The sequence below is a fragment of the Microlunatus sp. M237 genome, assembly GCF_056896895.1.
Genome location: NZ_JBXHBL010000005.1, coordinates 173015 through 226227, shown reverse-complemented (window position 1 = coordinate 226227; position 53213 = coordinate 173015). Strand labels below are relative to the sequence as shown.

The window sequence follows — 53213 nt, the reverse complement described above, 5'->3', positions numbered from 1 at the left end:
TGTACTCGGCCAAGAGGTTGGTGACACTTCGGTCGGGTGGTTGACGTAGCGAGGACCTCCGGGTGCGGTGGAGATGTCGAAGTCTTCTACCGTCCGGAGGTCCTCATGTCCCACCGTAATGCCCGTCTGACTGTTCACGGCCGGCTGTTGTTGGTGCAGCGGGTCTGTCACCAGCAGTGGCCGGTCGCCCATGCCGCGAAGGCGATGGGCATCTCTCGTCAGTGCGCGCACCGCTGGGTAGCGCGCTACCGCTCCTTCGGTGAGGCTGGTTTGGCTGACCGGTCGTCGCGGCCGCTTCACAGCCCGACCCGGACTCCGGCTGTGGTGGAGAAGCGGGTGCTGCAGCTGCGTCACGACGAACGCCGGGGGCAGGACTGGCTGGGGCCCGAGACCGGGGTGCCAGCGCGGACGGTGGCGCGGATCCTGCGCCGCCACCAGGTGCCGCGGCTGGTCGAGTGCGACCCGCTCACCGGTCAGGTGATCCGTACCTCCAAGGCGACCGCAGTCCGCTACGAACGCGACCGGCCCGGGGAGCTGGTCCACATGGACGTCAAGAAGATCGGCAAGATCCCCCACGGTGGCGGCTGGAAAGCCCACGGCCGCCAGCACGGCCAGACCTCAGCGCAGAAGCGGGCGCGGATCGGCTACGACTACGTCCACTCCCTGATCGACGACCACTCCCGGCTCGCCTACTCCGAGATCCTGACCGACGAGAAAGGCCCCACCTGCGCCGCGTTCCTGCTCCGCGCCGCCGCCTACTTCGCCGACCACGGCATCCCCACCATTGAACGGCTGATGACCGACAACGCGTGGGCCTACCGCTGGTCACTTCGAGAAGTCGTCGCCCAGCTCGGCGCCCGCCACCTGTTCATCAAACCCCACTGCCCGTGGCAGAACGGCAAGGCGGAACGGTTCAACCGCACCCTGCAGGTCGAATGGGCCTACCGGCAGGTGTTCCTCACCAACACCGACCGCACCACAGCCCTTGCACCCTGGCTCGAGTTCTACAACACTCAACGCCGACACACCGCACTCGACGGCCTGCCGCCGACCAGCCGACTGTCACCAACGTCATGACCGAGTACATCTAGTCGGCAGCAGCGCGGACCGGATCAGGCCGACGCGCCGGTGTAGCGACGCAGGGCCACGAACCAGAACAACCGCGAACCGACGACGAACATCGCGGCCACCGAGACCGACAGCAGCACGCCCTGCAGCGACAGCTGTCCGGTCAGGGCTTGGGCCGGCACGGTGACCGCGAAGGCGATCGGGACCACGAAGGTGAGCACCGGTCGCATCCAGCCCGGGAAGATCGGCACCGGCCACCGGCCGGCGCTGCCGAACAGGGCCTGGAAGATCACCAAGATGTTGTCGAGCTTGACGAACCAGAACGCCATCGTGGAGAGCAGCAGCAAGAAGCTGTAGACGGTCGCCAACCCGGCCACCAGGGTGATCACGAAGAGCAGGACGGCGAGCGGATCCAGGCCGACGCCGATCCGGGTGAGGGCATAGCTCACCACCCCGATCCCGACGACCACGTCGGTCAGCGACTGCGGCGCCATCACCTGCGAGCTGGCGAGCAGCTGGGAATCCGCCGGCTTGGTCAGCAAGAAGTCGAACGTACCCAGCCGAATGCCTTCCATCATGGCCTCGAACGACGGTCTGATCACCAGTCCCAGCACGCCGCTGATGAAGAAGTGGATGCCCACCAGCACCAGCAGGTCGTCAACGGTCCAGCCCCGGAGATCGACGGTGTTGCTGAAGATGACGGACAGCCCGAGGATCTGGGTGAGCAGGTTGATCACGGCGTTGAGCACGGCGATCACGAAGTCGGAGCGGTACTGCACGATGTTGAGCAGCCCGACGGTGAGGAAAGCGCGCAGGACCCGCAACGAGTGCATCTCAGGCTCCCACGGCGGTGTAGCGGGCGCTGGCGCGTGACCACATCAGGCGCAGCACCATCAGGGCGACGGCGATCCAGATCAGCTGGGCGGCATAGCCGGTGATCAGATCGAGGCCGCTACGCCGCCCGAGCAGGACCTCGACCGGATAGGCCAGCGCCCACGGGAACGGTGTCCATGCCGCCAGGGTCTGCATCCAGCCGGGTAGCACCGACAGCGGTGAGAACTGGCCGCCGAGGAAGGTGAACAACGAGAAGAACACCGTGTTCATGGCCGACACCTTGGTCAGCCAGAACGCCGACAGCGCCACGCACCACTCGACCACGAAGCGCAGCACCATGGCCAACACCACGGCGGGCAGGAACGCCAGCACCGAGCTGACCGAGAGGCCCGACAGGTCGGCATGGAAGATCACCGCCAGCGCGACCGCCGCCGGGACGATCCCGACCAGTCCGACGAGCTTGTAGCTGAGGTTCTCGCAGACGTCGTTGTGGATGGGGTGGACCGGGCGCAGCAGCAGCGGTGAGAACGCACCGGTACGGACCCGGTATTCGAACTCCCACATGTGCCAGATGAACGTGAGGTGGTCCACCACCATCATGATCAAGAAGTACGCCACGAACTGGTCCGCGGTGTAGCCACCGGTGCTGCCGTCGCCGGCCACCGTGCGCCAGACGACGATGAACACCAGCGGCTGGATGATGCTGGTCAGCACCCAGATCATCACCGCCCCGCGATAGGCAAGATTGGCAGCGAGCGCGGAGGCGAACTGGCGCCGGTAGTACCTGGCCATCGCGGCGGCGGAGAACCGGGCGAACGAGGGCCGAACCCAGTCGTCCAGCGCCGCGTCGGCGTGGGACGCCCCGGGCGCCGGTGTGTTGCTCGGGGAGTCGTTGCTGCGCCGGTCGGCATCACGCATGCTGGTGTCCCTCGGCCTCGTCGACGGCCGGCTGGTCGAAGACGTCCTCGATCACCCGCTCGATCGGCGGGTCGGCGATGGTCAGGTCGATCACCGGCAGAGCGGCCAGCAGCCGGGCCGCTGCCGCCGGAGTCTCGCTCTTGGCGACCCGCAGGGTCGCCCCGAGCGCCGTCCGCTCGACCACCTCGCCCTGCACCAGCGCGGCCAGCTCGCCGTCGGTCACCGTCGTGGCCTCGTCGATCTGGACGGTGATCATCTTGTGGGCGGCGAACTGGCTGACCAGCGCCGACAGCTCGCCGTCGAAGAGCAGGCTGCCGCGGTGGATGACAATCACCCGGCGGCAGAGTGCCTCGACGTCGGCCATGTAGTGGCTGGTCAGCATCACGCAGGCTCCGGTGCGCTGGTTGTATTCCGCGACGAACGCGCGGATCCGCCGCTGCATCGCCACGTCCAGCCCGATGGTCGGCTCATCCAGGAACAGCACGGCCGGGTAGTGCAGCAGCGAGCCGGCGATCTCGCACTTCATCCGCTCCCCCAGGCTGAGGTTGCGGACCGGCTTGCGCAGCAGGTCACCGAGCTCGAGCAGCTCGGTCAGCTCGGCCAACCTCCGGGTGAAGTCGGCCGGAGCGATCCTGAAGATGGCCTGGTAGAGCCGGTAGGAGTCCATCACGGGGATGTCCCATTGCAGCTGGTTGCGGTTGCCCATCACCAGCGCCATCCGCCCCAGATAGTCGCGGTCACGCTTCCACGGGGTGAATCCGAGCACGTCCGCGGTGCCCGCAGTCGGATGCAGCAGACCGGACAGCATCTTCAGCGTGGTGGTCTTGCCGGCGCCGTTGGGTCCCAGGAAGCCGACGACCTCGCCGTGGTCGATCCGAAAGCTGACCCCCGCCACTGCCCGCACGCTTCGGGTGCGCCGGTGGGCCAACGAGGTGATCGCAGCCTTGATCCCGCCCTCCCGCTCGGGGACGACGTAGGTCTTGCCGAGCTCCTCGACGATGATGTCCGCCACGCACCAGTCCTTCCTGCTCGCCGTACGCCCCGTTGCGCCACCCGGCTCGGTCTGATCCTGCCGGATCGGCGACCGGGATGGACCGGGTGCGCGGACAACTCTGCAACCTCACGCGCACTGGAGGTCAAGTGGTTATCGGCGCGGGCTCAGATCGGCTGAGCAGCTGCATGGTCGCCGCGGCGCAGTGGCGAGCGTGGGTCGTGCACCCGGCAGCTCACGTGGTAGACGCTGAGCACCACGTTGAGGACGACCACGGTTCCCAGATAGAGCAGCAGGCCGAGGGCCGGCACCAGGTCGGGTCGGACGGTGTACGCGAGCACGATGCGCAGCCCCGCGTCAGCCAGCAGGCCCACGCCCCAGAACACACTCGACACCCGCCACATCCGGCGAAACCGCGACGACACCTCCCAGAGCGCGTCCCAGCGGTCCGGCCACCGGAGCCGGCCCTCCAGCAGCGGCCGGGAGAAGGAGTACGCCAACGGACGAGCCGTCCGAGCGCTGAGCAGGAACCAGCATCCGGTCACCCCGGTCATCACCGCCTCGCGGGCGAGGAGGAAGCGGGTGCTGCCGGGGACCAACGTCACGAGGAGCGCACCGAGGGTCATGGCCGTGAAATAGGTGGCCAGACCGTCGACTTTGCGATGCCGCGCCAGAGCGTACAGCCCGGGAAGAGCCGAGACGAGAGTGGACAGCAGCAGCGCCAGATAGACGCTCGTGCCCATCGAGCGCAGCAGATAGAACAGCGCGGTGGGAAGGGCAAGGCCGACCACCGCCCGCACCGTCGTGGCGCCGACGCGGCGCCGCAGGCCGGCTGGATCGCTGTCGGTCATGCCACCTCCCGCCGGGTTCCCAGCTCGAAGAGGGTGACGAGCTCGCGACCGAACGCCGCGCAGTCCAGGTCCGGCTCAGCCTCGAGCGCAAAGGGAAGGGCCTCGACCGCCCGCTGCACGGCCAGCGCCATGACGGACGGGTCGAAGTCTCGGAATTCACCCTCGGCCTGGCCGCGGCGCAGAATCTGCTCCACATGGCTGGGAACGGGCACGTCCGCGCCGGTGCCGCTCGGCAGCGCCCCCGCGAGCACCAGCTGCAGCACGGCGCGCATCGCGGCCCGGTTGGCAGCGGTGAAAGCCACCACACCCTCGATATAGCTGCGTAGCTGACCGGCCGCCGTGGGAGCCGCCGCCACCGCGCGCCCGACCTCGTCCCCGATCGCCGACAGCACGTGCTCGACGACGGCCCGGATGAGCTCGTCCTTGCCTGCGAAGTGGTACGAGATCAACCGGGTGCTGGACAGCTGCGCACGCCGGGCGATCCGGGCGAATGACGCCTGCGCGTACCCGTCCTCCGCGATGACCGCGATGGTGGCGTCGATGATCTGCGACCGTCGCGCCTGTGCCGTCACCGACCGCTGTGTTACTCGCATGAGTAAATGCTACGTCGATTGAGTAATCCCTGTCGATAGGACATGCTCTCAGCCATGAGTTCGCGAGGCGGCTACCCGATGGCCATGGCGTGGACCGGTGTCGTCGCCGTCGCCGTCGCCGCGTTTCTGCCCTGGAGCGACAACCGCCTCTTGGGTCCGGAGTCGGCGGTGTCCATCCTGGTCAGCAGCACCCCCGAGGTCTCGCTGCTGCTGGCGGTCGGTGAAGCGCTGCTCCTGGTGGCCGCCGTCACGCTCCCGCGGCAGGGGAGAGTCGCCGCCCTGACCGCCGGCCTCGGCCTGGTGGCAGTCGTGGTCAGCGCGGTCACCTTCCCCAGGCATCCCGTGCTCTGGGACGGAGCGGACGAACACGGCCGCCCCACCGGCGGCATGGTGTCGACGTCGGTCGAGGTGGGAGCTGTGGTGGCGGTGCTCGGCGGCGTCCTCGTGCTGGCGGCGGTGCTGATCCGGCGGCGAGGAGGATCCCGATAGGTCGGCTCGATGTGACCTACCGGGAGACCTGACGTCGTGTGTCGAAAGAACGAGCACACCCTCAATCGCATCGTATGTAGTTGAAGCGACAAACGTCAATGCTCCCGTCGACCGGCGGCCGGCGGCGTGTCGAGCACTCGTCAGCGAGCTGACCTTCCGGGTCAGGCGGTCAGAGGTCCGGGATCCGACAACGCCGCGCCCCAACCACCGGGATCGTCCCCGTCGGGCACTGCCTGGATGCCTCGCCACAGAACCACCGCCGCCAGCCACCCCTCCTCGACCTGGGTGAGGGGGCGCACCGTGCGATAGCCGGCCAGGAACGCCGCCCGGACTCCCGCGCTGGTCGGCTGCCAGTCGCGGAAGTGGGTGGCCAGCAGAACGACCGCCTGAGCCAGGTCCACGACGCAGTGGTCAAGACCCGCGTCGTCGAAGTCGAGCACAGCCGTCACCTGGGAATCGGCGGTGAGCACGTTGGCGCCGCGGAAGTCGCGGTGGATCAGTTGCACCGGCGCGTCGATCGGCGGCAGGTCGGCCACGAGCTCACGCAACCGGGCCGACGCCTCCGGCACCCGACCGGGATCGGTGCTGAGCCAGCCTCGGACCCGGGCACCCAGGTCAGCCATCGGGGTCTGACCATCCTGGCCCGCGAGGTCGAACGGGGCGGTGGCGAGGGCGGCGAACTGGCCGGGGTCGAGGGCGGCGAGGGCGTCATGCAGTCGCGCTAGACACGAACCAGCGGCGGCGACGGCGGCGGTGTCGGTGACGTCGAGCAGCTCGCCGGCCATGATCGGCTGGAGGGTCACCGACAACGACCGCGTACCCGGCTCGACCACCAGGCGGCAGGAGCCGTCGAGCGACGGGATCGGCTTGGCCACCGGCAGTCCGTGATCCGCGAGCGTGGCGACCAGACGGGTCGACGCCGCCAGGCGCTCGAAGAGGAGGACCGCCGAGGACCATTTCGCCACCAGTGGACCCGCATCGGTCTGCAACCAGGCGATGGCACTGTGGTCGCTGATCAGGACCCGCTCGCAGGCATCCAGCTGGATGCCCCACCGCGCGGCCAGCAGGTCACTCAGCCACCGGGTCACGTCCGCGAGGTCAGCGAAGCCGAACCGGTCGCGCATGGCCACCACCGCGTCGGCGGATTCCCACAGCATCGACAACCCGGACGGAAACAGGGCGCTCGCGGTCGTGGGAGTCACGGACGAGCCTGCCGGTCGGTCACGTGCCGCCGCTCGCGACCATGCGATTTCGCTCATCCTGCCGCGCAGTCGCAGCGACGAAAGCCCGCCAGCACCCGGTCCACCAGAGGTTCGATCTCGGCGGCGGTGATTGGCTCGTTCCGCCACAGCAGACGGTAGTAGAAGGCGCCGTCGATGAGATCCAGTACGTCATCGAGGCTGGTGTCGGGGGCGATCTCGCCGGCGGCCACGGCTCGGTCCAGATAGGGCCGGCTCTGCTCGCGAACATCCCTGAGCGACCCGAGGAACGCGTCGCTGATCAGATCGTCGCCACTGGCTGCGGCGACGATCTCGGCGGCCGAGCGGCGGATCCGGCGGGTCCGCAGCGTCTCCACCGACCGGGTGAGCCGGTGCACGAGGTGGGTCCGGAAGTCGACGTCGGCCACCTCCTCCGTCGGCGGGTGGATCGGCGTACCCGCGATGGCCAGCAGGATCTCGTCCACGCTTGCGTACCGGCGGTTGACCGCCGGCAGGCTCACCCCAGCGCGACGGGCGATCTGCTCCCGGCTCAACCGGCTCCGACCGGCCTCGTCCAGCAGGGCGACGCAGGCGTCGAGGATGGCCTGATCGATCGAGCCGCTCCGCGGTCTGGCCATGGCGCCCCCTCTGTTGACCCCGGGTCCCGTTACGTTAGTCTGCCTAACGTAACTCACCTACTCCAGGAGTGAACCATGAGTATCCGACATTTCGGCGCCCCACTGGCCGGCCACGACATCGACCTCGAGTTCGACACCGGACTGGTGGTCCTCAACCGGGTCACCCTCCGGGTGGATGGCGCTGTGGTGGACAAAGGGTCCATCGTCTACGGCGACGACACCCTGCGGACCACCTTGGATGACGGTGCGGAGGTCGAGGTGATCGTGCATTCCGGCATGGTGGGCGAACTCAGCCGGGCGCAGCTGAAGTCACCGGACGGCTCCTGGGTGGACCTGGCTGAGCGCTGAGCCCCGACTTTGGGCGCTCAACGCCCCGCGGACGCCCCACAGGCAACACCAGCCCCTGCTCGCTGATCGTGACCGGCTGGGATGTTCCGTGCGACCGCATCCGCCAAGGCAGCGCCACTGATGTCCAGCGGCAGGCGGAAGTCGTTCAGAGCAAGGCCTTTCGTCGATCGACAGCATCTACAGTGTCGGCTGTGGACATCGAGCAGCGGAACAACGTCGTCGTGGTCACCGGGGCCGCCGTCGGGATCGGCGGGGCGATCGCCCGACTCCTGGTCGAGCGCGGCAGCACCGTGGTTGGTCTGGATCGCGACCAGGCGGCTCTGGCGGAGCTCGGCGCCGAGCTCGGCACCACGTTCGTGTCCGTCGTCGGCGACGTGAGCCGGCGCGCTGATCATGAGCGGGCGCGCACTGCCGCACACCAGCGCGGACGGCTGACGGGATGGGTGAACAACGCGGGCATCGAGCGCCCCACCACGGCGCGAGCGCTCGACGAGGCGGACCTGCAGGCCATCGTCGGGGTCAACCTGATCGGCACCATGCTCGGCTGTGCGGTGGCCACCGAGACGATGCGCGACGTGGGCGGCGTGATCGTCAACATGTCGAGCATCCACGCGCTGGCCGGCTTCCCCGAGTCATTCGTCTACGCCGCAACCAAGGGCGGCATCGACGCGCTGACGCGCCAGCTGGCAGTCGAGGAGGGGCCACACGGGATCCGGTGCAACGCGGTCCGGCCAGGAGCGGTGCGGACCCCGCTGACCCAGTCGTTCCTGGACGCCGCCGATGATCCGGCCGCGCTGCTCGAAGAGTACGCGGACCTGCACCCGATCCGCCGGTTGATCGAGCCGGTCGAGATCGCCCGGGTGGTGGCGTTCTTGCTTTCCGAGGAGGCCGGCTTCGTCAACGGCGAGTCGATCACTGTCGACGGTGGCGCCACCGCACGCTGCTATCCCTATCCGACCTGAGCCCGGCCTCATCAGACCCGGCTGAGCAGCCACAGCACTGACGTCTCTGCCTCGTCGGTAGCCACCAGCCCACTGGACGACAGGTCCGCACCCCGCCGGATCGACGTCGACCCATCGGCATCGAGGACCCGCACCACGTAGTCGGCGTCCGGGTCCAGGCCCACCGGCCGCGCCGCCTGCCAGCCGCCGGTCGGGGCCAGCCGGAACGCCGCCACCAGATGCTGATCGCCGGACCTGAGCTGAAACGCGGGTTGTCGCCAGCCCTTCTCCTCGCGCAGCGGTTGCGCGGTCAGCGGCACCAGCACACCGGACTCCACCAGCGGGGCGACGTGGTCTCGATAGTCGACGAGGTGGGACCTCAGCCGTTCCACCAGATCGGGGCGCATCTGCGTCAGGCGTACCGACAGGCCGAACCTGTGCAGCATCGCCGCCCGGATCTTGGTGTCGAACTGGGCCACGGTGATCAACGTGCCCGAGTAGTCGACGTGCTGGAACCGGTGCTCGCCGCGCCACTCGCTCTGCGGCCAGTGCAGCAGCTGGCGCGGCGGCAGCAGCTGGGCTGCACCCCACAGGCAGGTGAGGTGGTGCTCGGTCCAGTCCGGATCGGACAAGAAGAACGCGTCGACGTGTGCCGCCAACCCGGCGTCGATCCGCAGTCCTCCCGACGAGCAGGCCTCGAGCACCGTGTCCGGATGATCGCGCCGGAGCTCATCCAGCACCGCATAGAGGCCCAGGTAGTGCCGCAGCAGGCCGTCGTCGGCACGGTGGCCGTGATCATCGCGGCGGCAACCGGTGCCGGGGTCGAGGTTGAAGTCCCACTTGATCCAGCGCGCGCCGGTGGAGGCGATCAGGTTCGCGACGGTGTCGTAGACGTGCTCGCGGCCGGCGGGAGACCCGAGGCAGACATAGCCGAGGTCGCCACCCTCGGCCCCCCGAGCCAGCAGCTCGGCTCGCTCGTCGCGGATCGACGCCCGGCCGCCGACCGCCTCCGCCTCGATCCAGATGCCGAACGCGATGCCGAGGGCGCGGGTCTGGTCGGCCAGCCAGGACAGACCGTGCGGGAAGCGGGCCGTGTTCACCCGGTGCCAGTCCCCCCGCTCCGCCACCCAGTCGCTGTTCGCCTCGGCGCGCCCGAACCAGCCGGCGTCCAGGACAGCCACGTCGAGCCCGAGGTCGGCCGCGATCGCGGCGTTGGCCAGGAACACGTCCTCGTTGATCTCGGCGTCCTCGTACGGCCACCAGTGGTTCCACTCCGTCAGCAACGGCGGCCCGGCGGGCACCTGACCGGCCAGCTGGCGCGCCAGGGCCGCGGCCGCCACACGTCGGCTCGGACCCCAGCCCACGCTGATCCGCGGCAGCGCGAACCTCTCCTGGGCACCCAGCACCAGGCGCTGACCCTCCGGGTGCAGTGCCACCTCGATCCGGGTGCCGTCCGGTCCGGGGGTGCAGGTGAGACGCCAGTTGCCACTCCAGTGCAGAGTGATCACATACGCCCCGGAGCCGGTCTCGATCGCCAGCCACGGCACTGCGCCCTGGGTTGACCGGCCGGTGGTGACCTCGAGCGCGGACTGCTGGTCGACGGCGAGCGCCACCGGCTCAAACTCCAGCCCCCAGCTGCTGGTGAAGCCTGTGATCGTCCGCACCTCAGGCAGCAGCAACCAGCCGATCTGCGGATCCCAGCCGTGCTCCGGGGAGGGCCCGGCCACCGTCACCTCGACGGTGGCCGAGCCTCCCGCCGGGGTCGTCGACTGGGCGCCCACCGTCTGGACGGTGGCGCCCGGAAGGGCGGCGTGCAGCTCGGGTACGGCCGTGGCGGTCAGAGCTCTGTCCCCTTCTGGTGTCGGTGCGGCGAACATCCGGCTCAGGTGAGCAGCTTGGTGGCGGCGTCCTGCATCTTCTGTCAGCGACCGGCCGGGCCACGACACGCACTTGTGTCATCTGACCGTTGTTCCATTTATCGGAACTGCGTTCCCCAGAGTGGGAATGCATCGGTATCGTACGACACATCCCGGCGCGATCAACCGGTTCCGCATCAACATCGTTTAACTCGGTACGAAAGAGCAGGTGCCATCCAGATGTCGAGGGGCCGACCCAAAGACGCCGTCGACAGCGAGCAGGTCGACGACCGCCGGTCCCTGACAGGCTCGGCCCGGGTGCTCGCCGTGCTGGGACACCTCGCCGAGCATCCCGCAGGTTCGCGGCTGGGGGAGGTGGCGACCGCCCTGGACGCGCCCAAGTCCAGCGCCCACCGCGCGCTGGCGGCCTTGATGCAGGCAGGCTTCGCCCGCCAGAGCAGCGATGGCGCGTATCACCTCGGTTTCGACCTGCTGCGTCTGGTGTTCAGCTATCAGGAGAGCCACGCGCCCAGCGTGACGGTGACCCCGGTGCTGCAACGGCTCGCCGAGGAGACCGGGGAGACGACCCACTACGGGGTTCTCGACGGTGGCAACATCGTCTATCAGGCCAAGGTCTCGCCGTCGCCGCAGACCTTCCAGATGAGTTCGGTCATCGGTGGCTCCAACCCGGCCTATCGGACCGGCATCGGCAAGGCGCTGCTGATGCACGAGCTGCTCGACCGGTCAGCGGTCGACCGATACATCCAGCAGTACGGGCCGCTGGAGCCACGGACCCCGCACACCATCCGCACGGCCGAGGCGCTGCAGGACGTGCTCGCCCAGGGCCGCCGCAATGGCTACACCGTCGACCTGGAGGAGAACGACCTCGGCGTCGGCTGTCTCGCCCTGCCACTGTTCTTGGACTCCCCCCGTCGACCCACGGGCGCCATCAGCATCAGTGCCGTGGTGAGTCGGACGACACCGCAGGACCTCGTGGCCCGACTCCCCCGGATCCGCCAGATCATCGCCGAGGAGCTGGGCGGCGACACCCTCCGGTTCCCCGCGCACCAGCTGAGCACCTGACTGCCACTTCACGCGACCACCCGAGTTGGAGAGTGACCTCACCCATGACTGCACCTGAGCGGCCCGACCACGCCGGCCTCACCATCACCGAGGTGGAGGCCGTTCATCTGCGGCTCTCCGAGGTCGACGCGTCCCGCTGCGACGGCACCCAGGACACGTTGTTGATCTTCGTCACCGCCAGCGACGGGACGGTCGGAGTCGGCGAAGTCGACTCCGCACCCCTGGTCGCCAAGGCCGTCGTGGAGGCACCGCCGTCGCACCTGATCGCCCGAGGTCTGCGCTCGATCCTGCTCGGGCGCCATCCGCTGGATATCGACGCGGCCTGGCACGCGATGGTGGAGGGCAGCCGCTATTTCTCCGGCGGCGCGACCATGCACGCCATCAGCGGGGTCGACATCGCGCTGTGGGACCTGGCGGGCAAGCTCCTCGGGCTGCCGGTGGCCCGGCTGCTGGGTGGTCCACGGTCGGACCGGCTCAAGGCGTACGCCAGCCTGGTGATGCCGGACACCCCGGCCGAGGCAGCCGCGGCCGCCGCGGCACACGCGGAGCAGGGCTATCGGGCGATGAAGTTCGGCTGGGGCCCGATCGGTGCCGACCGGGCCTTCAACGAGGAGCTGATCAAGCAGATCCGCGGCGCCGCCGGCGACGACATCGAGGTGATGATCGATGCGGGCCAGGTCTGGGACACCAAGACCGCACTGCGGATGGCCGCCATGTATGAGGACTACGGCATCGCCTGGCTGGAGGAGCCGGTCGCCCCGGACAACATCACCGGCTATCGCGAGCTGTCCCGGCGGACGTCGTTGACCATCGCCGGCGGCGAGCAGGAGAGCAGCTATGCGGCCTTCGAGGCGTTGATCGACGACGGCGAGCTCGACCTCATCCAGCCGGACCTGGCTCGCTGCGGCGGGCTCACCGCCGGGAAGCGGCTGGCCTGGCTGGCCCACACCCGGCACCGGCGGGTGGTGCCGCACGCGTTCAAGAGCGGGGTGCTGGTCGCCGCCTCGACCCATTTCGCCGCGGCCATCCCGAACGGCGGGCTGATCGAGCACACCGTCTCCACCTCCCCGATCGCCCGCGACCTCGTGCACCGGGAGATCGCCTTCAGCGACGGCTACGTGAAGGTGCCGCTCGACCAGCCAGGACTGGGGGTCGAGGTCGATACCGCCGTGATGGAGCTGCTCCGTGTCGACTAGTCCCCCGGCCCGGATCTCGACCGAGTGGTCGATCGCCGGGCAGCAGGCGGTCGTGCTGGAGAACCGGGCGCTGCGGGCGGTGGTGCTGCCCGGGCTGGGCGGCAAGATGAATCAGCCTGGTCGACAAGAGCGCTGATCACGAGCTGCTCTGGCGTAACGACCGCATCCCGCCCGGTCCACCCTGTCGCGTTCGGGTCCAACTAACGGCGGCGGGTGGCGGGACTCGACGTGCTGGTGTTGGAACCGTGCACCGGTCAGCCGCTGTCGGTCGCCGACGGGGTGCGGGCCGGCACCCACCAGGTGCTGCCTGCGGGCTCGACCAAGTCGTGGCAGTTGAGCGCTCAGATCGGGCCCTGACGCGAACACCGGTCGGTGCCCGGTCAGCGCCCGGCGGGCCACTCACCAGTCGTGGACGGTGCCGTCAGCCAGCCGGTTGAACGGCAGATACGCCGTCTCGTACGGATAGCGACCCGCCTCGTCGACGTCCAGCTCGACGCCCAGCCCTGGCTTGTCGCCGGGGTGCAGATAGCCATCGGTGAAGGTGAACGACTGCTCGAAGACCGCGTTGGTCTTGGCGCCGTGCGGCATGTATTCCTGGATGCCGAAGTTGTGGATGGCCAGGTCCAAGTGCAGGGCGGCCGCCATCCCCACCGGCGAGATGTCGGTGGGCCCGTGGATGCCCGACTTGATCTGGTACTGGGCGGCGTAGTCCAAGATCTTCTTCAGGTGGGTGATGCCACCGGTGTGGGTGACGGCACTGCGGACATAGTCGATCAGCTGCTCGCGGATGATCTGCTGGTAGTCCCAGATGGTGTTGAAGACCTCACCGATGGCCAGCGGGGTGGTGGTGTGCTGGCGGACCAGCCGCAGCGCCTCCGGGTTCTCGGCCGGGGTGCAGTCCTCCAGCCAGAACAGGTCGTACGGCTCCAGCGCCTTGCCCAGCTTGGCGGCCTGCAGCGGCGTCATCCGATGGTGGCCGTCGTGCAGCAATGGCAGCTCAGCACCGAACTCGTTGCGGACGGCCTCGAAGACGCCGGGGAGGTGCCGCAGATAGGCCCGGGTGTCCCAGTCCTCCTCGGCCGGCCGGGCCGCCCGCTGCGCCGGCTCATAGTTGGTGGCCACGCCCGGCTCGGTCACCTTCGCGGAGACGCCGTAGATGGCGCGCAGGCCGGGCACCCCGGTCTGCACCCGGATGGCCCGAAAGCCCTGCTCCTGGTGTTCACGGATGCTGTCGAACAGCGCCTCGGTGGTTGCGCCGCTGGCGTGACCGTAGGCCAGGATGCCGCTCCGGCTGGCGCCGCCGAGCAGCTGGTACAGCGGCAGGTTCGCGGCCTTGGCCTTGAGATCCCACAGCGCGACGTCGACCGCGGCGATGGCCGCCATGGTGACCGGGCCACGCCGCCAGTAGGCGCTGCGATAGAGGAACTGCCAGGTGTCCTCGATCCGGTGCGCGTCGCGGTCGAGCAGCAACGGGACGACGTGGTCCTGCAGGTAGGACACCACCGCCAGCTCGCGCCCGTTGAGGGTCGCGTCGCCGAGACCGGTCAGGCCGTCGTCCGTGGTCAGCTTGAGGGTGACGAAGTTGCGGTCGGGACTGGTCACGATGACCTCGGCCTGGACGATCTTCACGCGTGCACTCCTCGGTGGTTGATCCGGTCCAGCTGGTCGGCGCAGGCCGCCACCAGCTCGGCGTCGCCGGCTGCCTCACCGTCGAGCGCCTCGAGCACCAGCTGGATCTCCTCCGTGGAGCTGGTCGCCGTGGCGAGCTGGGGCCGGATGGCGTCCGCGCCCGGGTCGTTGACCTGGTCGCCGTGCAGGTGTGCGGTCCACGCGGCCAGCGCGGTCGCCTCGCCCATCCCCACCGGCAGCCCGGCCGCCCGGCGTTGGCGATGCACGTCGAGGATCCGTACCCGGAGCTTGTGCGAACCGTCGGAGGCGATCTGGGCCAGCCGGTGCTGGATCCGCGGGTTGGTGAACCGGTCCCGCAGCGCCGCGGTCGCCTCGTCGATCTCGGCGGCGTCGAACGGCAGCACCGCGGCCGCCTCGGCCCAGACCGCCTCGATGGTGTCCACACACTCCGAGTCGCCCATCGCCTCGGCCACGGTGGCGTGGCCGCGCTGCAGCCCGAGATAGGCCAGCGTCGAGTGGGCGGCGTTCAGCAGCCACAGCTTGCGCTGCTCGTACGGGACGACGTCGTCGACCATCCGGACGCCGACCTGGTCCCAGTCCGGGCGACCACCGGGGAACTCGCCGGCCACGACCCACTCGGCGAACGGCTCGGTGACGACCGGAGCGGCGTCGTCCCAGCCGGCCAGCTCCCGGGCGATGCGCAGGTCCGCGTCGGTGGTGGCTGGGGTGATGCGGTCCACCATCGACGACGGGAAGGTGACCGCGGTGGCGATCCAGGCGGCCAGGTCCTCGTCGACGGCCGCAGCCAGCGCGCCGACCCGGGAGCCGAGCAGCTCACCGTTGCCGGTCAGGTTGTCGCAGCTGAGCACCGCCATCGGGGCGCCGCCGGCCTGGCGACGGGCGCGGAGACCGTCGACGATCCGGCCCGGCGCCGAGCGGGGGAGCTGCAGGGACCGCAGCCGGTCGGCTTCGTCGTCGGGTACGGCGTACGCGGCTTCGGTGACGGTGACGGTCCCGACCGTGATGGCAGGATCGGCGAAGGCGGCGCGCCAGGCGTCGGTGTCCGCGCCGTGGCTGGCCCGGGTGACGCTGGCGATCGTGGCGGCGCGATCACCGCCCGCCGACCGCTCGATCAAGGTGTAGCGGCAGCCTTGAGCGGTCAGCACGTCGGCGGCGTCGGGCCGGCGCCCGGTGAACGCCCAGATGGTCCACGGCTCACCACCGAGCTGGTTGGCCCGATGGGTGTACCAGGCCTGGTGCGCACGGTGGAAGGCGCCGAGGCCCAGGTGCACCAGGCGCGGCGGGTTCAGGTCAGCCATCCAGCAACGACCGTAGGTAGCCGAGGTTGTCCTGGGTCCGTTCCGCCAGCGGCAGCCGGGTGGAGAAGTCTTCGGCCGTCACCCAACCGTCGTAGCCGTGCTCACGCAGGGCCGTCAGATAGTCGCCGACATCGGCCTGACCCTCACGGAGGGTCGCCCAGTGGTGCTGCCAACGCACCGTCTGCTCGGCTCCGTCCCCGTCGCCGGTGCTGTCCACCGGAGTCCAGGCCGCGTTCTTGACGTGCACGTGGGCCAGATACGGCCCGAGCAGCTGGAAGGCCCAGCGGTGGTCCTCGTGCCCCTCGATCAGGAGGTTACCGAGGTCGTGGATGACCCCGACGGCGTCCGGGTCGAGGCCGTCGAGGAGCCTCAGGGCCGAGGATGCGGAGGCGGTGAGGGTGCGGTGATGCAGCTCGACCAGGGCCTTGACCCCGTACGAGGCGGCGCAGTCGGCCACCCAGGCATAGTCCTTGCGCGCGGCGTCGAAGGCCTCGGGATAGGTCTGATCCGCGGCCACGCCGGGGACCTGGATCCGGATCTGCCGGGCACCGAGTCGCGCCGTCGCGGCGAGGATGCGTTCGACGTTGGGGCGGTCGTGGCACTTGACGTACGAGGCGAGGCCGGAGAACTCCAGCCCGGCGTCGCGGGTGACGGCCGCGATCTCGTCCAGCTGATCCTCGAGCCCGGTCAACGGCCAGGTGCAGCGGTTGCCGGCCCAGAACCCGGGCGTGCCGTTGCCCTCGGCCTGGTCGGTGATGCGCCACTCGATCCCGTCCCAGCCCTGGGCGGCGAGCGCCGGGGCGGCTTCGGCGGGAGTCCACTCCGGCGTGGAGGCGGTGAAGACCGAGAGCTTCATGCTGCACTCCCATCGTCGACGGCGTCAGTGACGGTCGCGACCACGTCGTCGTACTTGCCGGCGAGCACGTCGTCGAACTGCACCGGGGTGCCGAGGGTGGCGGAGACGTACAGCGACCTGACCAGGGCCAGCGACAGCAGCGCCTCTGTCACGTCGACCAGCGGCTTGGTGCCGTCGGCGATCGCGGCGGCGATGTCGTCGTACTGGCGCAGGTGGCCGAGCAGGAACCCGTCGGGCTGGTTGCGCGAGTTGGCGAACTCATCGCCCTCGATCGGCGGTGCGTGGTTGCCCGTGGTCGCGGCGCTGCGCAGGTTGGCCGCCACCTGGCCGTCGCCCAGGTGCAGGTAGCGCAGCTGGTCGTTGTCGATGATGGCCGAGCCGAGGCTGCCGTGCACCTGCACCCGAGCGGTGAGACCGGGGTACGCCGCGGTGGTGCAGTGGATCGCCGCCAGCGCACCGGAGTCGAAGCGCACGGTCGCTGTCGCGGTGTCCTCGATCTCGATGCCTTCATGCGCCAGCCGGGCGGTGTGGGCGTAGATCTCCTGCGGCCGGCCGAGGAACCAGCGGAGCAGGTCGACGGTATGGATGCCCTGGTTCATCACCGCGCCGCCGCCATCCAGCGCCCAGGTCCCGCGCCAGTCGCCGGAGTCGTAGTACTGCTGGCTGCGATACCAGGCCATGGTGGCCACCGCCGAGCTGATCCGGCCGAGTCGACCGTCATCGATCGCCTGCCGCACCGTCGCGCTGGCCGGGTCGAACCGGTGCTGGCTGATCACCGAGACGACCTTGCCGCGCTCGGCCGCCGCCGCGACGAGCTCGGCGAAGGCCGTGCCGAGGGCGACACTGACGTCGAGCGGCTTCTCGATCACCAGGTGCAGGTCGGCGGCCAGGCATTCGGTGGCCTGGGCGATGTGCAGACCGCTCGGGGTACAGACCACCGCGAGGTCGACCGAGCCGGACGCCAGGGCGTCGGCGAGGGTCGGGAAGACCGCCGGACGCGGTGCACCCTCGGCCGCGACGGCGTCTGCGACCCGCTCACTGGCGGCCGGGTCGAGGTCGACCAGGGCGGTGACCGCGAACGCCGGGTGCCGGGTCAGGACGAGGCCGTGGTGCAGGCCGATCACCCCGCAGCCGACAATCAGGGCGCGGGTGGGCGTCGTGGTGGTCCCGGTGTCGGGCGTGGGGATGGTCATGCGAGGGTCACTCCTGACTGGCTGGTGAGGGCCGCGAAGGCCCTGGCGGCACGGCCGAACGCGGCGGGCCCGGAGAACCCGCCGAGCTGTCCGGCCTGAGCAAGGTGCGGCTCGAGCGAGGCGAAGCCACGGAACCCGTCGGCGGCCAGCGCAGCCACGGTCTCGGCCAGCTGCCCGTCGCCCTCTCCGGCTGGGACGACCTGCCCGGTGTCGGCGCGGGCGTCCTTGACCTGGAAGTAGACCAGCCACGGCCGCAGCAGCTCGAAGCCGTCGGTGAACGGCTTCACCCCGCACTGGACGAAGTTGGCGTTGTCCCAGGCGACCTTGAGGGCGGGCGAGTCGACGCTCGTCATCAGATCGTGCACCCGCGCGGGGACGTCGCCGAAGATGTCCTTCTCGTTCTCATGCAGCAGCACCACCCCCGCCTCCTCGGCCCGGGCAGCGAGCGCCTGCAGATGCGACACCACGTCGTCGCGGATGTCCTCCACCGCGACGCCCTCGCCGCGATAGAAGGAGAAGATGCGAATGAAGCCGGCGCCGAGGCGGGACGCTGCGGCGATGGCGGCGTCCAGCCGGGCCAACTCGTCGGCAATGGGCGCGCTGACATCCACCTTGCCGATCGGGGAGGCGATCGCCGAGACGCCCATGCCCCGCTCCGCCAGCAGGTCAGCGAGCCGGTCGAGCTGCTCGGGACTGAGGTCCACCACGTTGGTGCCCCAGGCGCTGCGCAGCTCGAGATGGGAGGCGCCGAGCGCCTGGAGAACAGCCAGCTGGACGACCGGGTCGTCGTCGATCTCGTCGCCGAAGCCGGACAGGATCCACGTAGCCGCACCGCTCATGTGGCGACACGCTAGCCCCGCGGACGGTGGGCAGCAAACGTTTGCCAAGGTTTGCCACAACCGGTCAGCCGCGTGGTCGGCAAGACCTCAACCGAGCAGCCAGGCATCGATCTCCGCGAGCAATTCCGTCTTCAGCGGCGCCGGTGCGAAGCTTGCCTCCACCGAGGCCCGGGCCATGCCTGCCAAGTCGGCGTCGGCGTAGCCGAAGACCTGGCGTAGCCGTTCGTACTCGGCGGTCAGCGCGGTCTCGCCGTCGGTGTTGACGGTGACCACCAGCCCGGCCGAGACCAGTCGCGGCAGTGGGTGCTCCGACAACGACGGCACGAGCCCGAGCAGCACATTCGACGATGGACACACTTCGAGCGGTACGCGGCGACGATGCAGCTCTGCCACCAGCGCTGGGTCCTCGAGCGCTCGGATGCCATGGCCGATCCGCTCCGCCTGGCCCACCGTCAGCGCTTCCCAGATGCTGTCCGGACCCGCCGTCTCCCCGGCGTGGTGAACCAGATGCAGGCCGGCCTCCCGCGCTGCCTGGACGACCTCGCCGAACGGCGCCGCGGGATAGGCCTCGTCTCCGGCCAACCCGACCGCCACCACCTCGGGATAGGAAGCCGCAAGCTCCACGCTGTGCCACATCCGGTCGACCGGACGACGACGGGAGTGGTCCACGATGACCCGGGTGTGGATGCCATAGCGCTGCCCGCCCACCGCTAGGCCCTGGAGCACCGCCTCCAGCGGCATCCGGGGTTCACCCAGCCGCTCCCCGTGCGCGGCAGCGGTGAAGGTGACCTCGGCGTAGCGCACCCCCTGCGCCGCCTCGTCGCGGCAGAACTCCTCCGCGATCCGCCGGAAGTGCTCGTCAGTGCGCACCAGCGCTCTGACCGCAGCCCGCTGGTCGGCGAAGTCGCGGAAGCTGGTGAACCGATGGTCGCGACCGACCGGCTCGCCCCCCAGGTCCCGGATGGTGGCCGGGCGGATGGTGCTCTCCAGGTGCGTGTGCAGATGCGCCTTGGGCAACTGCCGAAGATCTCTCATCCGGCGAGACCCTACGCAGCGGCAGCAGTCTGCGCACGCTAATTTCGGACGTCTTGAGCCGCAGGGCGAGGAGGTTGATCACCGGTCTCCGCCGCTATCGACGGGCAATCGCGCGCTCTGATCCGGCGTCCTCGACCTCGCCACCGCACCAGGTGCCCGGCGGTCGATGACCGCCGGGCCCCAATACCAGGAGTGCCCCGAGACACGACCTGGACTTGCACCGGGCCACTCGTCCCCCGACATCGCCCGCCCGGCACAGATTTGTCAGGCGCTGGCCTGCTCGGCCTGACAAGACGATGCTGTCGAACCCACCTTGCGCCGACCTTCAGGTCCGCATCGCAATGCCTCAAGATTTGATCAAGTCGATGCTCCCGACGTTGCGGCGGTGAGAATCTTGATCTGCGTCTGATTGCCCAGATAGAACTGGTGCCATGGCACTGCGCTGGTACAGCACCGTCATCGACTGCCGCGATGTCGTCGCCCAGACTCAATGGTGGGCGGGAGTCTTGGGTTGGCAGATCGTGACCGCCACTGCAGCGGAGGGGGTGATCGTGCCGCCCTGGATGACCGCGGACCCGGTGCCCCAGGGCGCCTGGGATCGAGAGCCACCCGGCCTGGTCTTCGTGCCCGTGCAGGAAGGGAAGCAGATCAAGAACCGGCTGCACCTCGACCTCGCCACGCACGCCGAGGACGACCGCGAGGTTGAGCTGGCGCGACTGATCGCGCTCGGAGCCAGGATCATCGACGTCGGGCAGCCCGCCGAGGCGACCTGGACGGTGCTCGCCGACCCGGAGGACAACGAGTTCTGCGTGCTCTCCTCGCGGCGCCGTTGATCATTGCCGAGGCAGGCGACGTAGCAGGGCCGCGAGGGCTCTGCCTGGCTGAGTCGGAGACCACACATCACAGTGTCGCGTGTGACTTGGCAGCAGCCGACACCTCAGAGGGTCTCAGGTTCGCCACATCACCACCGAAGAGCATCCGTGACACCGATGCCAAAGGCATGATGAACGCACCGGGCCCGGCGCACGACGGAAGCGGCTGGGCCCGAACGTCGAAAGCATCAACTCCACGCATCCCGATGGAGGTGGACCATGAGAGCGCCGCCGCGAGTCGTGCAAGGCAGCGCAGCGGCGCTGCTGGCCGTCGGCATTCTGGGCTATGTCCACCTCGCGTCCCAGCCGGATCGCGTTCCCTACACGTCCACCGAAGCAGGGGTCGTGCCGAGCGAGACCGTCGAGGACTTGGTGACGTACGGGGACGTAGCCGTCGTCTTTACCGTCGTCGACGAGTCCGAAGTCGCCCCCACGGTCGCAGAGACGAAGCGAGGCGAGGGCACCGTCACCCGACTGGTCATCGCACGCCAGGACGGCAAGCCGGTGTGGACGCGGCCGTCACGTGGCAAAGGCGCTCCGGCGCCAGCGGCCAAGTGGCAGATCGCCAACGGCGGCTGGCTGCTCAAGGGCGACAAGAGAACACGACTGGAGGTCCAGCCGCGGTTGGAGGTCGGTGAGCAATACCTGGCGGTACGCACGTTCTCGTCACTTGGCGGAGAGACCGGTCGCGAATGGTTCAGTCTGGGCTATCTCCCGCTGGCCCAGGGACGCGTGCAGATCGACGACACATCACTCCTTGAGGAATCAGACTCCTACCTAACGGCGATGCAGGGCCTGTCCGTGGCGTCTGTCGCCGACCTGCTCCGCGGCACGGAGCCGGACGCCAGAGCAGCGCAGTTCATGGATCTCGACGCAGCTCAGCGCTATCAGAAGACCTTCGAGTGAGCGGACCACTGGCTGACTGACGCGGAAACGAGTTTCAGTCCACTCTTCACATGCAAGGTTTTACTTGCCTATAGTGGCGCCATGGCCGATGTGTTCCATGCTCTCGATGACGAGACGCGGCGCATCGTCCTCGACGAGCTGGCAGTGCGCGGCGGCCAGACCTTGTTCGAGATCTGTGCAGTGCTCACGGCACGGCACGGGCTCACCTTGTCGCGTCAGGCCATCTCGCAGCACCTCGGCGTCCTCGAGTCAGCCGGACTCGTCGTGACCGAGCGGCGCGGTCGGGCCAAGTTCCACTACTTCAATCCCGATCCACTCACCGTGATCACGGCACGGTGGCCGATCACGCAAAGGACCACGCCATGAAGATCAACCTGACCAGTGTGTTCGTCGACGACCAGCGAGCAGCGCTCGCCTTCTACACCGACGTCCTCGGGTTCACGAAGCACCGAGACATCCCGCTCGGGGACGCAGCCTGGCTCACGATCGTCTCGCCCGAGTCCCCCACTGGTCCCGAGCTGTTGCTGGAGCCGTCCGACCACCCGGCGGTGAAGCCGTACCGGGATGCGCTGATGGAGGACGGCATCCCCCTGATCCAGTTCGCTGTCGACGATGTGGAGGCGGAACACACCCGACTGACCGGACTGGGCGTGGTGTTCACCCAGCCACCGATGGATATCGGCACCGCCGTGATGGCGATCTTCGACGACACCTGCGGGAACCTGGTCCAGATCGTCGCCGAGAAGCCCGCCGCGGGGTAGTCGACGAGCCGCGCAGCAAGGTCTGGGCTACGCGGAGAAGCCACCGTCAGCCTTGATCAGCTGGCCGTTGATCCAGCCGCCGTCGTCGCTGCAGAGAAAGGCCACCACGCCGGCGATGTCCTCGGGTGTCCCCAGCCGGCCCGTCGGCTGCTGGGCCACCCCGGCGGCACGAATCTCGTCCGTCATCCAACCCGTGTCAACAGGACCGGGGTTGACCACGTTGGCCGTGATGCCGAAGTCCGCCAGCTCCCGAGCAGCGGCAAGGACCAACCGGTCCAGTGCCCCCTTGGTCGCACCGTACGGGAGGTTGTGAACGACGTGATCACTGGTCAGGGCGACGATCCGACCCCGTCCGGGTGACTGCACTGCGAACCCGCGGATCAACAGCCAGCTGGCACGGACGTTGACGGCGTAGTGGCGATCGAAGCTCTCGACGGTGGTGTCGAGGATGGACGAGTCGACGCTCTCGCAGTGGGACAGCACCAGGACTTCCGCGGGTCGCGACAGGTGGCCGGGGACCTGGGCTGCAGCCTCGGCCTCCGACAGATCGGTCTCGATCATGGTGACCTCGGCGCCGGTCCGGGCCAGCTCGGCGCGTACCGCCGCCGAGCCGTCGTTCTCGTGGTGGATGCGGCGATCGTAAGCGCTGGAATAGACCAGAGCGAGATCGTGGGTCTGGGCCAGCCGCCGGGCGATGCCGGTTCCGATGCTGGCCAGGCGGCCTGCTCCGGTGATCAGGGCGAGCGGTCGGTTGCGAGGGCTGTCGGACACGGTTCAACGTATCGCCACCAGATCATCAGTGCGAAGCCGTTTTCCACCGCTGGCAGACTGCCGTCTGACGCTGAGAGCCGTGCTCGCCGCGATCAGCTGGCTCAATCGGTCCAGACCAAGTTGTGGAACCGCGCGGCGGTCTCCGGCGGCACCGTGGCCAGCTCGATCCGGCCGTACAACCACAGCAAGAGCTCACCGGCCGATGCCTCCACCACCTCGCCCGTGGGCTCGGCATCGCGGGCGACGGTCAGCGTCCCGGGCTCGGCGCCGTCAGTGACCAGCCACCGATCCCCTGTGTCGCACGTGAGGAGCATCAACCCCGTGCCCAGCGGTGCGGTCTCACGCGGTGCCGGGAACTGACTGGACGCCATGGAGTAGTGGAGGAACTCGTCCACGCTGTCAGCGGCTGCCGACGCATCAATGGTCCAGGAGTTCCCGGTCGCGTGCGAGGCGTCGTAGTCGTGCACCGCTGCTTCTTGGACCTGGTGGCGGGTGATGAAGCCGATCGTCTGGTTGTCGGGCGCCCAGGTCCAGACCGGGCTGCGCTGCAGCTCGTCGCCGCCGTCGAGCACCCCGATCATCCGCTCAGTGGTGGCGGCGAGGAGCTCGAGTCGTTCCTTCTCGCCCAGGTCCGTCGGCGGTCGCTGCTCGTCCTCGTTGATGTGTGGCTCGGAGATCCGCAAGATTGCTCGGGTGCCCCACGACCACTGCACCTCGATGATGTGCTGCACCAAATCGCCGACCGTCCAGGTTCCGCAGGACGGCACCGGTGCATCGAAGTGGCCGCGGGCCGACTCCGCCAGGTGCACGCTGTGGTCCCGGATAGCGTCCAACATCTGTGCCGTGGTCAACGATGAGGCCATGGGGCCACAGTAGGTCAGCGACTCCCCGCCCATGGTGAACTCGGGTCATCGAACCTGCGACTGGCCAGAACGCCGTGGCAGGGGACTCTGCTGTTCTTTGCGCACTCTGCGCTCGCCCGGCAGCAGCTGCGCCATCTCCTCGGTCGGCAACCTCGGCTCGGGCCCGCGTGATCTCATCGCCCTCTTTCACATCGACCAACACAGGGCCGAAACCCGGCAGCCCCGGTCACAAGACGTTGACGAACGAGATCACCCCGACGGCGAAGACTGCGACGGCCGAGGCGATGAGGTAGGTGGTAAAGACGCGACCGTCCTTGATCCGCGGATCGGTCTGCGTGGACGACAGATACAGCGTGGCCACCGAAACCGCCATCAGATAGAACGCGTTCAGAATCCCGCCGAGGATCACCAGCGCCAGCGGTGACTTCACCACAACGCCCAGCAGGCCCCACATGATCGGGAGCGCGATCATGACGATCCGCAGCCACCGGTCTCGCGCCTGCAGATCCAACCAGTCGAAGACGCCGAAGACGGCCATCGAGTTGGCGGTCTGCCGACCCAGGCTGGGCACGTTCGCGACCACGGTCTTGAAGAGCGCGACGGCGGCGAAGAGCAGGAACACCACCCCGGCCCAACTGCCCATGGTGTCGGTGAAGATACGCGAGATGACCGTCAGCACATCGTTCCCGGTCGGGGCAAGGGCCTGCGGGTGCAGCACCGCCGCCCCCAAGATGTAGAACGAAGCAGTCGACAAGGTGTAGATCACCCAGGCCACCCAGGCGTCCTTCTTCATCACCGCGATCCACCCGCGAGCGCGCTGCGCCCACGCCTCCGACCCGTCATTGGGCCCGGTCCAGGCTGCGTAGCCCTTCTCAACGCACCAGAAGGTGTAGGAGGTGATCTCGCCGGCGCCGATTCCGGTCAGGCCGAACATCGACAGCGCCACCCCCATCGCCCCCGCGGCGAGCTGGAACTGCAGTCCTGAGGCGAGATCGGAGCCAGACCAGCTGAACGGAGTCAGCTGGATCCCGAAGACCATCACCACCACCGCAAAGGTCACCAACACCACCAGCACGGTAGAGACCTTCTCGACGACGCTGTAACGGTTGGTGAAGTGGATCGCGATGGCGATGGCCACCATCAGCGCCACCCAGAAGCCGATCGACACCGTCGAGGTCGGGTCGCCGCCGACCGGCACCAGCAGCGACAACGCCAGGCCCGCCGCGCTGAGAACTCCGGCCTGGCTGGTGAGGAACTGCAGGAACATCAAGATCGCCAGATACGAGACCCAACTCCGGCCGCCGAGCTTCGGTGGCACCTCGTTGTAGCCGGTGATGCCCGCTTTTCCGGTGGAGATGGACCAACGCGCCAGCTCGATCTGCACCGCCACCTTGACGAAGGTGGACACGAACACCAGCCACAAGAGCATGAAACCGACCCGGGCTCCGAGCGTGGTGGCAGTGATCAGCTCACCGGAGCCCACCACCGCGGCGCTGGTGATCATGCCGGGACCGAGGAACCTCAGGCTGGCTCCCCACCCCTGGGGCGGATCCTGAATCTTGGACGGGTCCAGGACGTAGGGATCTCGCTGGGCACTCAGAGCTGCCCCGCGGGTCGGATCTGACGTTGAAGTCATCGTGATCTCCCTCGTTGGGACACTGCACCGGTCGCTTCGATCGACACGCTACCGATGCACTGGCACCACGGCCGAGAGAAATCTGGGAAGATTCTCGCGCGTCGGTCCCATCTGGGCCGTTGCGATGGGTCACGGTGTTCTCGTCGGCATGTCGCCGGCTCTGCGCGAAGGAAGTCAGTTGGCTGTAACCAAGCTTCGACACGTCGTCTCTCGGTCGGTCAACACTGTGCTGCGCCGGCGGAGGTTTGAGCAGGCATACCAGTCACGGCTCCGGCTGATCCAGCGCTATCGGGTGGCGCCGCTGATCGAGCAGTCGGGAGACGTACCCGTGCTCTGGTGGCCGGTGGCACCCAACTTCGGCGACCTGATGTCGCCCTGGCTGGTCGAGAAGATGACCGGCCGCCGGGTGGTGCGGGCGGCCGAGAAGGAGCCGCACTACGTAGCCATCGGTTCGGTGCTGAAGTATGTCTGGCCCGCGTCGGTCGTCTGGGGCACCGGTTCGTTCGGCGTCGAACGTGCTGACGAGATCGTGGCCGACGCCGACTACCGCGCGGTGCGCGGCCCCCTCACCCGGGAGAAGATCCTGCAGGTGGGCGGCCGCTGCCCCAAGGTGTACGGCGACCCCGCCCTGCTCGCGCCGCTCTACTACTTCCCGAAGGTCCGCAAGACCCACGAGATCGGCCTGGTGCTGCGTTGGTCCGAGCGGCAGTGGCTGGATGCGGAGGTGGGGCCGGGGGTGCGGCTGATCGATCTGCGCACCGATGACGTCGAGGGTGTGATCGACGCGATGCTGAGCTGCAAGCAGATCGTCACGTCGTCGCTGCACGGCCTGATCGTGGCCGACGCGTACGGCCTGCCGAGTGCGTGGCTCGAGTCGCGGACCCCCAAGGGCGGCGAGTTCAAGTTCCACGACTATTTCGCGTCGGTCGACAAGGTGCGCCGGCCGGTGAAGTTCAAGCCGTCGGCGCAGCCGGTCACCGTCGAGCTGCTCCGCAGCCGGTTCACGTTCGACGACCGCCCGATCCGGTTCAGCTATCGCCAGCTGCTGGACGCGTGCCCCTTCCTCGAACGGATCCCGTCCGAGGAAGTCGCAGGTCCCACCGCGGCCGAGCTCAGCGACGCCCAGCCGCCACTGCCCCAGGTGTTGGCGAAGGCGGCGCGCTGATCAGAAGTCGTCCGGGCAGAACGGGGCCCGGTGCCAGCCGAACGCAGCGCCGACCGCCTGCACCGCACCTGCGGTGTTCTCGGTCACCAGGCCGGCCTGGTGCAGCGCACCCAGCGGCGTCCCGCCGAGATAGATGGCGCCGAGCTCGCGGATGTCCATCACCAGATCGGCCTTGCGGCGCGCCTTGGTGACCCGCGCTCCGGTGGGTCCGCCCTCCAGCCGGAAACGGCCGGCGTTCTGCGGCAGCATCGTGTCCGTGACCTCGATCACCGTGTCCACCTCCACGGCATAACGGCGCGCGGCCAAGGCGGCGCGGACATCGACCAGCCGGGCGTACGTCGCGTCGCGGACCTCAGCCAGGATGGCGCGCTGGTCACCGACCAGCTGTCGCAGCGGCTCGTCGACCGGAGCATGGCGTCGGGTGAACTTCCGCATCAGGTCGATGTCAAGCAGGAACCGCCACAGCCGCGCGTACGCCGTGGGGGTGGCCGCCTCCAGCTGGCTGATCTGGACCTCGTTGTCCGGCCCGGTCGCCGTCCAGTTCGGCTTGATCCGGAACACCGCATAGCCATCCACCTGCCCGGCGGCGGTGAAGTGCAGCACGAAGCGCAGCGCCGACGCGCCGTGGCGCTGGGACTCGGGATCGAACAGGATGGAGTCCCACCAGTCGGTGTCGCGGTCCAGTGCTCCTGGGCGCTCGGGCAGCAACGACTCCCACAGCGGCACCGCGGCAGCGAGGAAGTCCTCCCGCGAGACCTCGTCGACCACTCCGGTGCCGAGGTCGACGCCCGGCTGGAAGGCCGTCGCCTGGGTCTGGCCGCTGATCCGCAGGCCACCGGTGGCGCGGCCGTAACCGAACCGGCCGTAGATCGACGACTCCGAGGCCCAGAGCAGGGCCAGCGGCTCGGTGCCGCGCTCGACGATCAGGTCGAACTGGTGCTGCATCATCTGGCGCAGCAGGCCACGGCGTCGGAAGGCGGGCGCAACCGTGACGATGGTGACCGCTGCCGTCGGCACGGCCGCCCCACCGGGAACGACCATCGTCTTGGTGAAAGCGGCGAAGGTCGACACCCACCGATCGCCGGTCTTGAAACCGAAGCCGCGTTCTGGCTCCAGGATCTTGGCGAACGGCGCCCACAGCTCGGCGTTGTAGTCGTCGTGGAACCCCCGCGCGGCGGCCTCCAGGTAGGGCGTGACGTCGTCACTGACGTGGACGAGGCGCGGACTGGTCTGGTGCGGCGGAGAGGTGGTCGACATGGGCCCAGTCAACTAAATCCTGCTCCGCCGCACCAGCCGGTTTGGCGGCGGCGCCCTCAGCTCCGCAGGAAGACCTCGATCACGGGGACGGCCACGTCGGGCCGCTGCACCGGGAGCGTCAGCGTCACGGTGCCGGCCGACTGACCGCCGGGGGTGGTGTTCTGCGCCCTCTGATCCGGGTCAGCCTCGGTGAACTTGATCTCCGAGGCGTCGTTCAGCAGCTGCGCGTACGCCACCTTTCCGGCCAGGTCCGGCAGGTGCAGATGACCGAAGGGCCACGACAGCACGTGGATGTACAGCCGGTCGCCGCGCTGGGTGTAGCGGCAGTCCGGCGGGGCGACGAGGTCCGACGGCCCGGCGCCGTAGATCGAGCGCTGGTGCAGCTTCATCCACTCCCCGATGCCGGCGAGCGACTCGAGGGCGCGCGGATCGAAGTTGCCGCGTCCGGTCGGACCGACGTTGAGCAACAGGTTGCCGTCCTTGGACACCCCGTCCACGAGCATGGTGACCAGCATCTGCACGGACTTGTAGTCGTGGTTGTCGCGGTCGTAGCCCCAGCTGCCGTTCAGCGTCTGACAGGCCTCCCAGAGCAGCGGTTCGCCGTCCTCGCGGAACATCCGGCCACTCGGCTGATACTGCTCGGGCGTGACCAGGTCACCGGGGATGTCCAGCCGGTCGTTGACGATGATGCCCGGCTGCAGCTCACGCACCAGGGCCATCAGGGTCTCGGAGTCCCAGTCGGCGTGACCCTTGCCCGGCAGCCCGCTGGGGTGGGTGATGTGCGGGTAGGAGAAGTCGAAGAACAGGTAGTCGATCTGGCCGTAGTTGGTCAGCAGCTCGCGGACCTGGCCGTGCAGGTATTCGCGGTAGCGGGCGAAGTCGCGCCCCTCGTTCTGCGCCGCGATATCGTCGTCGTCACGGCGCGGGCTGATGAAGTCGACCGTGTAGTCGGGGTGGTGCCAGTCGATCAGTGAGTGGTAGAACCCGACCTTGAGCCCGGCTTCACGGACCGCCTCCACGTACGGGGCGATGGCGTCCCGGCCGTGCGGGGTGTTGGTGATCTTGTAATCGGTCAGCGCGGAGTCCCACAGGGCGAAGCCCTCGTGGTGCTTGGTGGTGAGCACGACGTACTTCATGCCGGCGTCCTTGGCCGCGGCCGCCCACTCACGCGGGTCGTAGAGGTCGGCCTCGAAGTAGGACAGGTAGCGCTCGTAGTCGGCGACCGGGATCTTCTCGCGGTGCATCAGCCATTCGTGCCGGGCGCCAAGGGCATAGAGGCCCCAGTGCACGAACATCCCGAAGCGGTCGTGGGTGAACCAGGCTTGGTCCGGCGTCATTGCAGGTGTGCTCCTTCAGTACGGGTCGGCAGGCGACGCCAATTCATCTGACGTCTAGGCGTCGCCAACGCTATCCCATGCCGATCTGCCGCGCACTACCGCAGATTGATCTGACTTAGATGATCGAGTGCCGCACCGCCGTACAGCGGCATCCGAGCAACCCCAAGCGTCGAGGATCCGAAGTCAGACCCGCTTTCTCTGCTCAGTTGGTCAGTCGAAGGTGGGGCACTACCGCGCAGATCGCGGGCCGAGCGGGCCTTTGGGCGCGGCGCAGTCGGACTGGCGAAGCGAAAGATCCCAGCGCTACACAACGGCGCGGCGCTTAGCGCCTGTTTCGCTGTGGTGTGGTCCGTGGCCGGGCTCGTTGAGCTGGAGGGTCCGCGGCACTGATGCTTCGGTGCCAGGTTCGACGACGACGAACTGGCCCATCATGCCCTTGTCCTCGTGGCGGAGGATGTGGCAGTGGTACATGTAGGGCGAGGTGGGGTCGACGTAGGTGTTGAACTTGACCGATAGCCGGGCCTTGGCGCCCTTGGGTATGAAGACGGTGTCTTTGGGCCCGCGCTGGTAGGCCGGTGGCGCGGTGCCGTTCATTTCCAGTATTCGAAACTCCACTTCGTGGATGTGGAAGTTGTGGGCAAAGGAGGTGTTGATAATTTCCCAGATCTCGTGGGCGCCGGCGGGCACGACCTCGTCGATCCGGGCCATGTCCATGTCCTGGTCATTGATTTCGGAGCCGGACAGTCGGAACGTGCGGACCCGGGCAGCGGCCGGCGGTGCGGTAGCCGGCGTCCCGCCGAGGGCGGTAGGTATTGGGGTTGAGCGACCCAGTTGTGGTGCGGCGATGAGCTTGAGGAGTTGGAAGTCGTCCTCCTCCGGGTCGCCGGCCGACTTCTCGGTCTCGCCGACGCTGTCGAGGATGATCTGCTCGCCGGGAGTGAACCGCGCTACGATTTGCGCTCGTTCGCCGGGGCTGATCTTGACCCGGTCGGCCTTGACGGGGCGTTCGAGAAGCCCTCCGTCGGTACCCACCACCTGGAAGGTGCGGTGGTCGGCGAACCCAACCCGGTACATCCGGGCGTTGGAGGCGTTGAGAAGCCGGAAGCGCACCGACTGGGTGGCGACGGTGAACTGCGGACCGTAGGTGCCGTTGACCAGGATGCTGTCGCCGAGCACTCCCCAGGTTCCGTCGTCGACGCTGTTCTCGTCGAATGTGCCGTCGCGGTTGAACTGCTTGTCCTGGATGATCAAGGGGACGTCGTCGACCCCGTACTCGTCGGGCAGGTCCGGTTTGTGGTTGTCGTCGATGATGATCAAGCCGGCCAGTCCGCGGTAGACGTGCATGGCGGTCCGCTCGTGCAGGTGCGGGTGGTACCAACCCGTCATGGCCGGTTGGTCGACGGTCCACTCCGGGGTCCAGGTGGCGCCGGGCTCGATCATCTGGTGCGGTCCGCCGTCCATTTTCGCGGGCAGGTGCACGCCGTGCCAGTGCAGGGTGCTGGTCTCCCCGATTTGGTTGGTGACCCGCATGCGAACTTTATCGCCGCGCGTCATCCGCATCGTGGGGCCGAGGTAGGCGCCGTTGATGCCCCAGGTGTCGGCGACCTTGCCGGGCTGGAACTCCGTCCGGCCTCCGCTTCGCATGGTCAAGTCGAACTGTCGCACGCCGCCCGCTCCCACCTCCGGAGTGAGGAGCGGCGGAATCCGTAGCGAGTTGGTGAAGCCGACCACGTCGCGGCTGGTGGAGGTTGGAGATTCAGCGCTGCAGCCGGCGGCCACGGCGGAGGTAGCGGCAACGCCAAGGCCGATCAGGCCGAGGAACTCACGCCGCCGTATCGCGCGGCCCATTACTGCACACCACTGTCGAGCGCGACCGCACCGAAGGAACCGACAAGCAGGCCGAGAAGGGTGAGAGCCGGGGTACTCATCGCTGGTGTTGCCTCTCCTGAGAAGGTACGACAAGCCAAAAGAGCGGCGGTCGCAGTGACTGTTACAGAGTGTAATAGTTCTGTGCGGAAGAGTTCAAGTCCGTTAGATTGGGCTCGTGCAAATCAAGTCCAGCGATGCTGCCCGGCTGAGGGCGTCGGGGAGTCTCGGGTTCCTGCTCGCCTCGGTCGGGCAGCGGGTGCAGGGGCAGTTCCGGGAGGCGCTTGCCCTTCACGGACGTCATCCTCGGGCGTTCGGTGTGTTGGTGGCTCTCGACGAGGCCGGCGTGCTCTCCCAGCAGCAGCTCAGCCAGCGGCTCGGGGTGCCGCCGAGCCGTGTCGTCGCGCTCGTCGACGATCTTGAAGCCGAGGAACTCGTCACTCGCCGATCAGCGCCTAGCGACCGTCGGACCTATGCCGTCGACCTCACCGACCGCGGCCGTGCCCACCTCGACGAACTGCTCGGGGAAGCGCGCGCACTGGAGACCCGACTCATGGCCGGACTCGACGACACCGATCAAGCACGCCTCCGTGCCTTGATCGACCAGGTCGCGTCCAACCTCGGCGAGCCCGACGCCGAACGGCTTCGCCTCTGGTGACCGATCGAGCTCAGTCATTGCCTAACTGGTGAACGGTGCCTGCAGCTCGGAGAAGGTGAAGTGGCCGTAGGCGGCGCTGTCGATCCAGGATGCGATGTCGGCCACCACGACCCGCTCCCCCAGCTCGTCGGAGCGGTGCTGGACATAGGCGGGGTTCACCGGGCGGGGGGTGCGGTGGGCCACGGCGTCCATCACGGCCATGAAGCCGGCAGTGGCGGCCAGCGGGGACAGCAGGGGCGTACCCGCCGCGCGGTGCTCGAGCAGGTTCTCCAGCAAGCCGGTCCGATCGTAGTGGCGACGAGTCGTCTGCCCGTCCACCACCAGATCGACGTCGTCCTCGGTGTAGAAGAGGCGGGCGCGGCCCTTGTCGCCGACGATCTCGACGTACGGGGTCTCGTTCTGCTCAGCACACAGGGTCAGTCCCAGCGTCACCGGCAGACCGGCGGTGGTGACCACCCGGACCACCGAGGTGTCGTCGGCCTCGATGTCGTTCGCCCGGAAGAGGTCGACGGTCACCGACGCGATGGCCGGCAGGTGGTCGGCGCCGGCCAGGCTGAGCGCGGTGGCGGTCGCGTGGGCCAACGGGTTCGTGACCACCCCGTCCACCACCGGGACGCCGTCCAGCTCGCGTCGGCCCGCCCACGGCGCCCGAGACCAATAGTCGCGGGAGCGGACCCAGCGACCCACGCCACTGATCCCGGTCACCTCACCGAGCGACCCGTCGACCATCATCTTGCGCAGGTCGGGCAGCGCGTCGGAGCCGAGACTTTGGAAACCGACCTGGCAGACCCGGCCCGTCTCTGCCACCAACCCGAGCAGGGAGTCCAGCTGTAGCAGTGAGGTCACCGGTGGCTTCTCCAGCAGCACGTCGGCACCGGCCCGCAGCGCGAGCTCGGCCAGCGGCAGGTGGGTCGGGATCGGGGTGGCGATGATGACCACATCGACCTGGTGGGCGGCGAGCAGGTCGGCCAGGTCGCCGTATTCCGCGACGCCGTCGGGCAGCTGCCCCGGCGCGGCCGGGCGGCGGTCACACACCGCCACCAGCTCGACCTGACCGGTCTGCACCAGCTCCAGGACGTGGGCCAGGTGGTGTGCGCCGAAGCCGTGGACGCCGGCCAGGCCGATCCGTGGTGTCACACCTGCTCCGGGCCTGCTGCCGGGGGGTGCGCCAGCTCCGCCAACGGCGTACCCCGAAGGGAGACCTGGACCGGGGTGGCGACCTCGACCGTACGGCTGACGGTGCACAGCCGGTCGTGTGACTGCCGCACTGAGCGTTCCAGCACCGCCTCCGCGGCCTGCCCAGCCTCGTCGTCGCCGAACTGGACGCCGAAATCGAGGAGCAGGTCGACCAGCCGGTTGCCGGCGGCGTCGCGGATCTTGCGGCCCTCGGCGCTGACCCGGAACTCGGTGGGCTCGGCCCGCTTGGCGGTGATGAGATCGACATCGATGGCGCTGCAGCCGGCGATCGCCACCAGCAGCAGCTCGACCGGGGTGAAGTCGCTGTCCTCACCGCTGCCCAGCGTCAGCTCACCGCCGCGGACATTGGTGGCCTTGTACGTCCCGTGCCCGGTGCGCTCCAGCTGGACGCTGCGTCGGTCGTCGCTCATGCCCGCCACTGTAGCGAGGTGACCTGCGCTCATCGGCGTCCTGATCGGCCGGGATCAGCAGCGCGCCGCGGTGAAATGGCGCCATGACCCGATGGGACGAGCTGACCGGCGGCACGACCGGTCGGGAGTACGCGGCGCGGGTCGCCGCGGCCGCTGCCCGGGTGTCGAACCCGCATGGCGAGGCACAGTTCTGCCTGGATGAGCTCGCCCGCACCGGGCAGCCGCGAGGGCGCGTCCTGGACGCCGGCTGCGGAACCGGACGGGTGGCCATCCGGCTGGCCGAGTGCGGGATCGACGTGGTCGGCGTCGACGCGGACGCTTCGATGCTCGCGGTCGCCAGGGAACTGGCTCCCGAGCTCGACTGGCGGCTGGCGGATCTCGCCGGCTGGGTGCCGCCGGCCCGGTTCGATCTGGTCCTGTGCGCGGGCAATGTCATCCCCCTGCTCGCCCCCGGCACGCTGCCTGCCGTCCTGGGGTCGTTCGCCGCCGCGCTCGACGCCGGTGGCCTGTTGGTCACCGGCTTCGGCCTGGACGCCGATCAGCTGCCGCGCGGCTGTCCAGCCACTCCACTCGACGTGGTGGACGGCGAGGCCGATGCGTGCGGCTTCGCGCTGCGGGACCGGTTCGCCACCTGGGACCGCGACCCGTATGAGTCCGGCGGCTACGCGGTATCGGTGTACGTCCGCCGCTGACCTCGCCGGCGTCACCGGCGCCGGGTGTCAGGCCTTCGGCTGCGGTTCCAGAGCCGCCCGCGGGGCGGGCTGGAATCCGGCTGGTTCCGGCGGCGCAGCCTGCGGCACCAGGCCCGTCAGCCGGTGCCAGGCGGCACCGAGATCGGGGCGCCACCGGAGCGTGGACTGCAGGTCCATCCGCAACCGCGGCGTGACCGGGTGAGGCCGCACCACGGTGAAGCCGACAGACTCCAGCCAGGTCACCGGCATCATGCACGAGGGCCCCTCGTGGTACGTACCGACCGCCTCGAGGGCGCGTAGATCGCGGCGCGCGACCATGGCCGCGGCCGCCTGCATGAGCTGGCGACCGATGCCCTTGTGCTGCCATTCGTCCACGACCCGGGCCGACAGCACGACAGCGGCATCCTGGCTGATCGGCGTGGTGGCGAACGCAGCAAGTCGGGGCACCAGCACGGCCGGGGCCAGTGTGAGGTGCCCGATGGTCTGACCATCGTGCACCGCCATCACGCCGCAGTGTCCCCACCGGCTGGCCACGGCTTCTGCCCACTCGAGCTTGACGTCCGCCCGATCGCGATGCTCGGCGGTGCTGACGAGGTCGGTCAGGCCGGTCTCCCAGAAGGTGCACACCGAGCACGGCTCGGGCAGGCTGGCCAAGTCGGCGGGCAGCAGTGGCCGGATCCGGCGTGCGCCCATCAGGTCACCCTGGGTCGCGGCCGCGCCAGGCCCAGGAGGAAGCCGAGAGTCAGCCCCGAGGCCACGCCGGCCAGCAGCCACAGCGACCGGCGAAGGGGTCGGGGCAGGTCGGTCAGTTCGGTCTTGCCCATGGGGCCATGGTATGCGCGGGCGACCCTGATGAGGCACCCTTGGAGGGTGACGAGCTCCAATCCTGCGCCCGGCCCGCCGCCGAGGGGGTCAGATCGCGATGCCGCCCTGCCATCGGTGCTGCCCGGAACCGCCGGGTCGTCGGCCGATCCGACGGCGGTCGACTCCGTCCGCCGCCGCGACACCAGGCTCGACAACTACGTCAACCGCTACGCCGCCCGCACGCACGGGATGACCGCCTCGGCGATCCGAGCCCTCTTCTCGGTCGCCAACCGGCCCGAGGTCGTGTCCCTGGCCGGTGGGATGCCCAACATCGCCGACCTCCCGCTGGACAGCGTCGGCTCGATCCTGAACGAGCTCGTAGTCGACAACGGGCGGGTCGCGATGCAGTACGGATCCGGCCAGGGCGAGCCGATGATGCGCGAGGCCATCTGCGAGGTGATGCGGCTGGAGGGCATCGAGGCCCATCCCGACGACGTGACGGTCACCGTCGGATCGCAGCAGGGCCTCGACCTGCTCACCCGGATCTTCTGCGACCCCGGCGACGTGGTGCTGTGCGAGGCGCCCAGCTATGTCGGCGCTCTCGGTGTCTTCCGCTCGTTCCAGACCGAGGTCGTCCACGTCAGCATGGACGAGCAAGGGCTGGACCCGGTGGCCTTGGAGGAGTCCATCACGACGTTGCGGTCAGCCGGCAAGACCGTGAAGTTCCTCTACACCATCCCCAACTTCCACAACCCCGCCGGCGTCACCCAGTCGCTGGAGCGCCGCCAGGCCATCCTCGACGTCGCCCGTCGCGCGGACCTGTTGGTGGTGGAGGACGACCCGTACGGCCTGCTCGGTTTCGAAGGCGACCCGGTGCCGGCGATGCGGTCCCTGGACCCCGACATCGTGGTCTATCTGGGCTCGTTCTCGAAGACGTTCGCGCCGGGGTTCCGGATCGGCTGGGTGCTCGCCCCGCACGCGGTTCGGGAGAAGCTGGTGCTGGCCCAGGAGTCGGCCACCTTGTGCCCGCCGACGTTCTCCCAGTTCGCCGTGTCGTCCTATCTGCGCAACCACGACTGGCGCGGTCAGATCAAGATCTTCCGGGAGATGTATCGCGAGCGCCGCGACGCCATGATGGCCGGGCTGGCTGACCATATGCCGACCGGGACCACCTGGACGGTGCCCGCCGGCGGCTTCTTCGTCTGGGTGGGACTGCCGGACGGGCTCGATGCCCATGCCATGCTGCCGCGAGCGGTGACGGCCCGGGTGGCGTACGTCCCCGGCACGGCCTTCTACGCCGACGGCTTCGGCAGCCGGTTCATGCGGCTGTCGTACTGCTTCCCGACGCCAGACCGGATCATCGAGGGGACCCGGCGACTGGGTGAGGTCCTGCAACGCGAGATCACCGTCAACGAGACGTTCGGTACCCGTAGCTCGCACCCGGGACTGCTGCCGCACGAGGCGCCGGGCGCCAACCAGAGCTGAATCCGCGGTCCGCCGCGACTACCCGCACAGACCGTGGGCCCAACGATCGACGTACGGGCTCCGAAGCTCCTGATCAGACAAGGAAGGTGGCTGCGCCATGAGCGACAACCGGATGGCGGAGACCGTCGTCGTGCTCGCCGGAGGGCTCTCGCACGAGCGGGAGGTGTCCCTCCGCTCCGGTCGACGGGTCAGCCAGGCGTTGCGCTCCCAGGGCCTGGACGTGATCGAGTCTGACGTCGACTCGTCCCTGGTCCCCCGGCTGGCCGAGCTGCCCGGCGCCGTCGTGTTCCCGCTGCTGCACGGTGAGGCGGGTGAGGACGGCTCGTTGCGTGAGGTGCTGGCTCTGCTCGGTGTCCCGTTCGTCGGCTCCGGCGGCGCGGCCTGCCGGGTCGCCTTCGACAAGTCGATCGCCACCACGGTGATCGCGGACGCCGGCATCGCCGCTCCGTCCCAGGTGGCGCTGCCGCACGAGATCTTCCGTGAGCTCGGAGCTCAGGCGCTGGTGGCCGCCCTCGGGGAACAGATCGGGTTCCCGATGATGGTGAAGCCGTCGCGGAGCGGGTCCGCCCTCGGCTGCACCAAGGTATCCACCGCTGCCGAGCTGCCCTCAGCCATGGTCGGCGCCTTCGCCTACGGCCAGGTGGCCGTGGTGGAGAGCTTCGTGGCAGGCACCGAGGTCACCGTGGCGGTGGTCGACCGAGGTGATGGGCCGACGGCGCTGCCCGCGGTCGAGATCCGCCCGGACTCCGGGGTGTACGACTACACCGCCCGCTACACCGCCGGCGCGACCCGCTTCCTCTGCCCGGCGGAGATCGATGATGCAACGGCGGCCCGATGCGCCGAGCTGGCGATCCGGGTCCATACCGAGCTGGGCCTGACCGACCTCTCCCGCACCGACCTCATCATCACCCCCGACGGTGAACCGATCTTCCTCGAGGTCAACGTAGCGCCCGGGATGACAGAGACCTCCGCCGTGCCCTTGGCTATTGAGGCTGCCGGGTGGAGTCTTGGACGCATGTGTACCGATCTGGTTGAGGCCGCCGCCGTCCGCGGCGGACACCGCCCCCTGGTCAGCCCTGCCGCGATGAGGCTGAACCGATGACCCCGGCTCTGCTGGATCCGGCGACCTCGGACGGTTCGTACTAGTGGTCGACATGCACTCCCCTGCCCTGCTCGGCGCCGACGAGACGCCGATCGCCCGGGTGCCCTTCCTGCGGGTGAAACAGACGCTGATCGTGCTGCTCGGCCTGGTGGCCGCGGGTGTCACCGTCATGCTCGGACTGTGGCAGCTCGACGTCTACCGGGCCCAGGGCGCGCACGCAGCCGAGAACAAGGCCTCCGCACCGGCTGTGCCGCTGCAGGAGGTGGCGCCGGTGGGCAAGCCGATCCAGAACGGGTACGGTCGCTCGGTCACCGCCACCGGAACGTACGACCCGTCGATGCAGCTGCTTGTCCCGGTCCCCGACCAGCCGGGCACCTATCGGGTGCTGTCCGGCCTCCGGCTGGACGACGGCTCGGTCCTCGCGGTGATCCGCGGCCGGACTCAGGGAGCGACCGCTCCGCCGACCCCCAGCCAGCCAGTGCAGCAGTCGGGTGTCCTGCTGCCGTCCGAGGACGAGGTTCCCGGAGCGTTCCCGACCGGGCAGGTCGGCTCGGTGCGCCTGCCGTCCCTCGCCCAGGTGTGGACGTCTCCCCTAGTGGCGGGCTATATCACCCTCCCGGAGGCGCAGGCCGTGGCCCAAGGGCTGCAACCCTCGCCGGTGGAGCTGCCCGTCGGTGAGGGCCGGCTTCGCAACGGCGCCTACGCCATCCAGTGGTGGGTGTTCGGGGCGTTCGCGGTCGCGATCTCTGTCCGGATGGCACGCGACTTCGGCCTCCGCGACGAGCTCGCGCTGGTGAGTGAGATCACGGGCTCCGGGGCTGACGACGACGATCTGGAGGACCGGAACACCGCTACGACGACATAGGCTCGGTGCCATGCAGAGTGCTTTGTTGCGGTATCGAATCATGGCCTACACAGTGGGCGTGCTTCTGGTGGTCCTGATGTGCGTCGGCGTGCCCCTGAAGTGGCTCTACGGCGATGACCGTGTCGTGACCTGGACCGGTATCCCGCACGGGTGGCTCTACATGCTCCTGCTGATCACCGCCTTCGACCTCGGCCGGCGGGCGAGGTGGACCTGGAAGCGGCTGATTCTCATCGCGCTCGCCGGCACCGTCCCGTTCCTCAGCTTCGTCGCCGAACGCTCGGCCACCAGGGACGTCAAGGCCAAGCTCGCCGCCGAGGAGCATGCGCTCGCCACGGCCGCACACACCGCAGGCTCCGCAGACGTCGGCGATCCCGGGCGGACCGGCACCTCAGCCCGCTGAACGCCCTCGGACATTTCAGCGATATGTCGACTTATCGCTTAATCGTTAAGACGACGTATTGATATGTAGAGTTTGCACAATGCGGGCCAGATCATCCTCCGATGCGAACTCGATCGTGATCTTTCCCTTCTTGCGCCCCACGTCGACACTGACCCTGGTCTCGAAGTGGTCGGACAGACGTGCCGCAAGCTCCTGCGTCTCTGGACTGATGTTCTTGGGCGCCCGACGTCGGGCCGGGTCGCGTCCGGTCTCCCCCAGCGTGACCAGCTCCTCCACTGCGCGTACCGACAGCCCTTCGGCGACCACGCGCTGAGCCAGTCGTTCCTGCGCCGCCGGGTCCTCGACGACGAGGATGGCCCGAGCGTGACCGGCGCTCAGCACCCCGGCCGCCACCCGTCGCTGGACCGTGGGGGGCAACCTGAGCAGCCGAATAGTGTTCGAGATCTGCGGCCGCGACCGCTTGATCCGGCGGGCCAGCTCGTCCTGCGTGCAGCCGAAATCCTGCAGCATCTGCGAGTAGGCCGCCGCCTCTTCCAGCGGGTTCAACTGGGCGCGGTGGAGATTCTCCAGCAGGGCGTCGCGGAGCAGGTCGTGGTCTTCGGTCTCCCTAACGATCGCCGGGATGGTGTCCAGGCCGGCCGCCTGGGTCGCCCGCCAGCGTCGCTCCCCCATTACCAGCTCGAAGGCCCCGTCAGTATCGAGGGGACGCACCACCACCGGCTGAAGCAGGCCCACCTCGGCGATCGAGTCCACCAGCTCCTGCAGGGCATCCTCATCGAACACCGTACGTGGCTGCTTCGGGTTCGGAACGATCGCGTCGACAGGGAGTTCGGTGAAGTAGGACCCCTCAGGCACCGGGTGCAACGGCGGCGACGCGGGCGCAGGGGTGGGTTCGGGGCGGGTGCCGTCGGATCCGGAGTCCGCGGCGACCACCACGCGCTCCGGCTCCGGTCGCGCGCTCGGCACCTCGGTGCGCTGGAACAGCTCCCCCAGGCCACGACCCAGCCCGCGGCGATCAGTTGCGTTACTCATGCCTTCTCCTTCGCGCCGCGGCGGGCGATCTCCTTGGCGGCAGCGAGATAGCACACCGCGCCGGCCGAGTCGGGGTGATAAGTCAGGACGGTCTGGCCGTAGCTCGGGGCTTCCGAGATGCGGACCGACCGGGGAATGACCGAGGGAAGCGTCTGCTCAGCGAAGTGCAGGCGTACTTCGTCGGCGACCTGGGCCGCTAGGCGCGTTCTCGCGTCGAACATCGTGAGCAGGACCGTGGTGAGCTCGAGCTCATCGTTCAGCTCACCCTTGACCAAGTTGATGGTGCGCATCAACTGGGAGACGCCCTCCAGGGCGTAGTACTCGCACTGGATCGGGATGAGGATCTCGTTCGCCGCCACCAGGGCGTTCAGCGTCAGCAGGCCCAGCGACGGTGGACAGTCGAGAAAGACATAGTCGACATGATGGTTCTTGAGGTACGCCTTCAGTGCGCGCAGTAGCCGGTTCTCGCGTGCGACGACCGACACCAGCTCGATCTCCGCGCCCGCGAGGTCCACCGTTGCCGGAAGGACCCGCAAGTTCGGCGCCTCGGGGGAGTCCACTGCGTGCTCCTCCATGGCATCGCCGGCGATCAGCACTTCGTACGTTCCCGGGGTTCCCGGCGTGTGATCCACCCCGAGCGCCGTCGAGGCATTCCCCTGTGGGTCCAGATCGATCACCAGGACGGATAGTCCGCCCAGCGCGAGGGCCGCGGCCAGGTTGACCGACGTGGTCGTCTTTCCGACCCCGCCCTTCTGGTTCGCCACCACCATGATGCGCGTGTCGGGCGGTGCCGGCAGCGGCTCATAGCGTGTTTCACGTGAAACACGACTCGACCCGGCATCTACGGCTGGTTCGGGCGGCGCCGGCGGAGGACCTAGCTCGTCTTCGTCGAACCGCGCGCGGCGCGGTCCGACTTTCACCGCCCCGACAGTGGAGGCCGCCGGCTCGCTCGCGGCGGGCGGAGGAACCTCAACGTCGTTCGTCACGGCGTCCGCTCTCGGAATCTCAGCGCTTGCATCAGCTTCCCCTGTCTGGTCAACGGTGGCCTGCGGGTGCTCGGCGGCAGCGGGTGGTTCGGCCGGGGGCTCATCATCCCCGGCACCTGCGGAGGTGCGGGCGTCAGCGGACTCCGGCGGCTCCGGGCTCGGCGCAGAAGCAGGAGCCTGCTCGGCGGCGTCGGTTTCACGTGAAACACCGGGCCAACCGAGACTCTTCGGCGACGTCGTACGCCCCGGCCATCCGAGCCCCGGGGTAATGGACGACGGGACTTGCTGAGCGCTGGACATGCACCATCCTGTTCGACATACCTACATCCGCATCACGAGGAGACGGCCGACTCATACCGTACCGGTCCGCGCCGACAAGAACAGAATGCCGCGCCACGGGCCGGACAACTGCGTCAACCAGCGGTGCGAGGACTCTCCGGACGAGGGCGCCGCGCGCCCGACGCCGCGGCAACCGGGCGCGCGTCGGGAAGATATGCATCGTGAGCGCGTCAGCCGGTCCGACCGCCGGCCGACCACGGAGAGCTGAGAAGCCCGTCGCATGTCTGGCCGCCGTGCGGCTGCGGCGCCTATCCGCCTGGTGCGGGCCGGTGCCAAGGACGCCGAAGGCGGCGAAGCCGAGTCGCGCGCCTCGGACTAGAGAGCGGGAGGAACGATCGGTTCAGGAGCCCGGGGACGACGGTGAGCGGGTAGGGCGGGGGAGCATCACGTCGGGCTCGAGGCCCACGCCGCCGACCCCCTGCCGAAGGTCCCAGAGCCAGCGGCTGGCGGAACTACGCCGACACCGACCACCGGGGGCGGGTCAGCCGCGCTGAGTGATCCGAACGATGGTGGTCGGGTCTGCCTCGGGGTGACATCGAGCCACCAGCACCTCGGCCACCAGCTTCAGCTTGGTGAGCTGCTTTCGGTTGGCCGCCACCTCATCGCCCGCGGATGACCCCTTGATAGCCAGAATCTGGCCATCCGGCCGGCGAAGCGGTGCGCTCCAGGTCAACAGCCGACCCAGGGGAGCGAGGGCCCGCGAGGTGACCACGTCGTAGCGTTCGCGGTGCTCTTCGGCGCGCTCCCTGACGACCCGGACCCGCCCGCCGAGCCGGAGGTCGGTCACCGTCTCCTCGAGGAAGGTGGCACGGCGCAGCAGCGGCTCCACCAACGTGACCTCGAGGTCGGGACGAAGCACCGCGAGCGGGATGCCGGGCAGGCCGGCGCCGCTGCCGAGGTCGACCACCGTGACCCCGTCGGGAACCAGGCCGGCTGGCGCCACACAGTTGAGGATGTGGCGGTCCCAGAGCCGGGCGGCCTCGCGCGGACCGATCAGCCCCCACTCGATGCCCTTCGTGGCCAATATATCGACATATCGACTTATCGTCTCGAACCGATCCGAGAAGACCTGTTCCGCAACTGCGGTGCTCACGCGGTGGGGAGCACGACCACGTGCCGCCTCGGCTCCTCGCCGTCCGACTCGCTGCGAAGCCCAGCCGCCGCAACGGCGTCGTGGACGATCTTGCGCTCGAACGGATTCATCGCAGCCAGGGCCACAGGCTCGTTCGACGACTTCGCCTCCTCCACCGCGTCAGCGGCGAGCTGAGCGAGCACCTTACGTCGGCGATCCCGATAGCCGGCGACGTCCAGCATCAGGCGGCTACGGTCGCCCGTCTCGGTCATCACAGCCAGGCGTGCCAGTTCCTGCAGGGCGTCCAGCACCTCGCCATTGGCACCGACCAGAACCTCCGACTCGCTGACGATCGACACATGGGCCCGATCACCCTCGATGTAGGTATCGATGTCGCCGTCGAGATCGGCGATGTCGAGCAGCTCCTCGAGGTAGTCCGCGGCGACCTCCGCCTCGGTCTCGAGCGGGTTCTCGTCCTCGTCGTCCTCTTCCTCGTCGTCGTCCTCGGTCGCCGCCTCGGCGACGGCCGGTGCCGCGTCCTCAGTGGCCGGCTCGGCAGCAGGCGGGGAGACCACGCCCGCTCCGGTCTCACCGTCGAGAGCAGCCTCGGAATGGACCTCGACGTCGTCAGGGATGGTCTGGGAGTCCTGGGTGTCGCTCACGACATCCTCCTTCGGGCTGGCGCCCGTCTTCAAGCGTGCCGACTCGAGTCGGGATCGCGGTGGTTCGCTTCCGGGCCCTGCTGAGCGTGGAACAGCCTCAGACCCGGAACTGGTCAGGTGGGCTTGCGCTGCGAACGGGGCTGCTTGCGCGGTTGCTGCCGCGCAACGCGGCTAGCCGACGGCGCGGAAGCCGGCTCGACCGGCGTGGGGTCCTGCGGTGCGATCGCCTTGCCCTTGTGCCGACGGCGCTCTTCCCAGGCATCGTAGGCAGGGGTTCCGGGGGCCGGGTTACGGCGGATCACGTAGAACTGCTGACCCATCGTCCACAGGTTGGAGGTGAACCAGTAGATCAGCACACCGACCGGGAAGTTGATGCCACCGACCGCGAAGATGATCGGGAAGATGTAGAGCATCATCTTCTGCTGCTGAGCGAACGGGCCCGTCAGCGCCTCGGGCGGCATGTTCTTGCGCATCAGCTGCAGCTGGGTGACGAACAACGTCGCCGTCATGGCCAGGATCAGCGCGATGGTGACGAGGTGGACGCTGTTGATGCCGCCACCGAAGCCGGCCTTGGTGAAGGTGTCGGAGATCCGGGCGCCGAAGATCGTGGAGGAGTTCAGCGACTCCACCAGGTCAGGGTTCACCTTCAGCCAGTGGCCCCGAGCCAGCGGCTTGCCGTCCGGGCCCAGGCGCGACGCACCGTCGAGGACGCGGAACAAGGCGATGAAGATGGGCGACTGCAACAGCAGTGGCAGGCAGGAGGCCAGCGGGTTCGCGTTGTGCTCCTTGTAGAGCTTCATCGTCTCCTGACCGAGCTTCTCCCGGTCATGGCCATACTTCTTCTGCAGCTCGCGCACCTTGGGCTGCAGCAGCTGCATCGCCCGCGACGACTTGATCTGCTTGACGAACAGCGGGATCAACAGAACGCGGATGACGATGGTCAGCGAGACGATGGACAGGGCCCAGGTCCAGCCGCTGTCCTCACCGAGCAGCGGCGACCACAGGCTGTGGAACAGCACCAAGATGCCCGACACGACCCAGTACAGCGGCGTCATGATGGCGCTGCCGATGGCAATGAAGGGGTCCCAGATACTCATCGGGACCAGCATCGGGATCAACGCTTCCATCAAGACACACCTCGTGATTGGGCCACCATTGCGGCTCGGTCGTGCGCCGGGTGATGGCGCGACGGGTTTCGGATGCTCCCAGGACCGTGGGCGTGAGCCCCGATCACCGGACGTGGCTCCATTGTGGTCGTCGATTCAACCTGAGCACGCATCTCTTCTTCAAATTCAGGGGTTCCCGGTACGGGGTCGTACCCACCCGGCGCCCAGGGATGGCAGCGCAGCAGCCGTCGACCCGCCAACCAGGTGCCTTTGACAGCACCGTGGACCTGCACTGCTCGCAGCGCGTAGGCCGAACAACTGGGGTAGTAGCGACAGACGTCGCCGTAGAGCGGGCTGATCACCAGGCGATAGACCTTGAGCAACCCGATCAGCAGATATTTCACGACGCGACCCGGGTCAAGGCCTTGGTCCAGGCGCTGGTCAGGTCGCGGGGGATGTCCGCCGGCGACTCCGCGGCTCTCGGCAGGGCGCGGACGACGACCCGCACGCCGGCCGGGGTGTCAGCGAGCCGTTCCCGAGCGAGGTGCCGCAGCCGGCGCTTGACCCGGTTGCGGACGACTGCGTTGCCGACGGCCTTGGACACGACAAAGCCCACCCGAACGCCAGCTTGCGCTGGCGACCGGTGGGCATGCACGACCACCGTCGGACGACCGACGCGGACGCCGGAGCGGACAGTGCCGCGGAACTCGTCCGAGTTGCTCATCCGAACTGGTCTGGGCAACACGGCAAGCAGTCTGGGATGTCGATCAGGCAGACAGGGATTCGCGGCCCTTGCGACGACGGGCGGCCAGAATGGCTCGCCCGGCGCGGGTCCGCATCCGCAGACGGAAACCGTGGGTACGGCTGCGACGCCGGTTGCTCGGCTGGAAAGTGCGCTTGCTCACGGGATAGCTCCCATATCTTCTCTGGTGACGTGAACGCTGCGCCCTGCGGGCGCGACGGAACGCCGCTGCGAAACAGCGACCTGCTAACGGTACGGGCACGACCCTGACCGGTCAAACCGCCGCGACGTCGGCGCGATCAGCCGAAACGCCCCACGTGGCGGTGTCCACCCGACACGCCGGACAATTATGGGCGAATGCCGCGGATCGCTTGCAGAAGCGGGACCGGCGTTGCTAGCGTCACGCGTCAGCAAGTTGCCGCAGGTCCGCAGACAACTCGATGACCGGACACCAGCAAGGACACCCACCTTCGTCAGGGCTGACGCGGCGGTCACGCCGTTTTCCCCTGTTCCATACACAAGGTGTGGATAACTGTGTGGAGTAACTAAGGTAGGGCGTGCCCGAACGACAACCTGACAGGTCCGAACTCTGCCGGTACCAGGCCTCCGCCATCGCGGGACCCGCCGGTCAGACGCAGGATCGCGACGTATCCACAGCGGAGATCGAGTGACCGAGTCCCAAAGCGCAGCCGAGTCCACCCTGCTGGCCTGGGAGCACGTCCACACCTCGTCCCCACCCGAGCTGCGCCGCTGGCTCAACACCAGCAAGGTGCTGACGCTGCACCAGGACGCGCTGATGGTCGCCGTCCCCAACAACTTCACCCGCAACCAGCTCGAGGGCCGGTTCCGCGACGACATCGAGGCCCTGCTCGGTCAGTTCTTCGACCGCGCCATCCGGCTGTTGGTGACGGTGGACGAGACGCTCGCCAACGTGGACGATCCGACCGCGGACCAGGGCGAGGGGTTCGCGACCGGCGACTTCGACGCCGACGGCTTCGGCGACGACCGGGCACGCGGCGGTGCCGGCGCCGGGTTCAGCGACGAGTTGGAGCGTCGCGGTGACCAGTTCGGTGGCTTCCGCCCGCGTGAGACGCCGTACGACAGCCCTCCGTATGAGAGCCAGGCGCCATTGGACGGTCTCGGTTCGGCGCCGTCCGGCCTGGGCGTGCCGGCGTCGGTGCACCCGTCGGTGGGGATGGGCCCGTCGGCCCGCGGGGGCGGCCTCGGCACGCCGGGCCACGGACAGGGCGCCGCCACCGGGTACGACCGGCAGCGCCGAGAGGCCGACGCACGCCTGAACCCCAAATACTCCTTCGAGACCTTTGTCATCGGCAGCTCGAACCGGTTCGCCCACGCTGCGGCGGTGGCCGTGGCCGAGAACCCGGGCAAGTCCTACAACCCGCTGACGATCTACGGCGAGTCCGGGCTGGGCAAGACCCACCTGCTGCACGCCCTGGGTCACTACGTCCGCAACTACTTCGACCGGGTGAAGGTCCGCTACGTCTCGACCGAGGAGATGACGAACGACTTCATCAACTCGATCAGCCAGAACAAGGGGGTCGAGTTCCGCCGCCGCTATCGCGACGTGGACGTGCTGCTCATCGACGACATCCAGTTCCTGGAGGGCAAGGAGCAGACGCAGGAGGAGTTCTTCCACACCTTCAACACGCTGCACAACGCCGAGAAGCAGATCGTGATGACCTCGGACCGACCACCCAAACTGCTCGAGAACCTGGAGCCGCGGCTTCGGAGCCGATTCGGCTGGGGCCTCATCACCGACGTCCAGCCGCCCGACCTCGAGACCCGGATCGCGATCCTGCGGAAGAAGGCCGCCCAGGAACGGCTGACCGCCGGACCGGACGTGCTGGAGTTCATCGCCAGCAAGATCCAGACCAACATCCGAGAGCTGGAGGGTGCGCTGATCCGCGTCACCGCCTTCGCCAGCCTCAACCGCCAGCAGGTCGACATGTCGTTGGCCGAGATCGTGCTCAAGGACCTCATCCCCGAGGGCGGCGAGGCGCAGATCAACTCCGGGGTCATCATGGCCCAGACCGCGGCATACTTCGGCCTCACCATCGACGACCTGTGCGGACAGAGTCGTACGCATGTGCTGGTCACCGCACGCCAGATCGCGATGTATCTGTGCCGTGAGCTGACTGACCTGTCGCTGCCCAAGATCGGTCAGCAGTTCGGCAACCGCGATCACACCACGGTGATGCACGCCGACCGGAAGATCCGCACGCTGATGGCCGAGCGGCGCAGCGTCTTCAACCAGGTCACCGAGCTGACCAACCGGATCAAGCAGCAGTCCTCGCAGCACTGAGCCCTGCCAGCCCGTTCTCTGCCCATCACCTGCGGTGCAGCACCCCGTTCGACATCCGAGCGGGGCCATCGGCGTGCTCTCGAGCGACCACCCGGAGGGGCCGACGAGGAATTCCGCACAAGTGGGGACAACCCTGTGGACAACTGTGGACTCCGACGGCGGCGATGGGGATCACCGGGGGAGAACCTCAGCCGCCTCCCTAGGTTGTCCCAAAATCCTCCCCGTGTAATTCTGCCCGGTCCACATCGGCCGTTGATCCGGATTACTCCGGCTGACCAGGGGAGATAGAAGTTATCCCCAGTGTCCACAGCACCTACTACTACGACGAGGACTTACATATCTCTCCCAAGACTCTCAGTCAGGTGAGCGCCCAGCTGTGCACAACTGCCCAGCCGGAGAACAACACAGCCGAGCGATTCCGATGGTGGATGGGCGCGTACCCTCGACCACATCACTCGAGGTGAGGAGATCGGCGTGGGGATTCTGAGCAAGCTGTTCGGTGGTCGACAGGACAAGGACGACGACGGCTTCGACCTGCCGATCAACCTTGACGTGGCTGCGCGCAAGGAGCAGCTCGAGCGGCTGGAGAAGGCGCTCGACGAGCTCGCGGCAGCGATGCGTGCGGACGTCTCCACCGACAACCCTGGCTGGCGCGCCCGCGTCAACGAATACAGCCGCCTGGCCGGTGAGGCGATGGAGCAGCGCCGCGGAACGCCGACCCGCGAGAGTCTGTTGGACCTCACCTTCGAGGTACGGCCGATCTTCACCGGGGCGCCGCCGGCAGGCCTGGAGTCGCTCGTGCCCCTGCAGGACCGGGTCGTGGCGATCGCCCGGGAGATCCAGGAGCTGCTGCCGGGGGAGCGGGACTGATCTGCAGCCGGGGGAGACGAATCCCCCGTACCCGCGGCAGGAGCGAGCTGTCACGCACGTCCTGAGGTACGCTCCCGCAGCTCGTCGTTGATCTGCTCGAGGCTCTTGCCGGTGGTCTCCGGCAGCGTCCGCCACAGGAACGCGAGTCCGGCGGCCGCGATGACGGCGAAGATGGTGAACAGTCCGGGCGCCCCGAGCCGGCCGACCACGGTCAGCACGTTGACCGAGATGATCAGGTCGAGGGCCCAATGGGTGGTGGAGCCGAGACTCCCCGCCTTGCCCCGGATCGGCGTGGGATAGATCTCGGAGTTGATCAGCCACAGCCCCAGCCCCAGGCTGGCGGCGAATGCGGCGATGTAGAGGCAGAGGAACACGACCAGCCCGACGCCCACCAGCAGCGGAGGGTCGCCGGTCTCGGGCAACCTGAGGAAAGCTACCGCCAGCCCGATCAGCGCCACAGCCACGCCAAAGGTGCCGCCCAGGATCAGCGGGCGGCGCCCCCACCGATCGATCCGATGCAGGGCGACGAACGTCACCGTCAGGTTGACCAAGCCCATCAGCACGGTGATGGCCAACGCCACGGTGTCGCCATACACCTCGGTGAGGAGAATGGGCGTGTAGTAGATGACCGCGTTGACGCCGACCAGCTGGTTGAGGACAGCCATCCCCACCCCCAGGATCACCGCCGGGCGCAGGCCGGGTCCGGCCAGGTCCGACCAGCGCCGGGACCGCTCCACCTTGGCGTTCTCGGCGAACTGGTAGATCTCGGCCTCCGCCTCTTCGGCCGTTCGGGTCTGCATCAGCACGGTGCGTGCCTGGAGGGAGCGGCCATGGACGGTCAGCCAGCGTGGGGACTCCGCCACCCGGACCATGCCCACCAGCATGACCAGGGCGGGCACCGCGCCGAGGGCCACCATCCACCGCCAGCTCTCGATCGGGGACAGCGCGAACCCCACCAGGTACGACACGAAGATCCCGACGGTGATCATCAGCTGGTTCAACGAGACCAGCCGGCCGCGGCGCTCCTTCGGGGCGATCTCGGCGATGTACAGCGGGACCACCACCGACGACACCCCGACCGCGTAGCCGAGCACCACCCGGGCCACGATCAGCGCCTCGACGTCCGGTGCCAGGGCGGAGCTGAGAGCGCCGCCGACGTACACCGCGGCCACGGCGATCAGCGTGGCCTTCCGCCCGATCGCGTCCGCGACGGCGCCTCCGGTCATCGCACCCACCAGCGCACCGAGCAGCAGGCAGGCCACCACCAGCTGGATGGTGGCGTCGCCGTCCAGCCGGATCAGGTCGAACAGCTCCTCATCCCACACCTGCGTCCCGGTGGCGCCGGTGCTGGCCCCGAAGTCGGCTGGGAAGTAGAGCAGGGCGCTGGAGATGATGCCGGTGTCGTAGCCGAACAGCAGGCCGCCCAGCGCCGCGACCGCGGCCGCCCGGCTGACGGCGCGGGCAGGGCGGGCTGAACTCGGTGTCGCCGAGGTCATCGCATCCTCCCTCAAGTCGTCATCCAGACGTGGCCGGGTCCCGACGGGGTCCGGTCACGGACCACCGACCTGTACCCCCTTCTGCTCGCTCGTGTCGCAAGGAGGTGTCGCGTCGGTATGATCGTCGGGCGTCTCGTATCGAGGGTGCAGAGTTGCGTCTGCTGATGGGTGTCATGGGAAGCAGGAGGCAGAGTGAAGATCCGACTTGAGCGGGACGTCTTGGCCGAAGCGGTGCAGTGGGCGGCACGGAGCCTTCCCACCCGTCCGAGTGTGCCGATCCTGGCCGGCCTGCTGGTTCGGGCCGATGCCGCCGGCGTGACGTTCTCCAGCTTCGACTATGAGACCTCGGCCCAGATCAGCGTCAAGGCCACCGTCACCGACGAGGGCGAGGCGCTGATCTCCGGCCGGCTGCTGGCCGACATCTCCCGCTCGCTGCCCAACAAGCCGGTCGACATCAACGCCAGCGACTCCCGGATGGAACTGGTCTGCGGCAGCGCTCGGTTCACCCTGCAGACGCTCCCGGTCGCCGACTACCCGTCGCTGCCGTCGATGCCGGAGGCGACCGGCACCGTGCCCAGCGACGTCTTCGCCCAGGCCGTCTCGCAGGTGGTGGTCGCCGCCGGCCGCGACGAGCTGCTGCCCGTGTTCACCGGCATCCGGGTCGAGATCGAAGGCGACACCGTCTCGCTGCTGGCCACCGACCGTTATCGGATGGCGCTCAAGGAGCTGACCTGGACGCCGGCCTCCACCCAGGCATCCGCGACCGCACTGGTCCCGGCCAAGGTGCTGTCCGACACGGCCAAGTCGATGACGGCCGGCGAGGTCGTCACCCTCAGCCTGGCCAACCCCGGGGCTGGCGACGGCATCATCGGGTTCGAGGGCGACGGGGCGGCCGGGCAGCGCCAGACCACCACCCGGCTGCTGGACGGCGAGTTCCCCAAGGTCCGTCACATCATGAACACCCAGGCGGTGATGAACGTCCGGGTCAACACCGCCGACTGCATCGCCGCAGCGAAGCGCGTCGCCTTGGTGGCTGAGCGCAATACGTCGCTGCGGATGCTCATCGCCGATGGCGTGGTCACCCTCGAGGCGGCCACCGGAGACCAGGCCCAGGCATCGGAGGCCATCGAGGCCGTCATCGACCAGCCGGACGGCGGCGACCTCGCCGTGACGGCTGCCGGGTTCAACCCGACCTACCTGCTTGACGCGCTCGGGGTGCTGAACACCCCGTACGTGAACTTCGCGTTCACTGCACCCAGCAAGCCTTGTCAGCTCACCGGCCTGGCCGATCTCGATGGCGAGCCGCTCACCGACTACCGCCACGTCATCATGCTGATGCGCCTGCCCAGCTGAGTGAGCCCCGGGCACCTCCCTGTCGGCACCCGGTCTCGCCACGTTAACGTGATGGCTCGACAGGGGTATGCCCCCCGTCGGTCGGCGATGTCTGGTCGTCGGCAGCTACTCGTCAACAGGAGTCGGTATGCAGATCGGTCTGGTGGGGCTGGGCAAGATGGGCGGCAACATGCGGGAGCGGATCCGCAACGCCGGGCACACCGTGGTGGGCTACGACACCAACCAGGACATCTCCGACGCCACGGACCTGGCCGACATGGTCAACCAGCTGACCGAATCGCCGAAGGTCGTCTGGGTCATGGTGCCGGTGCAGGTCCTCGACCCGGTCATCGCCGACCTGGCCGAGCTGCTGGGTGAGGGCGACATCGTGATCGACGGTGGCAACACGCGCTGGGACGGCGACCAGCCCCGGGCCGACCTGCTCGGTCAGAAGGGCATCAAGTTCCTCGACTGCGGCGTCTCCGGCGGCGTCTGGGGTCTCAAGAACGGCTACGCGCTGATGTGTGGCGGCGACGCCGAGGACGTGGCGACGGCGATGCCGATCTTCGAGGCGCTCAAGCCGGAGGGAGACTTCGGCTTCGTCCACGCCGGTGATCACGGGGCCGGGCACTTCGCGAAGATGGTCCACAACGGCATGGAGTACGCCATCATGCAGGCGTACGCCGAAGGCTGGGAACTGCTCGAGGCGGCCGCGGTGGTCAAGGACGTCCCCGCCACCTTCGAGTCCTGGCGCGAGGGCACTGTCATCCGCTCCTGGCTGCTGGACCTGATCGTGCTCGCGCTCAAGGACGATCCCGACCTGTCAAGCGTCCGCGGCTACGCCGAGGACTCCGGCGAGGGTCGCTGGACGGTGGACGCCGCCATCAAGCATGCGGTCCCGATGCCCGCACTGACGGCCGCGCTGTTCGCCCGCTTCGCCTCCCGGCAGGACGACTCGCCGGCGATGAAGATGGTGGCCGCGATGCGCAACCAGTTCGGTGGTCACGCGGTGAAGAGCGAGTCCGCCTCCATCGACGCGGTCTGAGATCGTTCGAACACCTCGGGCGCGACTAGGCTGCGCTCGTGTTCGTCGACCACCTGCAACTGGCTGACTTCCGGTCATACCCGGGAGTCGACGTACCGCTGACGTCCGGGGTGACGATCTTCGTCGGAGCCAACGGCCAAGGTAAGACCAACCTGGTCGAGGCGATCGAGTATCTGTCGACCCTGTCCTCGCACCGGGTGTCGTCCGACCTGCCGCTGGTCCGCGCCGGGACCGAGCGGGCTGTGATCCGGGCCCGGGTGCAGGCCGGTCTGGATGATCGCCGGCAGCTGCAGCTGGAGGTCGAGATCACCCCGGGCAAGGCCAACCGGGCCAAGCTCAACCGCTCACCGCTGCCGCGGGCCCGCGAGCTGCTCGGTGTGTTGCGGACCGTCGTGTTCAGCCCCGAGGACCTAGCCATCGTCAAGGGCGACCCGAGCGAGCGACGTCGGTTCCTCGACGAGCTGGTCGTCTCCCGCTGGCCGCGGATGGCCGGTGTACGAGCCGACTACGACCGGGTGCTGCGGCAGCGCAACACGTTGCTGAAGTCGCTGAGCGGGCGCTCCCGCGGGGGCCACGGCTCGGCGGACGCCGCCGCGACGCTGGACGTGTGGGACACGCACCTGTCCACCGCCGGCAGTGAGCTGCTCCAGGCGCGGCTGGCCACCTTGGCCGAGCTGATGCCGCACACCAGCAAGGCGTACGCCGACATCGCCCCGACCAACAACGACGCCACCGCGGAATACAAGACGAGCCTCGACCTGACCAGCCAGACCAGCACCCGCGACGACCTCGCCCGGCTGCTGGTCGACGCGATGCGCGAGCGGCGCAGCGACGAGATCCAGCGCGGGGTGTCGCTGGTCGGCCCTCACCGGGACGACATCACGCTCAACCTCGGGCCGCTCCCGGCCAAGGGCTACGCCAGTCACGGCGAGTCCTGGTCGTTCGCCCTCGCGCTCAAGCTGGGCAGCTTCCACCTGCTCCGCAGCGACGGGGTGGAGCCGGTGCTGGTGCTCGATGATGTGTTCGCCGAGCTGGACTCCACCCGCCGGGACCGGCTCGCCAGTGGGGTGCTCGGAGCCGAGCAGGTGCTGGTCACTGCCGCGGTCGGCGCCGACGTGCCCGGGCTGCTGCAGGGACGACGCTTCCGGGTAGCGGCCGGTCAAGTGACGCTGGACGAGTCGACCTCCGACCCGACCACGCCGGCCCCCGAGCGGGAGGCCGCGCATGACTGAGCCGAGCGCACCGGCACCCAGGGACCCGACGGATCCGAGCGGTGCGAGTGATC

57 protein-coding genes are annotated in these 53213 nt (G+C 68.6%); 24 read left to right on the top strand and 33 right to left on the bottom strand.

The genetic code is table 11. The features are described 5' to 3' along the window. The first annotated feature begins 105 nt into the window (after positions 1–105). The gene (locus tag AC1XX3_RS18795) at positions 106–1077 is read left to right on the top strand and encodes an IS481 family transposase (protein ID WP_483319022.1); all 972 of its coding nucleotides are present in this window, start codon (positions 106–108) and stop codon (positions 1075–1077) included. 35 nt (positions 1078–1112) lie between these two features. Here the strand turns inward: AC1XX3_RS18795 and AC1XX3_RS18790 are convergent, their stop codons facing one another. The 5 genes from AC1XX3_RS18790 to AC1XX3_RS18770 form a co-directional block, all read right to left on the bottom strand. Next, a complete protein-coding gene (locus AC1XX3_RS18790; RefSeq protein WP_483322708.1) occupies positions 1113–1901 on the bottom strand; it encodes an ABC transporter permease in 789 nt (262 codons plus the stop codon). Position 1902: 1 nt separating this feature from the next. Continuing rightward, positions 1903–2820, bottom strand: coding sequence for an ABC transporter permease (locus AC1XX3_RS18785; protein WP_483322707.1), 918 nt, complete (start codon positions 2818–2820; stop codon positions 1903–1905). Further along, positions 2813–3832 (bottom strand): ABC transporter ATP-binding protein, encoded by a 1020-nt coding sequence (locus AC1XX3_RS18780; RefSeq protein WP_483322706.1) that lies wholly within the window; start codon positions 3830–3832, stop codon positions 2813–2815. The genes AC1XX3_RS18785 and AC1XX3_RS18780 overlap by 8 nt, the downstream gene beginning before the upstream one ends. 146 nt (positions 3833–3978) lie before the next feature. Then, a complete protein-coding gene (locus tag AC1XX3_RS18775) occupies positions 3979–4662 on the bottom strand; it encodes a VC0807 family protein (RefSeq protein WP_483322705.1) in 684 nt (227 codons plus the stop codon). Beyond that, entirely contained in the window at positions 4659–5255 is a 597-nt protein-coding gene (locus tag AC1XX3_RS18770) for a TetR family transcriptional regulator (protein WP_483322704.1), read from the bottom strand. The genes AC1XX3_RS18775 and AC1XX3_RS18770 overlap by 4 nt, the downstream gene beginning before the upstream one ends. Before the next feature lie 54 nt (positions 5256–5309). On the opposite strand from AC1XX3_RS18770, the gene AC1XX3_RS18765 reads away from it, so the two are divergent. After that, positions 5310–5744 (top strand): hypothetical protein, encoded by a 435-nt coding sequence (locus tag AC1XX3_RS18765; protein WP_483322703.1) that lies wholly within the window; start codon positions 5310–5312, stop codon positions 5742–5744. A gap of 161 nt (positions 5745–5905) precedes the next feature. Here AC1XX3_RS18765 and AC1XX3_RS18760 read toward each other — a convergent pair whose 3' ends face one another. Both AC1XX3_RS18760 and AC1XX3_RS18755 read right to left on the bottom strand, forming a co-directional pair. After that, positions 5906–6946, bottom strand: a complete 1041-nt coding sequence (locus AC1XX3_RS18760; RefSeq protein ID WP_483322702.1) for a phosphotransferase enzyme family protein — start codon at positions 6944–6946, stop codon at positions 5906–5908. A gap of 53 nt (positions 6947–6999) precedes the next feature. Then, positions 7000–7581 carry a TetR/AcrR family transcriptional regulator gene (locus AC1XX3_RS18755; protein WP_483322701.1) on the bottom strand — a complete coding sequence of 194 codons (582 nt, stop codon included), beginning with the start codon at positions 7579–7581 and terminating at the stop codon, positions 7000–7002. Positions 7582–7656: 75 nt separating this feature from the next. Between AC1XX3_RS18755 and AC1XX3_RS18750 the strand changes: the two genes are divergently transcribed. Beyond that, complete coding sequence (locus AC1XX3_RS18750; protein ID WP_483322700.1) at positions 7657–7929, top strand: hypothetical protein; 273 nt, start codon at positions 7657–7659, stop codon at positions 7927–7929. Between the two features lie 191 nt (positions 7930–8120). Beyond that, positions 8121–8891 carry an SDR family NAD(P)-dependent oxidoreductase gene (locus tag AC1XX3_RS18745; RefSeq protein ID WP_483322699.1) on the top strand — a complete coding sequence of 257 codons (771 nt, stop codon included), beginning with the start codon at positions 8121–8123 and terminating at the stop codon, positions 8889–8891. A gap of 11 nt (positions 8892–8902) precedes the next feature. Here the strand turns inward: AC1XX3_RS18745 and AC1XX3_RS18740 are convergent, their stop codons facing one another. Then, positions 8903–10747, bottom strand: a complete 1845-nt coding sequence (locus tag AC1XX3_RS18740) for a glycoside hydrolase family 36 protein (protein WP_483322698.1) — start codon at positions 10745–10747, stop codon at positions 8903–8905. Positions 10748–10966: 219 nt separating this feature from the next. Here AC1XX3_RS18740 and AC1XX3_RS18735 point away from each other — a divergent pair, with 219 nt between their 5' ends. The 4 genes from AC1XX3_RS18735 to AC1XX3_RS18720 all read left to right on the top strand — a co-directional run bounded on the left by AC1XX3_RS18735 (position 10967) and on the right by AC1XX3_RS18720 (position 13362). Next, complete coding sequence (locus AC1XX3_RS18735) at positions 10967–11809, top strand: IclR family transcriptional regulator (protein ID WP_483322697.1); 843 nt, start codon at positions 10967–10969, stop codon at positions 11807–11809. Positions 11810–11853: 44 nt separating this feature from the next. Next, positions 11854–13005 (top strand): mandelate racemase/muconate lactonizing enzyme family protein, encoded by a 1152-nt coding sequence (locus AC1XX3_RS18730; RefSeq protein WP_483322696.1) that lies wholly within the window; start codon positions 11854–11856, stop codon positions 13003–13005. After that, positions 12995–13141 carry a hypothetical protein gene (locus AC1XX3_RS18725; protein ID WP_483322695.1) on the top strand — a complete coding sequence of 49 codons (147 nt, stop codon included), beginning with the start codon at positions 12995–12997 and terminating at the stop codon, positions 13139–13141. The genes AC1XX3_RS18730 and AC1XX3_RS18725 overlap by 11 nt, the downstream gene beginning before the upstream one ends. A 77-nt stretch (positions 13142–13218) precedes the next feature. Then, positions 13219–13362 (top strand): hypothetical protein, encoded by a 144-nt coding sequence (locus AC1XX3_RS18720; RefSeq protein ID WP_483322694.1) that lies wholly within the window; start codon positions 13219–13221, stop codon positions 13360–13362. 42 nt (positions 13363–13404) lie between these two features. Here the strand turns inward: AC1XX3_RS18720 and manD are convergent, their stop codons facing one another. The 6 genes from manD to add all read right to left on the bottom strand — a co-directional run bounded on the left by manD (position 13405) and on the right by add (position 19876). Continuing rightward, positions 13405–14634, bottom strand: a complete 1230-nt coding sequence (manD, locus tag AC1XX3_RS18715; RefSeq protein WP_483322693.1) for a D-mannonate dehydratase ManD — start codon at positions 14632–14634, stop codon at positions 13405–13407. Continuing rightward, on the bottom strand, positions 14631–15953 hold the full coding sequence (locus tag AC1XX3_RS18710; protein ID WP_483322692.1) for a mannitol dehydrogenase family protein: 1323 nt from the start codon (positions 15951–15953) through the stop codon (positions 14631–14633). The genes manD and AC1XX3_RS18710 overlap by 4 nt, the downstream gene beginning before the upstream one ends. Then, positions 15946–16809: a sugar phosphate isomerase/epimerase family protein gene (locus AC1XX3_RS18705; RefSeq protein WP_483322691.1), complete on the bottom strand. Its 864-nt coding sequence runs from the start codon at positions 16807–16809 to the stop codon at positions 15946–15948. The genes AC1XX3_RS18710 and AC1XX3_RS18705 overlap by 8 nt, the downstream gene beginning before the upstream one ends. Beyond that, complete coding sequence (locus AC1XX3_RS18700) at positions 16806–18002, bottom strand: Gfo/Idh/MocA family protein (protein ID WP_483322690.1); 1197 nt, start codon at positions 18000–18002, stop codon at positions 16806–16808. The genes AC1XX3_RS18705 and AC1XX3_RS18700 overlap by 4 nt, the downstream gene beginning before the upstream one ends. After that, complete coding sequence (locus tag AC1XX3_RS18695) at positions 17999–18841, bottom strand: sugar phosphate isomerase/epimerase family protein (RefSeq protein WP_483322689.1); 843 nt, start codon at positions 18839–18841, stop codon at positions 17999–18001. The genes AC1XX3_RS18700 and AC1XX3_RS18695 overlap by 4 nt, the downstream gene beginning before the upstream one ends. 87 nt (positions 18842–18928) lie before the next feature. After that, on the bottom strand, positions 18929–19876 hold the full coding sequence (add, locus tag AC1XX3_RS18690; RefSeq protein WP_483322688.1) for an adenosine deaminase: 948 nt from the start codon (positions 19874–19876) through the stop codon (positions 18929–18931). A gap of 431 nt (positions 19877–20307) precedes the next feature. On the opposite strand from add, the gene AC1XX3_RS18685 reads away from it, so the two are divergent. The 4 genes from AC1XX3_RS18685 (at position 20308) to AC1XX3_RS18670 (ending at position 22415) form a co-directional block, all read left to right on the top strand. Then, positions 20308–20709: a VOC family protein gene (locus AC1XX3_RS18685; protein ID WP_483322687.1), complete on the top strand. Its 402-nt coding sequence runs from the start codon at positions 20308–20310 to the stop codon at positions 20707–20709. A 258-nt stretch (positions 20710–20967) separates the two neighbouring features. Beyond that, positions 20968–21654, top strand: coding sequence for a hypothetical protein (locus tag AC1XX3_RS18680; protein ID WP_483322686.1), 687 nt, complete (start codon positions 20968–20970; stop codon positions 21652–21654). An 81-nt stretch (positions 21655–21735) separates the two neighbouring features. After that, positions 21736–22020, top strand: coding sequence for an ArsR/SmtB family transcription factor (locus AC1XX3_RS18675; RefSeq protein ID WP_483322685.1), 285 nt, complete (start codon positions 21736–21738; stop codon positions 22018–22020). Beyond that, positions 22017–22415, top strand: coding sequence for a VOC family protein (locus tag AC1XX3_RS18670; RefSeq protein WP_483322684.1), 399 nt, complete (start codon positions 22017–22019; stop codon positions 22413–22415). Before AC1XX3_RS18675 ends, AC1XX3_RS18670 begins: the two co-directional genes overlap by 4 nt. A 27-nt stretch (positions 22416–22442) precedes the next feature. On the opposite strand, the gene AC1XX3_RS18665 is transcribed toward AC1XX3_RS18670, so the two are convergent. From AC1XX3_RS18665 to AC1XX3_RS18655, 3 genes are all read right to left on the bottom strand, one after another. After that, entirely contained in the window at positions 22443–23186 is a 744-nt protein-coding gene (locus AC1XX3_RS18665) for an SDR family oxidoreductase (protein WP_483322682.1), read from the bottom strand. Between the two features lie 101 nt (positions 23187–23287). Beyond that, positions 23288–24049 carry a maleylpyruvate isomerase family mycothiol-dependent enzyme gene (locus AC1XX3_RS18660; protein WP_483322681.1) on the bottom strand — a complete coding sequence of 254 codons (762 nt, stop codon included), beginning with the start codon at positions 24047–24049 and terminating at the stop codon, positions 23288–23290. 226 nt (positions 24050–24275) lie between these two features. Continuing rightward, positions 24276–25685 carry an Nramp family divalent metal transporter gene (locus AC1XX3_RS18655; RefSeq protein WP_483322680.1) on the bottom strand — a complete coding sequence of 470 codons (1410 nt, stop codon included), beginning with the start codon at positions 25683–25685 and terminating at the stop codon, positions 24276–24278. A gap of 178 nt (positions 25686–25863) precedes the next feature. On the opposite strand from AC1XX3_RS18655, the gene AC1XX3_RS18650 reads away from it, so the two are divergent. Further along, on the top strand, positions 25864–26850 hold the full coding sequence (locus tag AC1XX3_RS18650; protein ID WP_483322679.1) for a polysaccharide pyruvyl transferase family protein: 987 nt from the start codon (positions 25864–25866) through the stop codon (positions 26848–26850). Here AC1XX3_RS18650 and AC1XX3_RS18645 read toward each other — a convergent pair whose 3' ends face one another. The 3 genes from AC1XX3_RS18645 to AC1XX3_RS18635 all read right to left on the bottom strand — a co-directional run bounded on the left by AC1XX3_RS18645 (position 26851) and on the right by AC1XX3_RS18635 (position 31292). Further along, positions 26851–28107: a GNAT family N-acetyltransferase gene (locus AC1XX3_RS18645; protein ID WP_483322678.1), complete on the bottom strand. Its 1257-nt coding sequence runs from the start codon at positions 28105–28107 to the stop codon at positions 26851–26853. A gap of 56 nt (positions 28108–28163) precedes the next feature. Further along, the gene (locus tag AC1XX3_RS18640; RefSeq protein ID WP_483322677.1) at positions 28164–29444 is read right to left on the bottom strand and encodes an alpha-L-fucosidase; all 1281 of its coding nucleotides are present in this window, start codon (positions 29442–29444) and stop codon (positions 28164–28166) included. Between the two features lie 303 nt (positions 29445–29747). Continuing rightward, positions 29748–31292, bottom strand: coding sequence for a multicopper oxidase family protein (locus AC1XX3_RS18635; protein ID WP_483322676.1), 1545 nt, complete (start codon positions 31290–31292; stop codon positions 29748–29750). 196 nt (positions 31293–31488) lie between these two features. On the opposite strand from AC1XX3_RS18635, the gene AC1XX3_RS18630 reads away from it, so the two are divergent. Then, entirely contained in the window at positions 31489–31968 is a 480-nt protein-coding gene (locus AC1XX3_RS18630; RefSeq protein WP_483322675.1) for a MarR family winged helix-turn-helix transcriptional regulator, read from the top strand. A 21-nt stretch (positions 31969–31989) separates the two neighbouring features. Here the strand turns inward: AC1XX3_RS18630 and AC1XX3_RS18625 are convergent, their stop codons facing one another. Further along, complete coding sequence (locus AC1XX3_RS18625; protein WP_483322674.1) at positions 31990–33105, bottom strand: Gfo/Idh/MocA family protein; 1116 nt, start codon at positions 33103–33105, stop codon at positions 31990–31992. Continuing rightward, positions 33102–33575, bottom strand: coding sequence for an OsmC family protein (locus AC1XX3_RS18620; RefSeq protein ID WP_483322673.1), 474 nt, complete (start codon positions 33573–33575; stop codon positions 33102–33104). The genes AC1XX3_RS18625 and AC1XX3_RS18620 overlap by 4 nt, the downstream gene beginning before the upstream one ends. Positions 33576–33658: 83 nt before the next feature. On the opposite strand from AC1XX3_RS18620, the gene AC1XX3_RS18615 reads away from it, so the two are divergent. Then, positions 33659–34267: a class I SAM-dependent methyltransferase gene (locus AC1XX3_RS18615; protein WP_483322672.1), complete on the top strand. Its 609-nt coding sequence runs from the start codon at positions 33659–33661 to the stop codon at positions 34265–34267. Between the two features lie 27 nt (positions 34268–34294). Here the strand turns inward: AC1XX3_RS18615 and AC1XX3_RS18610 are convergent, their stop codons facing one another. Further along, positions 34295–34960, bottom strand: a complete 666-nt coding sequence (locus AC1XX3_RS18610; RefSeq protein ID WP_483322671.1) for a GNAT family N-acetyltransferase — start codon at positions 34958–34960, stop codon at positions 34295–34297. Then, positions 34960–35091, bottom strand: a complete 132-nt coding sequence (locus tag AC1XX3_RS18605; RefSeq protein ID WP_483322670.1) for a hypothetical protein — start codon at positions 35089–35091, stop codon at positions 34960–34962. The genes AC1XX3_RS18610 and AC1XX3_RS18605 overlap by 1 nt, the downstream gene beginning before the upstream one ends. A gap of 28 nt (positions 35092–35119) precedes the next feature. On the opposite strand from AC1XX3_RS18605, the gene AC1XX3_RS18600 reads away from it, so the two are divergent. From AC1XX3_RS18600 to AC1XX3_RS18585, 4 genes are all read left to right on the top strand, one after another. After that, entirely contained in the window at positions 35120–36556 is a 1437-nt protein-coding gene (locus tag AC1XX3_RS18600; RefSeq protein WP_483322669.1) for an aminotransferase-like domain-containing protein, read from the top strand. A gap of 112 nt (positions 36557–36668) precedes the next feature. Next, a complete protein-coding gene (locus AC1XX3_RS18595) occupies positions 36669–37658 on the top strand; it encodes a D-alanine--D-alanine ligase family protein (RefSeq protein WP_483322715.1) in 990 nt (329 codons plus the stop codon). A gap of 52 nt (positions 37659–37710) precedes the next feature. Continuing rightward, a complete protein-coding gene (locus AC1XX3_RS18590) occupies positions 37711–38523 on the top strand; it encodes an SURF1 family protein (protein ID WP_483322668.1) in 813 nt (270 codons plus the stop codon). A 10-nt stretch (positions 38524–38533) separates the two neighbouring features. Then, positions 38534–38923, top strand: a complete 390-nt coding sequence (locus AC1XX3_RS18585; RefSeq protein ID WP_483322667.1) for a DUF3817 domain-containing protein — start codon at positions 38534–38536, stop codon at positions 38921–38923. 45 nt (positions 38924–38968) lie between these two features. Here the strand turns inward: AC1XX3_RS18585 and AC1XX3_RS18580 are convergent, their stop codons facing one another. From AC1XX3_RS18580 to rpmH, 8 genes are all read right to left on the bottom strand, one after another. After that, positions 38969–39955: a ParB/RepB/Spo0J family partition protein gene (locus AC1XX3_RS18580; RefSeq protein ID WP_483322666.1), complete on the bottom strand. Its 987-nt coding sequence runs from the start codon at positions 39953–39955 to the stop codon at positions 38969–38971. After that, positions 39952–40875 (bottom strand): ParA family protein, encoded by a 924-nt coding sequence (locus tag AC1XX3_RS18575; protein WP_483322714.1) that lies wholly within the window; start codon positions 40873–40875, stop codon positions 39952–39954. The genes AC1XX3_RS18580 and AC1XX3_RS18575 overlap by 4 nt, the downstream gene beginning before the upstream one ends. An 886-nt stretch (positions 40876–41761) precedes the next feature. Then, positions 41762–42373, bottom strand: coding sequence for a 16S rRNA (guanine(527)-N(7))-methyltransferase RsmG (gene rsmG, locus AC1XX3_RS18570; protein WP_483322665.1), 612 nt, complete (start codon positions 42371–42373; stop codon positions 41762–41764). Beyond that, positions 42370–42927, bottom strand: coding sequence for a Jag family protein (locus AC1XX3_RS18565; RefSeq protein WP_483322713.1), 558 nt, complete (start codon positions 42925–42927; stop codon positions 42370–42372). Before AC1XX3_RS18565 ends, rsmG begins: the two co-directional genes overlap by 4 nt. A 200-nt stretch (positions 42928–43127) precedes the next feature. Further along, positions 43128–44132, bottom strand: a complete 1005-nt coding sequence (gene yidC, locus AC1XX3_RS18560) for a membrane protein insertase YidC (protein WP_483322712.1) — start codon at positions 44130–44132, stop codon at positions 43128–43130. 8 nt (positions 44133–44140) lie between these two features. Then, on the bottom strand, positions 44141–44482 hold the full coding sequence (gene yidD, locus AC1XX3_RS18555) for a membrane protein insertion efficiency factor YidD (protein ID WP_483322711.1): 342 nt from the start codon (positions 44480–44482) through the stop codon (positions 44141–44143). A gap of 38 nt (positions 44483–44520) precedes the next feature. Further along, a complete protein-coding gene (gene rnpA, locus AC1XX3_RS18550; protein WP_483322664.1) occupies positions 44521–44865 on the bottom strand; it encodes a ribonuclease P protein component in 345 nt (114 codons plus the stop codon). A gap of 22 nt (positions 44866–44887) precedes the next feature. Continuing rightward, the gene (gene rpmH, locus AC1XX3_RS18545) at positions 44888–45025 is read right to left on the bottom strand and encodes a 50S ribosomal protein L34 (RefSeq protein ID WP_483322663.1); all 138 of its coding nucleotides are present in this window, start codon (positions 45023–45025) and stop codon (positions 44888–44890) included. 504 nt (positions 45026–45529) lie between these two features. Between rpmH and dnaA the strand changes: the two genes are divergently transcribed. Both dnaA and AC1XX3_RS18535 read left to right on the top strand, forming a co-directional pair. Then, positions 45530–47185: a chromosomal replication initiator protein DnaA gene (dnaA, locus tag AC1XX3_RS18540; RefSeq protein ID WP_483322662.1), complete on the top strand. Its 1656-nt coding sequence runs from the start codon at positions 45530–45532 to the stop codon at positions 47183–47185. Positions 47186–47659: 474 nt separating this feature from the next. Beyond that, on the top strand, positions 47660–48055 hold the full coding sequence (locus AC1XX3_RS18535; protein WP_483322661.1) for a hypothetical protein: 396 nt from the start codon (positions 47660–47662) through the stop codon (positions 48053–48055). Positions 48056–48105: 50 nt separating this feature from the next. Here AC1XX3_RS18535 and AC1XX3_RS18530 read toward each other — a convergent pair whose 3' ends face one another. After that, on the bottom strand, positions 48106–49551 hold the full coding sequence (locus tag AC1XX3_RS18530; RefSeq protein WP_483322660.1) for a sugar porter family MFS transporter: 1446 nt from the start codon (positions 49549–49551) through the stop codon (positions 48106–48108). A 192-nt stretch (positions 49552–49743) separates the two neighbouring features. Here AC1XX3_RS18530 and dnaN point away from each other — a divergent pair, with 192 nt between their 5' ends. The 3 genes from dnaN to recF all read left to right on the top strand — a co-directional run bounded on the left by dnaN (position 49744) and on the right by recF (position 53160). Further along, positions 49744–50904, top strand: a complete 1161-nt coding sequence (gene dnaN / locus AC1XX3_RS18525) for a DNA polymerase III subunit beta (RefSeq protein WP_483322659.1) — start codon at positions 49744–49746, stop codon at positions 50902–50904. A gap of 127 nt (positions 50905–51031) precedes the next feature. Continuing rightward, complete coding sequence (gnd, locus tag AC1XX3_RS18520) at positions 51032–51928, top strand: phosphogluconate dehydrogenase (NAD(+)-dependent, decarboxylating) (RefSeq protein ID WP_483322658.1); 897 nt, start codon at positions 51032–51034, stop codon at positions 51926–51928. Between the two features lie 38 nt (positions 51929–51966). Next, positions 51967–53160: a DNA replication/repair protein RecF gene (gene recF / locus AC1XX3_RS18515; RefSeq protein WP_483322657.1), complete on the top strand. Its 1194-nt coding sequence runs from the start codon at positions 51967–51969 to the stop codon at positions 53158–53160. The last annotated feature ends 53 nt before the right edge of the window (positions 53161–53213 follow it).

Excerpts from the sequence above, each read along its gene's own strand:
- AC1XX3_RS18735 (WP_483322697.1), top strand. The coding sequence starts at position 10,967 with ATGTCGAGGGGCCGACCCAAAGACGCCGTCGACAGCGAGCAGGTCGAC.
- AC1XX3_RS18775 (WP_483322705.1), bottom strand. The coding sequence starts at position 4,662 with ATGACCGACAGCGATCCAGCCGGCCTGCGGCGCCGCGTCGGCGCCACG.
- AC1XX3_RS18580 (WP_483322666.1), bottom strand. The coding sequence starts at position 39,955 with ATGAGTAACGCAACTGATCGCCGCGGGCTGGGTCGTGGCCTGGGGGAG.
- AC1XX3_RS18615 (WP_483322672.1), top strand. The coding sequence starts at position 33,659 with ATGACCCGATGGGACGAGCTGACCGGCGGCACGACCGGTCGGGAGTAC.
- AC1XX3_RS18765 (WP_483322703.1), top strand. The coding sequence starts at position 5,310 with ATGAGTTCGCGAGGCGGCTACCCGATGGCCATGGCGTGGACCGGTGTC.
- AC1XX3_RS18705 (WP_483322691.1), bottom strand. The coding sequence starts at position 16,809 with ATGAAGCTCTCGGTCTTCACCGCCTCCACGCCGGAGTGGACTCCCGCC.
- AC1XX3_RS18750 (WP_483322700.1), top strand. The coding sequence starts at position 7,657 with ATGAGTATCCGACATTTCGGCGCCCCACTGGCCGGCCACGACATCGAC.
- AC1XX3_RS18640 (WP_483322677.1), bottom strand. The coding sequence starts at position 29,444 with ATGACGCCGGACCAAGCCTGGTTCACCCACGACCGCTTCGGGATGTTC.
- AC1XX3_RS18645 (WP_483322678.1), bottom strand. The coding sequence starts at position 28,107 with ATGTCGACCACCTCTCCGCCGCACCAGACCAGTCCGCGCCTCGTCCAC.
- AC1XX3_RS18795 (WP_483319022.1), top strand. The coding sequence starts at position 106 with ATGTCCCACCGTAATGCCCGTCTGACTGTTCACGGCCGGCTGTTGTTG.
- add (WP_483322688.1), bottom strand. The coding sequence starts at position 19,876 with ATGAGAGATCTTCGGCAGTTGCCCAAGGCGCATCTGCACACGCACCTG.
- AC1XX3_RS18660 (WP_483322681.1), bottom strand. The coding sequence starts at position 24,049 with ATGGCCTCATCGTTGACCACGGCACAGATGTTGGACGCTATCCGGGAC.
- AC1XX3_RS18680 (WP_483322686.1), top strand. The coding sequence starts at position 20,968 with ATGAGAGCGCCGCCGCGAGTCGTGCAAGGCAGCGCAGCGGCGCTGCTG.
- AC1XX3_RS18585 (WP_483322667.1), top strand. The coding sequence starts at position 38,534 with ATGCAGAGTGCTTTGTTGCGGTATCGAATCATGGCCTACACAGTGGGC.
- AC1XX3_RS18785 (WP_483322707.1), bottom strand. The coding sequence starts at position 2,820 with ATGCGTGATGCCGACCGGCGCAGCAACGACTCCCCGAGCAACACACCG.
- AC1XX3_RS18695 (WP_483322689.1), bottom strand. The coding sequence starts at position 18,841 with ATGAGCGGTGCGGCTACGTGGATCCTGTCCGGCTTCGGCGACGAGATC.
- AC1XX3_RS18770 (WP_483322704.1), bottom strand. The coding sequence starts at position 5,255 with ATGCGAGTAACACAGCGGTCGGTGACGGCACAGGCGCGACGGTCGCAG.
- AC1XX3_RS18730 (WP_483322696.1), top strand. The coding sequence starts at position 11,854 with ATGACTGCACCTGAGCGGCCCGACCACGCCGGCCTCACCATCACCGAG.
- AC1XX3_RS18620 (WP_483322673.1), bottom strand. The coding sequence starts at position 33,575 with ATGAGCGACGACCGACGCAGCGTCCAGCTGGAGCGCACCGGGCACGGG.
- AC1XX3_RS18590 (WP_483322668.1), top strand. The coding sequence starts at position 37,711 with ATGCACTCCCCTGCCCTGCTCGGCGCCGACGAGACGCCGATCGCCCGG.
- AC1XX3_RS18755 (WP_483322701.1), bottom strand. The coding sequence starts at position 7,581 with ATGGCCAGACCGCGGAGCGGCTCGATCGATCAGGCCATCCTCGACGCC.
- gnd (WP_483322658.1), top strand. The coding sequence starts at position 51,032 with ATGCAGATCGGTCTGGTGGGGCTGGGCAAGATGGGCGGCAACATGCGG.
- AC1XX3_RS18740 (WP_483322698.1), bottom strand. The coding sequence starts at position 10,747 with ATGTTCGCCGCACCGACACCAGAAGGGGACAGAGCTCTGACCGCCACG.
- AC1XX3_RS18635 (WP_483322676.1), bottom strand. The coding sequence starts at position 31,292 with ATGGGCCGCGCGATACGGCGGCGTGAGTTCCTCGGCCTGATCGGCCTT.
- AC1XX3_RS18595 (WP_483322715.1), top strand. The coding sequence starts at position 36,669 with ATGGCGGAGACCGTCGTCGTGCTCGCCGGAGGGCTCTCGCACGAGCGG.
- AC1XX3_RS18600 (WP_483322669.1), top strand. The coding sequence starts at position 35,120 with ATGAGGCACCCTTGGAGGGTGACGAGCTCCAATCCTGCGCCCGGCCCG.
- AC1XX3_RS18685 (WP_483322687.1), top strand. The coding sequence starts at position 20,308 with ATGGCACTGCGCTGGTACAGCACCGTCATCGACTGCCGCGATGTCGTC.
- AC1XX3_RS18655 (WP_483322680.1), bottom strand. The coding sequence starts at position 25,685 with ATGACTTCAACGTCAGATCCGACCCGCGGGGCAGCTCTGAGTGCCCAG.
- AC1XX3_RS18710 (WP_483322692.1), bottom strand. The coding sequence starts at position 15,953 with ATGGCTGACCTGAACCCGCCGCGCCTGGTGCACCTGGGCCTCGGCGCC.
- AC1XX3_RS18605 (WP_483322670.1), bottom strand. The coding sequence starts at position 35,091 with ATGGGCAAGACCGAACTGACCGACCTGCCCCGACCCCTTCGCCGGTCG.
- AC1XX3_RS18675 (WP_483322685.1), top strand. The coding sequence starts at position 21,736 with ATGGCCGATGTGTTCCATGCTCTCGATGACGAGACGCGGCGCATCGTC.
- AC1XX3_RS18610 (WP_483322671.1), bottom strand. The coding sequence starts at position 34,960 with ATGGGCGCACGCCGGATCCGGCCACTGCTGCCCGCCGACTTGGCCAGC.
- AC1XX3_RS18790 (WP_483322708.1), bottom strand. The coding sequence starts at position 1,901 with ATGCACTCGTTGCGGGTCCTGCGCGCTTTCCTCACCGTCGGGCTGCTC.
- AC1XX3_RS18670 (WP_483322684.1), top strand. The coding sequence starts at position 22,017 with ATGAAGATCAACCTGACCAGTGTGTTCGTCGACGACCAGCGAGCAGCG.
- AC1XX3_RS18700 (WP_483322690.1), bottom strand. The coding sequence starts at position 18,002 with ATGACCATCCCCACGCCCGACACCGGGACCACCACGACGCCCACCCGC.
- AC1XX3_RS18530 (WP_483322660.1), bottom strand. The coding sequence starts at position 49,551 with ATGACCTCGGCGACACCGAGTTCAGCCCGCCCTGCCCGCGCCGTCAGC.